Raw genomic sequence first — 57,671 nt, forward strand, 5'->3', positions numbered from 1 at the left:
CGCGTGTGGTCAGCCCGGTCGACGGCTACGTCAACGACCGGCTGCCGCGCCTGGGTGACTACGTCAGCACGGGCCGGCCGGTGATGTCGATGGTCGACGAGAAGTCCTTCCACGTGGAAGGCTATTTTGAGGAAACCAAGCTGGCGGGCATCCACCTCGGCAGTCCGGTCGAGATCCGCCTCATGGGCGAGTCTACGGTGCTGCACGGCCACGTGCAGAGCATCGCTGCCGGTATCGAGGACCGTGACCGCACCGCGGGCTCCAGCCTGCTGCCCAACGTGAACCCGACCTTTAACTGGGTGCGGCTGGCGCAGCGCGTACCGGTGCGCATCGCGCTGGACGAGATGCCCGTCGACATCCGCCTGGTAGCGGGCCGCACGGCCACGGTTTCGGTGGAAGATCAGCCTGCTGGCAAAAAAGGTGCGGGTCCGGCCGCCGCGGCGGTGGCGCCCCAGGGCGGCCACACGATCGCGCAGGGTTCGGCCGCCCGGCAGGAGTCGGTTCGGTGAAACGCGTTACGCTAGCCCTGATCCCCGCAATGGTGCCGCTGCTGTTCGCCGCCTGCACCACGGTGGGCCCCGACTATCATGTGCCAGAGCATGCCACCGTCAAGGCGCCCGAGGCCAACGGCCCGCTTGCCGGCACCGATCACCCCGCCGTCTCCATCGCACCCGTGCCTAATGGCTGGTGGCGCCTGTACGACGATCCGAAGCTAGACGCGCTGGTGCAAGAGGCGCTGGCAGCTAACACCGACCTGCGCGCGGCGGCGGCCAACCTACGCCGTGCCATCTCCACCTACCATGAGGTCGAGGCCGAGAACCTGCCGCGGGCGGCGGTGAAGGCAAGCGCCGAGCGCGGCCTGGTCGCCGGCGAGACGCTGCTCCAGGAGGAGAAGTTGCCGGTCGCGAACTTCGGCGACGTGGGCTTCGGCGTTTCCTACCTGATCGACTTCTTCGGCAAGCTCGCCCGGGCCGACGAAGCGGCGCTCGGGGCCGCCGAGGCCAGCCAGGCTGCGCTCGACCAGGCGCGTGTCATCGTCGCCGCCGAGACGGTGCGCTCCTACGTCGAAGGCTGCGTCGCCACGCACGAGCTGGCCGTGGCCGAGCACCAGCTGGCGCTGCAGGAGCGCGGCGTCGAGCTGACCCGCAAGATGTTGGCGGCCGGTCGCGGCCAGCCTCTCGAACTGCTGCGCGCCCAGTCGCAGGCCGACACGCTTCGCGCCGCGCTGCCCAGGCTGCGCGCCGGGCGGGAAGCGGCGGCCTATCGCCTGGCCGTGATGCTGGGCAAGCCGCCCACCGCCGTGGCCACGGCCGAGTACGCCTGCCATGCCATTCCGAAGCTGACCCGGACGCTGCCGGTGGGGGACGGCGCCGCGCTGCTCAAGCGCAGGCCCGACGTGCGCCAGGCCGAGCGCGAACTGGCTTCGGCCACCGCCACGATTGGCGTGGCCACCGCCGACCTCTATCCGTCCGTCAGCATCGGCGCCTCGTCCGGCTTCACCGGCGTCCTGGAGCACCTTGGGCAGCCGCAGACCGCGCATTGGAGTTTCGGACCGCTGATTACGTGGAACATCCCGACCAGCGGCACCCGTGCCCGCATTCACGGCAGGGAGGCCAGTGCCGACGCCGCGCTGGCACATTTCGACGGCGTTGTGCTCAAGGCATTGCGCGAGACCGACACCGCGCTCAGCGCTTATACGCACGAACTGGAGCGCAACCAGTCGCTGCGTGATGCGCGCGACAAGGCCGACGAAGCCGCGCGGCAGAACCGCCTGCTTTACCAGGCAGGTCGCGCCCCCTACCTGAGCAGCCTCGACGCGGATCGCACACTTGCCAATAGCGATGCCGCGCTGGCCGCATCCGACGGACAGGTGGCGTTGGACCGGATCAGCCTGTTCCTGGCGCTGGGTGGCGGTTGGCAGGACGCGCCCAAGGTGCGCGAGCAACTCGCCACCGCACGCCCGGACTCGAACACGTCCGGCCATTGATGCGCCGCGAGGCCTGGGCGACGGGCGCCGAAACTTGACAGAGACTTACCCATAAGTCAGTCATTTAGCGGACATAATTTGGAACCTTTGCAATGATAGCCGCCTTCAAACCATCGGCCATGCTCTTTGCGGTGAAGAGCTTTATTGCCGCGATGCTGGCGCTGTACATCGCCCTCCGCATCGGGCTTGCCAATCCCAGTTGGGCAGTCGTCACGGCTTACGTCATGGCGCAGCCGAGGGCGGGCGCTGTGCTATCGAAGGGGGTCTACCGGATCGTCGGTACCGCGGTTGGAGCCGCCATGTCGGTCTTCCTCGTGCCGCCGCTCGGAAACGCCCCCGAACTGCTGTCAGTGGCCGTCGCGCTCTGGCTTGGGTTCTGCGTGTTCCTGGCGACAATCGACCGGACGGCTCGATCCTACATGTTCGTCCTCGCGGGCTTCAGCACCTGCCTCATCGTCTTCCCAGGTTTCAGTCATCCCGAAGCCATCTTTACCACCGCAATGCTGCGTGTGCAGGAGATCTCACTGGGCATCCTCTGCAGCAGCGTCATTCATGCGACGATCCTGCCGGGTTCCTCGACGGAACTGATGCTTGGCCGGCTTGACAGAGCGCTACGTGATGCTGCGCGCTGGACCACTGAGGCGCTGTCGGAAAGCAGATCCGAGACGCTCGATCAGGACCGGAACCAGTTGGCCGTCGCCGTCAACGAGATCCATGACTTGTTGGTCCACGCGGGATACGAGGGTGCAAGCCATGGCCAGCAACGCCGCCTGTCCTCTGCTTTGCTTGCGCAGATCGAGCGACTGCTGCCATTGTCTGCAGGAGTTGATGACCGGATCCTTGAACTCCGGCGAGTGCGGGCTATGACGCTGGATATTGCAAACCTCCTTCATGAGGTACGCGTCTGGATAGAGTCCACCTCAGCGAGCGGAGACAATCAACGCATGGAAGCGGATCTCCTCCGGCAGCGTTGCGCTGAATTGGAGCCGATAGCGGTTCCGGGAATGACATGGCAGGCTGCCCTGCAGCTCAACCTGCTCGCCCGGCTTTCCGATCTCATCGCCGTCCACGGAAATTGCGTGATGCTGCATAGCGCGATCATCTCCGGCCCACGCAATGAGGAGGAGCGGCGCCGTATCCGCGCCGTTGTCAAGACCGGTTCGCGGGCGATCGAGCGAGATTGCGCTGGAGCGCTGATTGCCGCCGCCTCCACCACGGTCGCGCTCCTTACCGCCTGTACGATGTGGATCGCCTCAGGCTGGGACGGGGGCGCCAGTGCTGTCATGATGGCGGGGGTGTTCTTTGCCATCTACTCGGGCCTCGGCAATCCGGCACTGGCCCTGAAGAACAAATTCATCGGCGTAGTCGTGCGTCTGCCGCTCGGTGCGCTCTATGTGCTGGCCATCCTGCCTTCGATCGACAGCTTTCCCTGGCTTGCTGCCGCTCTTGCGCCTGTCCTTCTCGTCTCGGGCGCGTTGCTGACGGCGCCCCGCCACAGTGCCATGGCGTTCAACCTGATTATCGGCGTGCTCAACCCGATCATCATCTCGGAACGCTTCACGCCGGACTTCACTGCTTATCTCAACAACAGCCTGGCCTCGCTTACCGGCATCTATTTCGCTCTGATCATGATGAAGATGATGCAATCCCTCTGGCTTAAAGGCGCCACCCGACGTCTGCTCAGTGCCGGCAGGATCGACATCGCATGTGGAAAGAATAGAGCCATGACGGAATGGCGAAGCAGGATGGGACACCGGATCGCGCTGCTGGCCATGCGTGCAGCCAACCTCGGTGGGATCGCGGCACGGCCGACGACTGACGCGTTGCGCGATCTCAGGACAGGCCTTTCGCTTGCCGAGCTTGCCGAGCTGAGACCACGCCTTCCTGCTGAAGCCGAGCAAGAAGTCGCCTCGATCCTGGAGGGGGCGGCGCGCCACTACCACCACCTTTCAAGGGGGCGAGACAATGCGCCGCCAGCGACATTGCTGGCACATATCGATCGAGCCATTCAGACAGGAATGGGCGGTCTGGACGCAGCAGTCCAGCGTGCCGTGAGCCTCGCCCTGGTGAGCCTGCGTCGCAACATCTTTCCTCTTGCGGCACCGGTGGACTCCCTCACTTTGCCCGCTCCTCCTAGCGACGTTGGGCGTAGCCTGGCGTAAATTGGAGACGCTGTTTGAAAGCGCATTTAGAACGAGTTTCGCGTCCCGAATGACAGCACCTACTGTAACAGCCCGCTAACTGATGAGCGCCGAATGGTTAGCTAGTACAACATCCCGTAAATTGGTTTAATAATTGCTGAAAATAAGCCTGCAGGAGGCACATCAGCTATCTGAAGGAGGCCGGCTTCACTGTTCGGGAGGGGGTGGACGGCATTCCTACGGCTTTTGTCGCCGAGTCGGGAAGCGGAGGCCCGATAATCGGGATCCTCGGAGAGTTCGACGCGCTGTCAGGTCTGAGTCAGCGGAGTCTTTCGGTCACTTGCGAGCCGGCCGAGGAAATCTGCAACGGAAACGGACATGGCTGCGGACACCATCTGCTTGGCACAAGCGCACATCTGGCAGCCGTTGCAATCAAGGGCATGCTGGAAGCAAGCGGGATGCCGGGAACCGTTCGGTTCTATGGTTGTCCTGCGGAAGAAGGGGGCTGGGGGAAAACCTATATGGCGCGAGCCGGCCTGTTCGACGATCTGGCCGCTGCGTTGACCTGGCATCCCGGGGTCTCGAACGGCGTGGCAAATATTGAGCTTCTCGCTTGCAAGCAGGCGTATTTTCGCTTCACCGGCGTTTCAGCCCACGCGGGTGCCTCACCGCACCTTGGCCGCAGCGCGCTAGATGCCGTTGAACTGATGAACGTGGGGACAAACTTCTTGCGTGAGCACATGATTCCGTCGGCGCGGGTGCACTACGCAATTACCGACGCAGGCGGCTTGGCGCCGAACGTGGTGCAGCCGAAGGTCGCAGCAATGTATATGGTTCGTGCGCCGCACATCTCTGAAGTGGAAGAGCTCTACCAGAGAGTCTGCAACATCGCGCGCGGGGCCGCACTGATGACCGGGTGCGAACTGGAGATCGAGTTACATTCCGCCTGCTCGAATCTCGTCCTTGACGATGTGCTGAACGAAGTCATGCACAATCCAGATGAACCGCCTGAGTGCGCCCGTTTACGATGCGAAAGAATTGAATTTTGCGGAGGCGATGTACGGTACCACGGCTGCAGAAGAGGTCGAGGCTGCCGGTCGGATGCTGCAAAGCGCCTGGAAAGACCCGAAGGCGCTGTTTGAAGGTGTCGAGCCACTTGATAGCTCGCGTTCCATTCGTATCCATGGATCGTCCGATGTCGGGGACGTCAGCTGGGTCACGCCGACGGTGCAATGCCGGACGGCCTGTTTCGCGTTTGGCACGGCGCCACATTCCTGGCAATGGGTTGCACAGGGCAAGAGCTCTATTGCACATAAGGGGATGCTACTTGCATCCAAGACTATCGCCGCGACCGCACTAGAACTCTTCATGCGGCCAGAGCTTCTGGAGAAGGCGAGGGAGGAGCTTATCCAACGCAGAGGAGGGAAGCCGTATGTGTGCCCGATTCCGGAGGGCGTGAATCCTCCGCTTCCTACGAATGTTTGATGAACGCATTTCCGCCTGTTGTCTGAGCTGCAAACGGTGTCAGCGCCAACTCTGGACAAAGGGGGCTCCAGCTCGAATTGGCCGGTTGGTGCTTGTCTCCATCGGCCACTTCAGACTTAGCACGTGACGATCACCGGAGTCTAAGGTTTAGTTGGCGTGCTTGACGGGGAACTTTATCCGCTGGAGATATCTGCGTCGTGGCGATAACGTCGGAGCGAGGGCGCCTGCACCGACGACTTGTCTCACGGGTTGTAGTCGCTCCCGCTTCGTTGTCCATGCCCGGGTAACACCTGCGGCAGCGGCCCATAGGACTCACATCGCATTTGCGTAAGTTCATGAGAGTTTCCCTGAGCAGCTTTTCGCAAGTGCAAAGAGCGCTGGGGGATGTCCTGCGCTAGTACCGCCACGCCGAAGTACACAGCGTGACTGCTATTGAGGGCGGCGATACAGACAAGACTGACACGAAGATGCCCACCACAAAGCTGTCGGCGGTACACCAGAAGATCTAGCGGCGCCCCTACGACGGCACGGATTGGCTCTATCATGCCGGTAACTCACGACGTTTGATTTCAGTGATATAGTTACGAATGCAATCATTTGTGTGAGAAGCAGCGAACCTATCGCGCTACAGAAGTCATGTCATCCTTTGAAGGCCGTATCGACCGGCTCTGCGCCAGGCACCCCGGCGCGCCACGCGAGCTGATCCTGGCTACTCGCCTGTTGCAGCGCACTGAGCGCCTTCTGCGCATGCATATCGAGCGGGCCCTGGCGCCGTTCGAGCTCGACCTCCAGCAATACCTGTCAATCAGCATGCTGGCAGCCGACGAAGGCCAACCCAGCATGCCGTCCGAGCTTAGCATCACGCTGGACGCCACCCGCACCCGGATGACCAGACTAGTGGACGGCCTGGAAGCGCGCGGCCTGGTGCGCCGCCGCGTTTCCGCGCAGGATCGGCGCAGCACGGACTTGATGCTGACCGCCGCCGGACATCGCCTGTTCGAACGGGCCCTGCCGGCAGTGCATGCCGCTTACGGCGAGGCTTGGGCTCCCCTCGGCGACAGCGGCCTGGCTGGCGCCACCCGCGTTCTCGGTCGCTTGCACCAGACGCTGCTGGCACTGGAGCCGGCAGGAGCAGCGAGCCGGCCATGAAGTCCGCGCGCACGCTGGTTCGCAGCGACTCATATCGTCGGCGGCGTTGAAGCCGATCCGCGCAGCTTCGCGCTGGTTCAGGGTGCATATGCGGTGGGCAGCATGCTAATGATCCTCGCGCAACAGCGGAATTTTTTCTTTTCCCATCATCCACCAAGCGGCCAGGGTGCTATCTTGAGCATGAACTTCGACGTCTCTATCGTAGGCAGTGGGCTGGCTGGAATTACGGTCGCGCTGCAACTGGCCGACACCCACCGGGTTGTCATTCTCAGCAAACGTTCCATGACACAGGGCGCCAGCGACTGGGCCCAGGGCGGCATCGCCGCCGTGCTGGATTCCGGCGACAGCCACGACGAACATATCCAGGACACCCTGGTGGCAGGCGCCGGCCTGTGCGACGTAGCTGCAACGCGCTTCATCGTGGAGCACGGCCGCGAAGCCATACAGTGGCTGATTGACCGGGGCGTGCCCTTCACCACGGATGGGGAGGCCGAGTTTGGCTTTCACTTGACGCGCGAGGGCGGCCACAGCCGCCGCCGCATCATTCACGCGGCCGATGCCACTGGTCATGCAGTAGTCCGCACGCTCTCCGAACAGGCGCGGAATCACCCGAACATCACGATCCTGGAAGACCAGTCCGTGATCGACCTGGTCACGTCAGTCAAGCTGGGCCTGCCCGGCAACCGCTGCTACGGCCTGTACGTGCTGGATGACAGCACCGGCGAGGTGCGCACCATCACGGCCACCCATACGGTTCTGGCCGCCGGCGGCGCCGGCAAGGTCTACCTGTATACCACCAACCCTGACACCGCGACCGGCGACGGTATTGCGATGGCGTGGCGCGCAGGTTGCCGCGTGGCGAACATGGAATTCATTCAGTTTCATCCGACCTGTCTGCACCATCCATTTGCCAAGTCCTTCCTGATCTCCGAAGCGGTGCGCGGTGAAGGTGGCTTGCTGAAGCTGCCCGACGGCACCCGTTTCATGCCGGACCACGACGAGCGCGCGGAACTGGCGCCGCGCGACGTAGTGGCGCGGGCAATCGACTTCGAAATGAAGAAGCGCGGCCTGGATTGCGTCTATCTAGACATCACGCACCAGCCTGAAGCCTTTCTGAAGGAACACTTCCCCACGATCTACGCCCGCTGCCTAGAGCTTGGCATCGATATCACGAGCGAGCCGATTCCGGTGGTGCCGGCCGCGCACTACACCTGCGGCGGCGTGGTGACCGACACCTCGGGCCGTACCGACCTTGGCAACCTCTACGCGGTCGGCGAAACGGCCTGCACCGGGCTGCACGGCGCTAACCGCTTGGCTTCGAACTCGCTACTGGAATGCATTGTGATCGGGCGGGCCGCAGCCGCGGATATCGCCGCGAAGGACAAGGCCGGCCTGCCCGACATTACGCTGCCGACCTGGGACGAGAGCCGGGTCTCGGACGCCGACGAGGAAGTCGTGATCTCACACAACTGGGACGAGCTGCGCCGCATGATGTGGGACTACGTCGGCATCGTGCGGACCAGCAAGCGGCTGGAACGCGCGCAGCATCGCACGCGACTGCTGCGCGAGGAAATCTCCGAGTACTACGCCAACTTCCGCGTCACACGCGACCTGCTCGAACTCCGCAATCTGGTCGAAGTCGCTTCGCTAATCGTCGACAGTGCCTATTCGCGCCATGAGAGCCGGGGCCTGCACTTCAGCCGCGACTATCCAGAATCGCTACCGAAGGCGTTGCCCACGGTGATGCAGCCGCCAGCTTCGGGCAAGCGCTGAGTCCTGGGAAGCAACCAGAGCGAGGTGGTAGGCCCACGTAGCTGAGCACTTTGGTCAGCGTGCCAAGTGGCTGGTAGACGCGCATTCGATGGCGGATTCTGGTGTCCCTGCATGCCGCGCCTGTGTCTACTCAGCACAGCGGCAAGCCGCGTATCCTCATGCTGGACAAGGCGGCCCTGAGGAATGCGCGAAACCAGCGCCTTCCTGCCTTCGGTTTCCCAGAAGCCCCGATTGATGGCGGTGTCGATATACGTGAAGAGAAGTAAAATTGGGTCTCCCGCACTTTGTGTGACGGCCTCGTCGAGGGCTTGATATCCCCCCGTCGTACGTTTGCCGAGAACATCCACGCCTCGGCCGGTCGGCATCAACGTCGTACGCGATCGCAGGCTCGGGCGTTGCACGCATTGGGCCACGCCCTCGGTGGTGAGGCGGCAGCTCGGCTTGCTGACGTTTTAGGCTTGCGCACCAGTGCCGACACCGTGCTGCGGGAGTGCGCAGAGTTCCTGAGCGCAAACACAAAACACGACCGCGGGTCGTCGGCATCGACGACTGGGCGATCGCGCGCGGTCACCAGTACGGAACGATCATCGTCGACCTGGAGCGGCGTGAGCCGATCGAAGGGTTCGCCGGCAGGGAAGGAACTGCGGCGGCCGCGTGGATGCGTGCGCACCCATCGATCGAGATCGTCGCCAGGGACAGGGCCGGGGCCTACTCCGAGGCGGTCGACATCGCGCTGCCGGCAGCCACGCAAGTCTCGGATCGCTGGCATCTGCTGTGCAACCTGCGCGACAACGTCGAGAGGCTGCTGTACCGACTCGGAGCGCAACTGCGCCAAGCTGCGCAGCAAGTTGAGGTCGGTGGCGTGACCCTGGGCCGGCAGGGGGGGCTGAGCCGCAATTCACTGTGGTCATAGCAGCGCCTGAGCGATCAGCGATGCGCCTCGCGGCTGGCGCTGTACGAGCGGGTGATGGCGCTACGCGCCCAGGGCGGCACGAGGAAAGGAATCGGGCGCGAGCTCTCAATTGACCAACGAACCATGCGCAACTTCGTCACCGCAGGGGCCTTCCCCGAGCGCGCACCTAGGGCGCCGGGGTCCGACGCCTTTGGATCCCTATCGCAGCTATATCGCGGAACGAATCGCCCAGGGCTGTCGCTTTCCTGAACTGATCTGGCAGGAACTCAAGCAGCGAGGCTATACGGGCAGTCGCGCCGCCGTGCGGCGTGGTCCGACTCCTCTTTCCACAGGGCAAAGAGCCGCTTCTCCCAGCACCCGCGCGCACGATGCCGTGCCCGTCGGCCCGGCGCGTGTTCGGATGGCTTGTCGGATGGAGGAAGCTCGCCGTCGAGGAGCCCAGGAGCGCGGACCACGAGCGCTTCGTGCAGGCGCTGTGTAAGATCGAACCCGTGGTGGGCGAAGTTTGCAGCCTCGCGCGGGAGTTTCTCGGGCTCATGCACCGGCGAAGTCTGCGGCAGTTCGATCGATGGTTGAAGCGTCTGTCGCGCTGCAACGCTGCGGAAATGCGCAGGTTCGCGCAAAGCCTGCGCGCCGACTTACCGGCTGTGCGGGCGGCCTTCAAGCTGCCATGGAGCAATGGCCAGGCGGAGGGTCACGTCAACCGGCTCAAGTTCCTCAAGCGCCAGATGTATGGCCGCGCGACCATCGAGCTTCTGCGGCTGGGGGTATTGAAGCCAAACTGAACGATAGACCTGCCTTGCCCTGCATGACACGCTAGTCCGGTCGCCATCGCGGGCGGGTGAGCTCGTACGGCCAGGATGAGCCTCGCGAGCCGTGAAGTGTAGTAAGAGTGGGTCTTCCGCAATTTGTGTGACAACGGCGAATTCGTGTTGAGGACCCTTGCCGTCGTCTTTCCCGCCCGACTACCACTATTCTTCTTACTGACTAACGTAAGCGAGTCCGCCAGCCTCGCCGTGGCCACACGAACTCACGCGCCTGCGATCGCGACCGGACTGGCGGGGCCTGTAGAACAAAGCCGGCCGGTTTAGTTTGGCTTCAACACCCGCAGCCGCAGAAGCTCGATATTGGCGCGGCCATACATTTGGCGCTTGAGGAGCTTGAGCCGGTTGACATGACCCTCCGTCTGGCCATTGCTCCATTGCAGCCTGAAGGCCGCCCGCACAGCCGGTAAGTCGGCGCTCAGGCTTTGCGCGAACCGACGCATTTCCTCAGCGTCGCAGCACGACAAACGTTTCAACCATCGATCGAAGTGCAGCACACTTCGTCGGTGCATGAGTCCGAGAAACTCCCGCGCGAGACTGCGGACTTCGCCCACCACGGGTTCGATCTTGCACAGCGCCTTCACGAACCGCTCGTGGTCCGCGCTTTTTGGCTCCTCGATGGCGAGGTTCCTCCATCCGACTAGTCAATATGACTCCCCTGGAGGGCAAGAGGGCTGGCCCGCCGCGAGGAATCTAACGCGGGTTAGCATCACTGCCAGAGCCGCATGGTGTGGACAGTGCCACACCCGGCGATTTCCAGCACGGAGGCCAGCATGGAACACGATATCACTTTGTATGTCGGGTTGGATGTCCATAAGGACTCGATCACGGTCGCCTATGCACTCGGCATGGGTGAGGTCGAGCTGCTTGGCAAGATCGGTACCTCGAAGGCCGATATAGACCGCCTGTGCAAGCGCCTGCAGTCCAAAGCGCGCCGGATCCGCATCGTCTACGAGGCCGGCCCCTGCGGCTATGGCCTTTACCGACAGCTTGCAGGGAAGGGATTTGAGTGCATGGTGTGCGCGCCGTCGCTGATCCCGAGGAAGCCCGGCGAGCGCGTCAAGACCGATCGGCGCGATGCGGTCAAACTGGTGCGATCGCTGCGCGCCGGTGACCTCTCGGCCGTGTACGTGCCCAGCGTCGAAGACGAAGCATTCCGGGATCTGTCCCGCGCGTGGGTCAGCGCCAAGGACGATCTGAAGCGGGCCCGACAAAGGCTAAAGGCCTTTCTGCTCTCGCACGGTGTCCGCTACACCGGCAGAGCCGACTGGGGACCAGCGCACCGCCGCTGGATTAGTGCCTTTGCCTTCGATGCCGTGTGGCAACAACTTGCCTTTGACGAATATCGACGTGCCATCGAGGATCGGCTCGCGCAATGCAGCCGTCTCGAGGCGGCCTTGCGCGAAGCCGTGGTCAACTGGCGCTTCTATCCGGCCGTACTCGGCTTGCAGGCCATGCGCGGCGTGCAGTTCACCACCGCGATAGGCATGCTCGCCGAATTGGGCGATCTCTCGCGCTTCGCGCATCCGCGCCAACTGATGGCCTGGCTTGGCGTCGCACCCTCCGAACACTCATCGGGGGACAAGCGGCGCCAAGGCAGCATCACCAAGAACGGCAATAGCTATGCAAGAAAGCTGCTGATCGAAGCCGCCTGGAGTTACCGGCACCCGGCACGGGTGAGCCCCGAGATTCAGCGCCGGCACGAAGGCATTCCCAAGGCCATCGTTGACCGGTCCTGGGACGCCCAGGTTCGACTGTGCCGGCGCTATCGGAAACTTGCCGCGCGCGGCAAGAACCCGAACATTGCGGTGGTTGCGGTGGCCCGCGAACTCAGCGGGTTCATCTGGGACATCAGCCAGCTCGCCATGTCGCTTGCCGTACCGAATCAGGCGCAGACAACCTAACCCAGCGCCCGATATCAACCTATCTGACACCTACGGTAGAAGCCAGTTTCCTGAAGGCGGCGTAGCCCGGCACACGAGCAACCCGCGCGATGGCTAAGCAATGGATTTGATCCGACTTGCGGCACTAGATAGCGGCAGGCTCATTGGGCGGACCTCTGTAATGCGGTAACCAACCCGCGGATATCAGCGTGATCCACCGTCGAGACTTACTGCTACGTCGCCCTCAGGAAATTGAATGGAGGAACAACATCCAACTGTGAAACTAAATCAAACCAATCTCGATTGACACGGGGAGTCATATCAGCCATCCGAACACGCGCCGGGCCGAGGGCATCTGCATCGTGGGCTTCAGGGCAAGCGGGGTCTTGCCCAGCGGAAAGAGGAGGCGGGTCACGCAACTCTGCACGCAGGCGGGACTGCCCTTATAGCCGCGCTGTTTGATTTCTTGCCAGATCAGTTCAGGAAAGCGACAGCCCTGGATGATTCGTTCCTCGATATAGTCGCGATAGGGATCCAAAGGCGTCGGACCCGGCGCCTTGAGTGCGCGCTCGGGGAATGCTCCGGCCCTGACGTACTTCTGCACGGTTGCTACGCTGATTGAGAGTTCGCGCGCGATTCCTCTGATCGTGCCGCCCTGGGCGCGTAGCGCCATCAACTGCTCGTACAACGCCAGCCGCGTGGCGCGTCGCTGATCGCTCAGACGCTCCCATGACCGCTGTGCGTTTCGGCGGGGAACCCCCTGCCGGTCCAGAGGCGTCGGACCCCGCGCTCTGGGCGCGCGCTCGGGGAATGCTCCGGCCTTGACGTACTTTTGCACGGTTGCTGCGCTGATTGAGAGTTCGCGTGCGATTCCTCTGATCGTGCCGCCCTGGGCGCGTAGCGCCATCACCTCCTTATACAACGCTAGCCGCTTGGCGCGTCGCTGAGCGCTCAGACGCTCCCATGACCGTTGTGAGCTTCGGCGCAGACCCTGCCGGCCTAGCGTCACCCTACTGACGTTTACTTGCTGGGCGGCTTGGCGCATTTGTGGCCCGAGTCGGTATAGCAGCCTCTCAACGTTGTCGCGCAGGTTGCTCAGCAAATGCCAGCGATCCGAGACTTGCTTGGCTGCCGGCAGCGCGAGGTCGACCGCTTCGGAATAGGCCCCGGCACGGTCCCTGGCGACGATCTCGATCGATGGGTGCGCACGCATCCACGCGGCCACCGCAATGGCGTCCCTGCCGGCGAACACTTCGATCGGCTCACGTCGCTCCAAGTCGACGATGATCGTTCCATATTGGTGACCGCGCGCGATCGCCCAGTCATCGATGCCGACGACCCGCGGTTGTGATTTGCGCTTGCGCTCAGGTACTCTGCGCAATTCTCGCAGCACGGTGTCAGCACTGGTGCGCAAGCCCAAGGCGTCGGCAAGCCGGGCTGCTGCCTCACCACCGAGGGCGTGGCCCAGCGCATACAACGCCCGAGCCTGCGAACGCGTACGACGTTGATACCGACCGGCCAAGGCGCGGATGTTCTCGGCAAACGTACGACGGGGGCAGTTCGCGTTCATACACTTGAAGCGACGTACCTCAATGGCGAGAACGACCCGCTGCTCGAGCATTGGACGTTCTTCCAGCTTGCGCACATAGTGGCCGTGGAGTCGGTGACTCCAACTATGGCAGGCCGGGCACGGTGCCCTGCGAACTGTACTGCGGGCTTCGACAGTAATGGTCTCCCCTTGCACTTCGCTGGAGACGAAGCGCTTGCCTACACGGGCGAGAATACGATCGATCCCACCGAGAACTTGCCTCATGGTAACGATCAACGTACGGCCAAACCGGCCGGAAATCAAGCCCTCGACTGGGCCGTCACACAAAGTGCGGGAGACCCATCTTTACTACTGTGTCTGATGTCGACCCGGATCCCTCACGCCAGTACAGCCGTCCACTAGCCTTCGCCCGCAATGGATGGCGGCGGCGTATTGAAGTGTTCAGCCCAAAGCTTGGGCGTCGGTTGAGCCTCGGCAGCTATGACGCTTATCGGACCTGGTTGATGGTCGAAGCCAATCCTGAAATAGAAACGTTCACAGAACGTCCGGCCCGGGTCGGCGATGATGGTAGCGCGGTGATTGATTTCTGGGTTCGATCCCGAAATGCGACGGCCGGGGAGTTCTGGCTGATAGAGCCCCGTCGTGCCGAGGATGGTAGTGGGCCAGAACGTGATGAACTCCTGTTTGAGACCAATACCTTGCATGGTCTCCCTGTCCGCGTCATCCATCAATCTGAACTGCAGACCTTGTCGGTGCCGATCGCCAACTGGTCGCGCATTGTCCCGTACCTCGTCAGCTACCGGCGATTCCGCGCCCCTGTGCTGGAGCAGGCCATCGTGGTCTACCTGAATCAACCGAGGGCGTTGGATGCGATCCTTGAGCGCTTCCCCGAACCCGACCCGGCGAGCGTGGAGGCTTCGCTTTTTGCCTTGTTGGCATCCGGCCGCGTAGTCAGTCCTGACTTGGTGGTAGCGGCACTGAGCGGAGCGACTTCCTTTCAAAGGGCATAGGGGGTGTTCAAATGGTCGAGTCGTCTCGCCGAATCGATCCGAATGCAATTCGATTGTCGGATTGGCCCCAACTGGACGACCGAGTTCTCAACGACGAAGCGCGGACGACGTTTGGACAGCGTCGCGACGCGATTGAGGCCTATACCAGCGGTAGCTCCCTTCTGCTTATCTACAAGACCTGGGGCATCCACCGTTCCACGCTACACCGTTTGGTCCGTCGAGCACTGAGCGCACACCCGGACGGTCGCCTGTGGGGCTATCGCGCACTGGTGCCGCATGTCCGCGTACAGGCCTATGAACGAAGCAAGGCGCCTCATGCGATTGCGCACGGCAAAGCGGGAAACGCAGGGGCCTTCGGACAGTTGCTGCAGCGTCACCATAGTCTGGCCAAGCAGTTGCGCAAAGAGATCGAAACGAGAAAGGTCCACTTGCAGCCCGGCGAGAAAGGCCGTCTGGTTGGCCTCAAGGCAGTGATACAGCGCTTCCACCAGTCCTGCCGTGAGTTGGGCCTCGGCGCTGGCGACTATCCGCTGAACCAGCATGATAAAGCTGTTCGTTCATTGGCCCGCACACTCAGGGGATGGTTGCAGGATGACTTCGACTTGGCTGCACGCGCTGCCGGCCAAAGGATCAAGTCTGCATCTGCGCTGCGGCAGTTGCCTGAGCGGGGTAGCGCTGACGCGTTCGATACGGTCGAGTTTGACGCCCATAAGATGGACGTGCGCCTGAAGGTAATCGACAACGATCCACTAGGCGGCGAACAAAGCTATGAGATCGAGCGCGTCTGGTTGCTGGCCATCATCGATGTTGCTACGCGCTGTCTTTTGGGCTACACGCTTTCGCTCTCGCGCGAATGTAACCGCTTTGACGCCATCGAAACCTTCAAACGCGCGGTGACGCCGGCGAAGGTCCCCGAACTCACGCTGCCGGGCCTGCGCCTGCTGCCTACCGGTGGTTTCGTCTCGCAGGTCTTGGAGCAAACCAGCTACGCCTGCTGGCGACAGATCCGGCTGGACAATGCGCGAGCGCACTTGGCGGCCACCAGCCTCGATGTCGTCTGCGAGGCGTTGGGTTGCGCGGCCGATTTCGGTCCGGCGTATCAGCCCGATGACCGACCATTCATCGAGCGCTACTTTGGCACGGTCACCGCAACACTTTCGCGGCGGCTCCCCGGGGCGATACGAGGAAAGGATGCGGCAAAGGTCATGCTGAAACGTCTGCGCGACCCGGACGACACTCTGCGGTTACTCGTCACCACGCAGGAACTGGAGGAGCTGCTGCATGTGACGGTGTGGAACTACCACGGCTCGCCTCACGCTGGTCTGGGGGGGCTCACCCCATTGGAGATGATGCACCGGCACGTGCTTGGCATCGGTCGCGACGCGATCCGATTGCGTCTGATCCCCAAGCCGCTACGGGAACATCCCGAACAGCTGCATGACCCGGTACTGTGTCGCGTCCATGGAAACCTCGGCCGCGGTGAACGACCATACATTACCTTCTATCACGTGCGCTACACGAGCCAGAAGCTTGCCCGAAGCAGTGGCTTGATCGGCCAGCGGCTGCGCATCCACTATGACCCGTCAGACTTGCGACAGCTGTGGGCCAGTACTGAAGACGGCCACATGTTGGGCAGTCTGTTCGCTAGCGGCAAGTGGCGTGACGAACCGCATTCGCTGCGGGTGCGCCAGCAAATCTTCAAGGCCAAGCGAGCGCGCGAGCTCGACTTCGGCCCCGGCGACAATCCCATCGAGGTCTTCCTGGCCCTCAGACGCAAGCAGGCCAAAAAGCGTAGGAGGGCGGCCAGCGACATCGCGCAGGTGCAGCGCGAGCGCCGGACAGCAACGCCCCCTCCCACGGATTCCGCAAGTGAAACTGTGACACCCGAACCGCCGCCTTCGCCACTGGCCAAGGGTCCAGTAAAAGGTAAGGCGTTGCGCATTACCAGGGGGTACTCCCGCTGATCATTGGGGCGCGCGCGCAAACGGGCGCAGGCCGGGCCCGACTATTGCCGGCCGTGAAGGCGAAGAGGAACTGATCTCGCCGGCAAGGAGCAGGCATGAACGAGAAGACCACCACGGCCTCGAAAGGCGCACCGCGTGCACGTGTCAGCGCGACCCGAGTCCGCGCAGCCAGCCGCACGCCTCATGCAACGACGGTGAATCCGGCAGACCTGACGGTGCACAATCACCCGCTTGCTCGCCGGCACTATCGGGTGGCGACGGCAGCGATCGAAGGCTTCGTCGACCTCGTCGAACACTGCGTGCGCGTACTGATCCCGGGCGCGTTAATCTACGCCAGACCTCGCATGGGCAAGACTCACGCAATTGACTATTTGGCATTGCACCTAGGCAGGAACCGGGGTGACATCCTCGTGCTAAGGATGTCCTGCGAATATCATCGCACCGACTACGAGGGGGCGTTCTTCAGTGCATTGTTGAGCGCCGCTGGTATCAGGGACCCACAACCCAGGTTCATTGCGGACAAGCGCTTCGCTTTGATGCGTCGGATTAACGAACAACTACAAATGCGCTCGGGTCACATTGTCGTGCTCTTTTGCGACGAAGCACAGCGACTTTCCAAGCACGCACTGGAATGGCTGCGCGACGTCCATGATCAGCTCGCCCACCACGGCGTGCGCCTGATCACCTTTCTGGTAGGGCAGCCGCAACTGATGGAACAGAAGGCGAAATATCAGCTCTCCGGTGACGAGCAAATCGTCGCTCGCTTCATGATCGAGCAACTGCACTTCAGGGGCATTACAGGCGCCGTTGAAGCAGCAACCTGCCTGGCTAGTTACGACATGACGCGCTATCCAGAGGACACCGGGAGTACCTTCACGGCCTTTTTCTATCCCGATGCATACGCCGCCGGCTTAAGACTGGAGCAATCGGCTGCGGCGCTGTGGAATGGCTTCGTGACCGCCCACACGGTCGCGCAACTGGCTGGGCCGATCGAACTGCATATGGATTACTTTAGTCGTGCAGTTGAGTCGGTGCTACTGAATGGCCCTCAGTGGGACAGTGCCGGATTGGTACTAGATTCGGCGCATTGGGAGCGAGCGGTGCGGGAGTCCGGCTACGTCGCCGCGCAACAGACCGTCCAGCCGGAGGTATAGATCATGGTCTTGCCGATCCTTGTGCCGGGCCTGACCGAGTCCGCTCCAGCGAAAGTGTGGATACCGCGCCCGTCTCCTGATACCGCCACGCCGGTTGCTCCGCTCAATCGGTCGCCTCGGGTGCGTAAGCCCGCTGACTTGAACATGGCGGTGAGAATTGTCACGGAGCGAGAACGGGCGATTGTGAGGATCTTACGTCCGCTGGGGATTGGTCCCCTCTCGCGTGAGCGAGCTACGAAGGCTGGGGAATTGCTTGGGCTCCATTGTTCTTCTGTGTATCGCTTGCGGCGGCGCTTCCTCGCGAATCCTGTAGCGAGCGCGTTGATACCGCATAGCTCGGGACCCAAGGCGGGAGATCTTTTTTTGGCAGCGACGGTTGAGAATATCGTGAAAGAAGTGCTTACCGATTGGCTGACACGCCAGCCTTATTTCATACATCCGCTTCTTGAGATCTGCGTCGAGATCCGGAAGCGATGCGCGGGGGCGAGTGTTTGTCCGCCCAGCAGAGCTACCATTTCGCGACGCTGGGCCGCCCATCGGAAGGCAGAGGCGGCGAGCAATGCGAGAGTCAAACTTCCGCTCAGCAAATCGTCTCGGGCGGGTAAGACCACGGAATTGAACATGACGGACACGAATGCAACGGAGCGCGAGCGGGCGATTGTGAGGGTCTTACATCCGCTGGGGAGGGGGCCTCTCTCGCGTCAGCAAGCCAAGAAGGCTGGCGAGTTGCTGGGAGTCCATAGGTCTACGATCTATCGCTTGCGCCGGCGATTCCTCGCGGATCCTGTGGCGAGCGCGTTGATACGTCATGACCCAGGTCCCAAGGCGGGGGAGCGGCATCTAGCAGCGCCGGTCGAAAAGATCGTGAGTAACGTGCTTACCGATTGGCTGCCACGACAGCGTCATCTCACGCATCCTCTTCTCGAGCTCTGCGTCGAAATCCGGAAGCGATGCGCAGCGGCAGGTGTTAGTCCGCCGAGCAGACCTACCATTTCAAGGCGTTGGGCCGCCCAACGGCAAGCGGAGGCCCAGAGCAGTGTGAGGGTCAGGGTACGTCGGAGAATACGACAGGAGGTATAGGCCATGGTCTTGCCGATCCTTGTGTTGGAGCTGTCTGAGCCCGACCCCGAGTATGTGCCGATCCCGCGCGAACGCGAGGTGTTTCCACCGCCAACGAGCAAGCGCGATAAGCTCATTCGCTACTGGCGCCAGATTCTGGGCCGCCGAGCGTTTATCACCGACAGCGGGCGCTATCAGACCCGTTCCTCGAGCGGCTGGACTTGCGAGGCGATGGCCGGGCGCGACTCGAGTGCGTTGCTGCATGACAGCGAGCATTTGACCAGATTATTGCTGCGCCGGGCCTGGGCACAGGTGCCGCGTCGCCAACGGATAATGATCCGTCGCGCCGTTCGACGTTTCGATCCGAACAAGCCCAACATCAAGGTGGCAGCCGCTCAGGTCAACGCGGTGGCGTGGCTGCTCGCCGCGATGCACTGGAACGGCTGTCGGCATCCCAGCGCTCTGTGGTGCAAGCCCCTGCATCCGCTGACCGGAGTGGTGCGTTGGCTCAGCGGCTTTGACGTTGTTGAACAGCATGAGCATTCGCGTGAGATCCTCACGAAGCTGGCGGAAGGGGTGGGGTGCGTCGAACGGCAAAGCCGCCAACTCGTTGTTGCGATGAAGGCCGAAAGGCAAGTTGTCGCGTTGCTGCCTGAATTGCTGCAGTGAGAAAGCTTGAGTCGTGAGAGACGAAACCTGCACAGCCCATGGCGCGGAGCAACATTACTACGCAAACGTACTGCGATTATCGCGATTATTACAGTTCACGGTTGTGTCGGTCCTGAAAGCACTCGCAGCGTGGATGGACGTCTGCCGCAACCTGCAATCGCCGACTAAGATGGCTGTTTGAGACGTGCTTTCTCCGCCTTGGCCAGATAGGAGTGCAGCTTCTTAAGGTGCTCGGACATCAACAGGGAGGCTTGCTCGACCTCGCGCGCCCGAAGGTGTTGCAGAATGCGGAAGTGCGTCTTAACGGTCGTCGGCAAGGGCACCGCATTGTCCCGCTGCAGTAGCGAGGAAACCAGGTCGGTAAGGGCGCCGACCAGCAGCACCATCACCTCGTTGTGTGTGGCCCGTGCGAGGACGCGATAGTAGTCCAGCAGTTGGGCTCGGCGCTCTATCAGCTTGCCTTCTTTGGTGAGCGCCTCAGTCAACTCGATGCTGCGCTGTAGCGCGTCGAAGTCCGCCTCGGTGCCGCGCATGCAGGCGAGGCGAATGACTGCGTCCTGAACGATGGCCCGGCTCTCCGTCAGATCCTGGATCGAGATGCTGCCAAAACTCAGCAGGTCATTCAGCGAGCTGGACACCACAGACGAGCCAACCTGCGAGATGTAGGTTCCGCCCTTTGGACCTTTGCGCAGTTCGATCACGCCTGAACGCTCGAGGCTTCTCAGTGCCTCCCGGACTGCCGACCTGGAGGTTTGAAATCCCTCGGCGAGATCCCGTTCCGAAGGCAGCCTGTCGCCTGGCTTGAGGGCGCCGCTTGCCAGCTGCTCTTTGATCTTTTCGCAGATGTCCTCAAAGACCCGTGGCGGCCTGTCAGTCGTCGCGCTTGAATCTGGCGTTGGCACAATACGTGGAAATCGCACTGGATAGATAAGCAAAATGTGGGGCCGAGGATGAACAGCGCTCTCTTGTCGCGCTGGCGCTACTCAGCAACTACGCCGGCAGCCTTGATCATGGCGGAGGTCTGCTGGCTTTCGGCTCGGATTGTATCAGCCAGCATCTTGCCATCGCCGGCTACAACGGTGAGACCCTTCGCATGGACTTGCTGCTCGACGAACACCGGATCCCTCAGCACTTCCGCTACGGCCGCCCGGATCTCTTTGACTACGGCGTCGGGCGTACCGGCCGGCGCAAACAGCGCATACCAGATCGAGCTCTTGGCATAGGGAAAACCTTGTTCCACCGTGGTTGGCACGGACGGGTACTGGCTCAGTCTGGTATTGCCTGCCACTGCCAGCGGCTTGAGCCTGCCGGACTTGATATGGGTTTCCATCACGGCGACGCTGCCGCTGGCAAGCTGCACGTCATTCGCGAGCAATGCAGTCAGATTCTGCGAGATGCCGTTGTAGGGGACATGCAGGAGTTGAATCTTCTCGTGATCGTTGATCGCGGAGAAGAGCAGGTGCGGCTGGCTGCCGTTCCCGTAGGAGCCGAAGTTCAGGCTGTCCGGTTTCTTCCTGGCCAGATCCACCAGCTCCCTGAGGGAATTTGCGGGTAGCCTGGCATTGGCCACGATCAACTGGTCGGCCTTGACCATCATGATGACTGGCGCAAAACTCTTCTCGGGATCGTACGGCAGCTTTTTGTACAGGAAGCGGTTCGAGACGACAGTCTGGTTCACCGTTGCCAGCAGTGTGTAGCCGTCTGCAGGCGCGCGCGCCACGAATGCCGCGCCAATCGCGGAGCCCGCGCCGGCCTTGTTATCCACGACGATCGGCTGCTTCCAGCGGGCAGTCAACCGACTTGTCATGGCGCGGACGAGGACGTCGATGCCGCCCCCGGCGGCGAACGGGACAATGACGTTGACGGGCTTTTCCGGATAGGCAGCCAGCACCGGCGCGGCAGCGAGCAGCAGCGCGCTGGATGCGAACAGCATTATCTTCTTGAACATGTTGTCTCCTGATCTTCTGGTCCGGGTGCCACCGGCAGTCCTTGCCTGCACCGGTTTATCGGACATCGCGGCACGGTCGTCGCGATGTTGGTCACAAGGCCCGGTCCGTTTTAGTACGCACGTGGTGCAACGGCTTCGCGTTCCTTGACGTCCAGACTCATTTCACCCACGCCCTCGATGGCGATCTTCAACGTATCGCCTGCCGCGAACGGTCCAACGCCTTCCGGCGTGCCGGTGGCGATGACATCGCCAGGCGACAGCGGCAGCACCGACGAGATCAACTCGATCAGCTCCGCCACGCCGACGATCATGTCCTGTGTTGAAGCTTGCTGGCGCAGTTCGCCATTGACCCATAGCTGGTTGCTCAACCCGTGCGGATCGCCGACCTCGTCGGCCGTGACGATCCATGGCCCCAGCGGGGTGAAACCCTCGAAGGATTTGCGCATCGAGCGCTCTTCTTCCGCGACGCCGGGTTCGATACGCATGGTGGCGTCGATCAGGCAGGCATAGCCGAACACATATTCCATGGCGTGTTCGCGCGGAACATCGCGACCCGCTTTTCCAATGATGACCGCCAGCTCGGATTCGTGATCGAAGCGCCGGGTGGAACCCTTGGGCAGGAAAATCGTACCGCCGGCCCCAACCAGGGAGCCGGGTGCCTTCAAGAAGAAGCCTTGTTCCCTGGCGCTACGGCCGCCCTTGGTGACGACGCGCTCCCCCAGTTCGCCGATGTGCTTGCGGTAGTTTGCCGGCGCGGCAAATACATGCGGCGGGCAGGGCGCGGCGGGAAGGAGGCGCACCGTATCCAGGCGTCGAGGGAGGCTTGCCGCGCGGCATCGCTTGAGTTCCTCCTGAACATTGCCCCAGTTGGCGATGAGCCAGTTCAACCGCTGCTGCGGAAGAGCGTCGATAGCGGAAGGCACCACCGCGGTGACATCGTACAGTTGGTCTCCTTCCACCAGACCAATCCGGTAATCGTCGAACGACCCGATCTTCATGCCAGTTCCTCTCTAAAGTAACCCAATGATTTCAGTACCGGCAGATCGTTGACCTGCCACAGCAGTGCGTCTTGCCTGCCGGTGTTCTCATGTGCGTGCCAATCCCATGGCGCAACCGTGAAGAGGTCGCCTGCGCACCACGCGAAGCGCTGGTCCCCGACGCTGGTTGCCCCTTCGCCGCGCATGACGTAGTAGAGCTTGCTGCCGGTGTGGCGCCGCTTCCGCCCCACAAAGCCGGACCGCAGCAACTGCATCCGCATGGCGAGCGTTGGCATGGCAGGGCCGCCGCCCAGCGGATTGCGATACTCGAGCACAACATCGTCATACGCATCACCCGGCATGCCCGCGGCGGCAGCAATAGCCTTCTCGGCAACGTCGAAAGGGTAGGCCAGCAGCGGGTTGGCGCCGCCGGCGCGAGGCTGCGCGCCGGGAGGCATCATCAAGCCGCTGCCGAACTGGCGCCAGCTCCGATCCGGCACCGTGTCCACCGGCTGCAGGCCATCCGTGTAGGGTTCGAAGAACGTGGCCTCCAGCGCTTGCATCAGCGAGATATCAAGGACGTCAAGCCAGATCATCGGCTGGTCGCCCCGATGCACGTGATCGTGCCACGCCCATGATGGTGTCAGCACGAGATCGCCCGTGCGCATCGGATAGCACTCGCCATCCACCGTCGTCCATGCTCCCTCGCCTTGCATGATGAATCGCAGGGCGTTGGCAGTGTGGCGGTGCGCGGTGGCGACTTCGCCGGGCAGGATGACCTGGATCGATGCCCAGAACGTATTTGTAGTGCCGCGCGGCAGGCCGGGATTGTGCAGGCGCAGTGTCCGGCGCGGCCCACCTGCGGTCAGGTCGACCTCCTGTCCGATGCGTTCCAGCAAGGGGGACAGATCCTCCCAGCGCCAATGCACGGACTGGGTCGCTGGCCGTGGGCTGCGCGTGAACAATGGGGGATCGTCTGACTGGTGCACTTGGCAGTGGTACTTTGCCAGGTCCTGCTTCAGGGCACGTCTGCGATCCGCGTCCTGGCCGATGAACTCGTCTGACATATCAGACCTCGGCCAGTTGGTAAGCGCGGCGCGGAACAGGACTGCCGGCGGCACCCATGCCCCGCACGACATCGACGATGCGGCGGGCATCTGCGGGGATAGTGTCGCCACGCCATGCCACCGAGCCGTCCGGTCGTACCAGCACCAGGCGGCGTCCATAGATGGCCTGGGCTTCGCCTTCCGCGATATCGGCCACCTCCAGCGGCAGACCGACCTCTGCAGCCGCCTGCGTGATGGCATCCACCGCGGGCGGATGATCGCCAAAGCGCAGCAGTACGAAATGCTTGCCGAAAAGGTCCAGCGTGGACTTTCCTTTGGAAAGCCACACGTGGGGCGCGCGCGATCCCGGCCTCGCGCTCTGCGTGTACCGTGCCACCTCGTTGGGCGGGGCGGGCGTGCCATCGGGAACGACGATCGGCGAATCCTCATAGACATAACCGAGATGGATGCCGATCGAGAACCATTCGCGCTTCATCATCTCCGTATAACGCGCACCGTACTCACGGCGTGCCGCATCGATATGCACGTTGTCGCTGTCGAAGATGGCCGCTTCGGGCTTGACCACCCGCGGCGACAGCATCCGCCGGAGATTCTCTCCGGCTTCTGTGACGTTGCGCACCGCGACGGGCCGCTGCTCATCCTCGTAGGAATCGAGCAGAAGGGGGCCGCCCCAGCCCTGCAGCGTGCCAGCCAGCTTCCAGCTCAGGTTGACTACATCAAGGATGCCCGTGTTCATACCGAAGCCGCCTGTCGGGGAGGTCAGGTGTGCAGCGTCGCCGGCGATGAAAACCCGTCCCTTGCGGTAATGGTCCGCCACCAGTTGCCGCCTGACCCAGGGCAGGACCGAGAGAATCTCGAAGTCGAACTCCCGTCCCACGGCTCGAACAATGGCGCGGCGGATCTCGTCCTCGCCGAGCGTGCGCTTTTCGGCGTTGCCTACCAGAGAGAATCGCCATTGGTCACGGCCGTTGATGGCCACCAGCGTCGCCCAGGTGCCCTCCGGTCCGATGAAGATATAGCGGTAGCCGGGCTGCTTGGTGTGGAGCCGCTCGAGCCCGTCGCAGCGGAAGATGACGTTGGTCGTGTAAGTCAGCACGGCATCGCCCGACATGCCGATGCCGAGTGCCTGGCGCACTGCGCTGGCACCGCCGTCGCAGCCCACCAGGTACTGCGCTTCGATCTGGCGGCGTGCTCCGGTTTTTCCATCCTTGACCGTCACGATTACGTGGTCGCCACGGTCTTCCAGTGTCTCCAGCTCCGTCTCGTATACCAACTCCGCGGCCCCCGTGCTGGCGGCAAAGCGCTGCAGCACCGGATCGAAGAAGTTCTGCGGGCAGCGCTCACGCTTTTGCGGGCTTTGCGGCGGACATGTTTCGTTTCTTGGCGCCGGGAATGTCTCCCGGCCGAACTCATATCCATTCAAGTCGGTCACCCAGGCACAGTCCTGCGGGTAGTCCCGGTTGTAGCCGGCCTGTTCCACCGCCTCGACGATGCCCCAACGCCGGCAAAACTCCATGGTTCTGATGCCGACCATGTCCATGCGAGGCTGAGGAACGATTCCGTTGCTCCTTTCGATCAGGGTGCACTCGACACCACGCCATCCGAGATCGCCCGCTAATGCCAGGCCGACTGGTCCACCTCCCACGATCAGTACCGGGGTCTTCTGGATCATCTGTCCCTCCATTCTTCATTTAAGTCGACGCTGCCGCCCGCTAGCCAGAACCGTCGACATGACTCGACAAAGCAGTCCGGACCTCGGGGCATGCGTTGGACACTACAAGTTGGTCAGACCATGTTGGTAGGACCATGTTGGTCTGACCAAATTGTAGCGAAGTAGATGATGTGCGCGAGTTGGTAGAAACCCTCGGGCGACGATCGAGGGTTGAGGTGAATGCTCTTGAGGAAACACGGCGGCCGTACTGGAGGCGCCGGGCCCGAGAGCCTGTTCGGCAGGGGATTTCGGGTCGTTCGGCGCAGCTATACCGTTGCACGGTATAATTTCATGATCATGAAATCACCAGGAGAGCAGCTTCCACGCTGGCCTCCCGTCTTCACGGGACGGGCCTCAATGCCGCGACCACTACCTGATCCGAGGCCACCTTCGCGCGCGACAATTCGCACCATTGACCAATTGGGCGACCGCATTCGAGCAAGCCGGGCAGGAGGAGGGATGCCCATTGACCAGGCGGCGAAGCATTGCGGTGTCTCCATCGGCATGCTGTCCAAGCTAGAGAACGGCAAGGGCGTCAATCTCGAGCACGCCCTGCGTGTGATGGACGGGTTGGGTTTGACGATGCTGGTCGTTCCCAAGGCGCATGCGCCTTAGCTCGAACAGGCAGCAGCCCATGCGGCCAGGATCGGCGTGGATGCGTCCAGGGAAAGAGAACAGCACGCCTGGCTGGAAGAGTAGAGACGCGATGAGGATGGGCGTCATTCGGTGTATCGCGTGGAGCGGTTTTAGCAGCCGCGTATCCTGCGCTGAGCCGCATGTGGTGCTCATATCCGTGCGCAATGGCCATGGATTGGCATGCTCGCGCGCCTACGTCTTGCTGGTCCAGCCGATCCGATGCCGCTCCTGTGTGGCCTGGTGCCGCGCGTCCTCTTCGCTGTGGAGGTAGCCGCTGGTGGTCGCGATCGAGGCATGGCCAAAGTCGCACATGACCGACCAGCAGGTCGAGCATAATTGCGATTCCCCGCCAGCCCTCTGGCCCTGAGCCTTGGGCTCATCGTGGCCATCGGCGCACAGAACGCGTTCGTACTGCGTCAGGGTCTGCGTCGCGAGCATGTGGGCAGCGTGGTGCTGTTCTGCGCCATGGCGGACGCTTTGCTGATTGCCGCGGGTGTCATGGGCATGGCCCAAGCGTTGGGGGAGAGGCCCGGCCTAGCTCGTGCACTCGCGCTGGCGGGTGCCGTCTTCTTGGCGGTATACGGATGGCAGGCTCTGCGACGCGCCCGGCATTCGCACCTATTGAGAGCCGCGGAGGGTGGGGCGGGTCTCAGCCGAGGCGCCGCAATGGCGCAGGCGGCGGCCTTTACGCTGCTCAGCCCCCATGTTTACCTCGATACGGTGCTGCTGGTGGGCAGCATTGGTGCCCAGCAACCAGCAGCGCTAAGGGGCTGGTTTGTGGCGCGCGCAAGTTTTGCAAGCCTGTTCTGGTTTGGGCTTCTCGGATTTGGCGCGCGTTGGCTGGCGCCCTGGTTCTCCCGACCGAGGGCATGGCAGGTGCTTGACGGCATGATCGGTGTGACCATGTTCGTGTTGTCGGCTCTGCTGGTGCGTCACGTACTCAACGGATTGTGAGGCGTTCTCATGTACATCAGACAGCGGCACCAACTCACTGATCGTGAGACGATTTTTTCGCTGATGGGGTCTTATCCGCTGGGGGCTTGGGTATGCCATGGCGATTGCGGTCTCATTGCGAACCATGTCCCCTTCCTTCTCGACCGCAGCAGGGGGCCATTCGGCACGCTGATCGGCCACATCTCTCGCGCCAACACCGCATGGCGCGAACTGGGCGCGGACAAGCCTTCGGTGGTAATGTTCCAGGGACCACAAGCCTACATCACGCCAGGGTGGTATCCCGGCAAGTCCGAGCATGGGATGGTCGTGCCGACCTGGAACTACGCGGTGGCGCATGCACATGGTATTGCACGGGCGATCGAGGACCGTGACTGGTTACTCGACATGCTGAACCGACTGACGGAAGTTCACGAGGCCAGACAACCGGTGCCGTGGCAGGTTGGCGATGCACCTCCATCGTTCATCGACAAACTCTTGCGCGCAATCGTCGGCATAGAGATTCCCATCGAACGACTCGAGGGAAAACTCAAGGCAAGCCAGGACGAAGCCACGCAGGACAGGATCGGCACAGTAAGTGGCTTGCTGAAGGAGCCTTGCCATGAGGCCCGCTTGATGGCCGCTCCGGTTATGACAGCCGTTGACGCCGATGCGCCCCCTCAATCATGACTGGCTTAAGGCGCGACAAGCCCCGTTTCTTCCTTTCTGGCTAACACCGCGCCTCAGGCGAGAGTGGGGGGCATCAAGAGCTCTATCCAAGAACGCGAAGATTTCGAATGCGTCATGATCGTCCGTGGCCGTTGAGAACGGCGTCGGGAAAAGCCACGGTGCGGTCTAAGCGGCTGCGTCTAAGCCTCGATGTTGGGATACGTGTCGAATGTTTGTTTTACGAGCTGCCGAAGCCACACGATTGCCGGGTCATGGTGAAACCGTGGATGCCAGTACTGGCTCAATGCATATGGCGGCAACGTGACCGGTGGCTTAACTACGCGGACGATGCCGTAGCGGCTGAAGACATTGGCGAGTTCTTCGGGGACAGTAGCGATGAGTTGCGGCTCGCGATCCATGAGTAAAGGGATCGTGAGAAAGTGCGGAGTATGCAGATAAATATTCCGCCTAAGCCCGTGGCGCTCGAATGCTGAATCGTAGGTAGGACTTGAACGACCTGCCAGACTCACTGCGACCTGTGGCATCGACTCGAACTGTTCTTGCGTGAGGGTATCGCCAACCTCCTTGTTTCTTGTACTGACAATGGTAACGAAGCCGTGCATGAACAGCTGTTGCTGAAACAGCGACTCCGGAGCTGTCTGCACAGAACCCAGCAAAAGGTCGGCATCGCCTGATGCCAGTAGCGCTTCAATTTGTGGGATGGGTACCTGCAACGTGCGAAGCTTGCAATGGGGGGCCACTGAACGCAGCTTTTCCATCAGCGGCGGCAGGAAGACCAACTCACCCATGTCGGTCATGCAGAGAGTGAAGGTGCGATTCATCGATGCCGGTTCAAAGCTCGCTTGAGGCAACACGCGAGTACGCATGGCAGTCATAACTTCAAGAATCGTTTCCGCCAATGCCTCCGCCTTGATCGTGGGCGTCATCCCCCGGGTGGTTTTTACGAACAATGGGTCCTGAAAGTAGTCGCGCAAGCGGTTCAACGCGTGACTCATTGCGCTTTGCGTGAGCCCGAGTTGGGAAGCCGCACGCGTCACACTGCGCTCTCGCAGCATGGCGTCGAAGACCGACAAAAGGTTGTAGTCGAAGTTTTCGGTATGCATGCGATACATTCCAAGCATGTCTTGCATGAGATTGACGCATGTTTGCTTGCTCCCTAACCTCTTGTCAAGGCGTCCCTTAGAGGGACGTGACTCACAGGAGACAGCTATGTTCGTGAAGAACACCTGGTACGTGGCGGCTTGGGACAACGAGGTCACCGAGAGCAACCTTTTCAGTCGTACCATTACGGGTATCCCCGTCCTTCTCTACCGAACCAGTGACGGCGCACTGCATGCGTTGGAAGACCGCTGCTGCCATCGCGGTGCACCGCTTTCCATCGGTCGGCGTGAGGGGGATTGCGTTCGATGCATGTATCACGGCCTCAAGTTCGACCCGACAGGGCAATGCGTCGAGGCGCCATCGCAGCAGCGCATTCCGCCGCAAGCGCGCGTACGTGCATTCCCGGTCGTGCAACGGAACCGCTGGATTTGGATTTGGATGGGTGACCCGGAAAAGGCAGACCCGAACCTCATCCCAGATACCCGTTGGTTGGACGACCCAGCCTGGCGCAGCCTCGATGGGTACATCCACTACGACGTCAACTATCTGCTCATTGCAGACAATCTGCTGGATTTTTCCCACCTGCCGTTTGTCCATCCCACTACGCTTGGCGGCGGTGAGGACTATGCTGCTGTGCAGCCGAAGGTCGAACGTCTCGACGATGGGGTGCGTATTATTCGGTGGGCGCTGAACACCGAGGCGCCTCCGTTTGCCACGCAAGTCAAGAACTGGCCAGGGAAGGTGGACCGCTGGAATATCTACAACTTCACGATTCCGGCAATTCTACTGATGGACTCCGGTATGGCGCCGACGGGAACTGGAGCACCGGAAGGTACGCGTGTCGACGCCGCGGAGTTTCGTGGCTGCCAGGCATTGACGCCTGAAGCGGAGAATTCCACGCACTACTTCTTTGCTCACCCCCACAACTTCGCGATTGACAATCCCGAAGTCACCAAGTCGGTTCACCAGAGTGTCGTCACTGCATTCGATGAGGATCGTGAAATCGTGACGGCGCAACAGAAGTCGCTTGCATTGGCGCCGAACTTCAAGATGATTCCGTTCTCCATCGATGCTGCGCTGTCGCAGTTCCGATGGGTTGTCGAGCGACGCCTTGTGGAGGAGGCTGAAGCAGAACGCCAAGGCAAGGCTGCATGATGGAGCTCGTCATAACCGGCCTTCGGTTGGAAGCCGAAGGCGTCCTCGGTGTCGAGCTGCAGGACCATGCAAGAGGAGTGCTGCCCGCCTTTAGACCTGGTGCGCACGTGGACGTTAACTTTCCGAATGGACTGACGCGGCAGTACTCCATTGTGAGTTCTGCCGACGACAGGGCGCGCTATTGGCTCGGAATCGGGCTTGCTCCAAACTCTCGTGGTGGGTCAAAGTTTGCACATGAGGAATTGCGGCTTGGCACTCGCCTGCAAATAGGCGAGCCCAGGGCGCTATTCGGGCTCGACGAGACTGCTGCGGGCCATCTTTTCATCGCTGGTGGCATCGGTATCACACCGATCCTGAGCATGCTTCGACGATGCATCGCGACGGGGGCACCATGGCGATTGATGTACTGCGTCAGGTCCAGGAGGAATGCTGCATACCTCGAGCAACTCGCTCCATTGACCGAACAGGTATTGCTGCACTCGGATGACGAACATGCGGGACGCCCCGACATTGAAAGCTTTATCCGCGAGATGCCACAGGGCTGGAATGTCTATACGTGCGGGCCAGGTCCTATGATGGATGCGGTGTGCAGCTCCGCTGCCGCCCTAGGCGTCGCCGAAGGTGCAGTCCATCTTGAGCGGTTTCGCGCGGACGCGCCGACTATGGCGTCACAATCCCAGGAGTTTCATGTTCGGCTGCTTCGACATGGTGGAACCTTTGCAGTCCCACAGGACGCTAGCATTCTCGATGTGCTCGAGGCGAATGGCGTATGCCTACCTTCGGCTTGCCGCGAGGGGCTGTGCCGAAGCTGCGAGGTGCCACTGGTTTCCGGGGAGGCTGACCACCGCGACTTTGTCCTGAGCGATGTGGAGCGCGACGCGAACCGTTCAATCCTGATATGTGTCTCGCGGGCAAAGTGTTCTGAACTGGTACTAGACGTATAGTGTTGCAAAAGGGCCGTCAATTGATGGCCCTTTTGCTGGCTTAGTATCGAAGCCTGAAGCTGGTGGCGTGACCGACTGCGTCGCCATCTCCGATCAGGAGCGCGTGATTTGCGCCGCGGAGTTCCGCACGAACGAACGCCACCCGATTGCCCACTCGGGATGCCCATGCTGCGACGATGAAATCGCCAACGCGGCTACACGGATCAACCAACGATTACATCGCATCCCCGGCCATGGAGCCTTGTCAGCAAAGGACGAACGGGATAGTATTATATGAACCGAGCCGTATCGTATCTAATGCGCAACTTTTGCGCGCGGACATTTCCACCGGAGGGAGCCTACGCAGATTCAGGGAAGACCTACATTGCGAACAAAATTCAGGAGACACCAGATGGATATACGAGGATTCCGCAGCTACGCAGTGAGGCGGTGCTTCAGGAATAGGAGGGCCCAAGGATGAGTGGCAAGACGATCGATATTGGTCTGATCCTCGACGATGGCCCGTTCAGCAGCATACAGAAGCTAGCCGTCGTGCTCGCCAGTCTGGCAGCTGTGATGGATGGCTTCGATGGCCAGCTTATTGGCTTTGCGGTTCCGGCGATACTGCGTGAATGGGGCATGACACGTGAAGCGTTCGCCCCTATTGTAGCGGCGGGCCTCCTCGGAATGGCAATTGGCAGTGTATCGGTCGGCGCCGTAGCGGACCGGGTGGGTCGCAGGGTCGCACTCATCGCCAGCATAAGCATTTTCGGCACAGCCACGCTTGCAATGGGCTTCTCGAACAGCCTTCTAGAACTGGGGGCGCTGAGATTCATAGCGGGGCTGGGAATCGGGGGGGCGTTGCCCACGGCGTCCATCATCGCGGTAGAATTCACGCCGGCGAGAATGCGTACCCTAGCGGTGACAGCGACCGTGGTCTGCTATCCGGTTGGCGGGATTGTCGCGGGAATTCTGTCTGCCATGGTGCTGCCAAATTCCGGCTGGCGCGGTCTATTCTTCCTTGGTGGGTTGTTGCCACTTGCCTTCACCATACTATTGGCACTTTCCCTGCCTGAATCTCCACGATACCTAGCACGCCGCGCGCACCGGCAGGAAGATCTCCGGCGCCTTCTCGGCCGCATGCGAGGACCTATTCCAGAAGGTGCCCTTATCGTTGACGCGACCAAGATGGCCGCGGATGCAAAGATGGGCTTGACGAACCTGTTCACGGCACGCTGGATACGTGACACGGCAGCACTTTCGGGCGCCTTCTTTATGTGTTTGCTGGCGCTATACAGTGCGTTTAGCTGGCTCCCGGCAATGCTGGCCTTTGAAGGCATGGATATAGGTATTGCGAGTCACGGCCTTACGGCTTACAACGTCGGAGGCCTGGTCGGGGCACTACTCTGCGCGGGCCTCGTCTCCAGATTTGGATCGCGCGTCATCTTGGCAATTGCTGCGCTAGGGGCGATGCTGACCGCATTGTTACTACAAGCACGCTATGCCCACATAGGTGTTAGCGCCTTTATTGTCGGTATTGGAGTTCATGGGTTCTTTGTCAATGCCGTTCAGGGTCCGATGTATGCGCTCGGTGCTCACCTGTATCCGACGGAGATCCGTGCCCGCGGAGTCGGTGCGGCTACGGCCTTTGGCAGGTTGGGAGCGATTGTCAGCGCTTTTGCCGGCGCAGCAGTCATTTCCTTAGGCGGAGCGGCCGCCTATTTCACGCTTTTGGCCCTAGCAATGTTATTTGCACTGATATGCATTTGCGTAATCAGCAATCACATTCCGGCAAGGAAGCTTCATAAGCTTCCTGAGATTGTATCGGCCGAATAGCCCAGCCATTCCGGATTTTCGTCATTTTCAGATGAAAACAACGAAATTTCCTTCAGATTCCGAGCAGCGACTGGCGGCGGAGATGAAATCATAACTGGTGGAAACATTGAATTCAGAACGGTACCTATATGCCATATCCAGGCGAACCAACACCAATGCCATTGCGCTTCAAGATGAATTGAGAAAAATGAGTGGTGAAATTGCTGGCAGCCTGTGCATCAGGCGCAAGTTCTAATGTCCGCGAGAGGAACGCTGGCATTGGCGGTTGCTCTAAGCATGGCGTCGATGCGCGCCTGTGATGTCCTGCTTCCGGCACTGTCGGTTGATTTCGGGGTGCAAATTGGCGAGGCCGGGTGGTCCATATCGGCATTTGTGTTGGCCTACGGCATCCTGCAACTTGTATATGGCCCGTTAGGCGACCGCTTTGGCAAGCTGCGTGTCATCGCTGTTGCACTGGCTGCGAGCTCGGTGGCGAACATCCTGGCGTCGCTCGCACCAACAATGACCGCGCTTGCTATTGCGCGGGGTCTTTCCGGCGCAGCGGCTGCAGGCATTGTCCCGATGAGCATGGCGAGAATCGGGGATACGGTGCCCATCGAGAGAAGGCAACAAGCGTTGGCCCGTCTTCTCCTCGCCACAATCGGTGGCTTGATTGGTGGCCAGTGGATGTCGGGACTTCTCGCGGATGTACTGCACTGGCGTGTCGTGTTCATCGTGTTGGCGGCGGGCTTTGGCCTTGTTGCACTTCGTGTCGGGACGAAGGCGTTGGGCCAGGAGCCAGACTTGCCACTTCGACGCTTCATTGGGGGACAGGTTCGAGAAGTCCTTCGGCAGCGATGGGCACGTCATATTCTCCTAGTGACGGTGCTCGAAGGCTTATTCACACTCTCGGGCTTTGCGCTTGTGCCCGCTTATTTGCACATGGAGTTCGGGCTGAGTCTCGGTGCATCCGGTACCGTTATGGCGATGTACGGTATCGGCGGATTGGTTTATGTAGCCTTATCGGGCATGCTGACTCGGCATCTCTCGCGAGGAGGTATAGCAGGCTTGGGCGGTCTCTTTCTGAGCTCGGGCTTTGCCATTGTGGCTGCTGGATCGCGCTGGGAGTGGAGCGCACTTGGATGCTTTTTGGGTGGCTTGGGATTCTATACGCTTCATAACACTTTGCAGACTGAGGCAACGCAAATGTCGCCGGAAGCGCGAGGTACTGCGGTCGGTCTGTTTGCTGCGACGCTTTTCTTTGGACAGGCGATTGGAATGAGTCTTGCGGCTGTTGTGGCTGACTCCCTGGGGCAGACAATCTGGTTCTACTCCGCCGCCCTGGCGCTGCCAATCTTAGCTTTTTCCTTTGGCAGAGCGGTCGCGCGCAGGGGTGCTTGCCTGCCTATACTTGACAGATAGTGTGCATTCAATCGGTACGTTTGCCAAAATTCGGCGGTGAGGCCGCGGATTTGGTTCCGGCTCTTGCTGAATGGCCAGATGAGATACCGGTATGGGGTGAGGCCGTTCGCATTGCAGTACCCGACGAGAAAGTGGAGATTGGCACCGGTCTGCGCATAGGCAACCGTGTCCGCAGACAGCCCGACATACGGGCGATGAACGGCCTGATCACGTCTTCACGGCAGTTGAGGTCGGCCAATTGTGGGGGACCTGTCTCCTCGAGTATTGCAGCGCCATTCCACCCAGCAGACTCGAGGCAGGAAAGCCGACGACTGCTCGACGAGATTCCAATCGCTGACGGCCAGTACGCGAATGCTGTAACGCTTGCGCAGCTCTGCCGACGGTCAGGTTCCCACTTCACAATCTGACCGTCTTGGTGCGGGCGTGCTCACAAGCCCACCAGCCCTAGAAGATTGGCAATTCAGTGTGCGACAAACAGGGCTTACATCGCTTGTGCCGTAGCGGGAGTAATGTGTTCGGCAAGTTGAGCAATCAGTCGACGAAGTTCGTCTGCACCGGCTGCGGTGCCATAGACATAGTGATCTGGACGGATGATGGCCGCCTTCGCTCCGAGCGACGAAAGCCATTGGTTAAACAGCCCCTCCCGCTCCATCAAACTCAGTGTTGGTAAGTTTACGGGACTTGGTGCAGTGCTGATGACCACTGTTCTTCCGCCGATTTTTTCCAAAGTATCATTCGTACTTGCATCGAACCAGTTCGGCACTTCTGAGGAACCTGCCACAATCAGGAACCCCGATGGCAGTAGATCGTCTAGGCGCCTGAACTCGTCACCACTATGAATCCATGGTTGAACAAAAAGCTCCCCTGCGCCGACCTGTATCTGTTGATCAGTGTCTCGGCCAATCAGTCCTGTCTCCAGTCCAGGAATGAATTTCTGTCGTACAGTTTCTGCCTTGCCCGATGCAAGCAACTCGGCGAGCTCACGGTCTCGCCTCCGTGCGGCCGTTTCGTCCAATTCACCGATGATCAGTCCGAATGATTTGGCATGGCTGACTATTGTCCGCACATGGCGTTTTCGCTCCACAGTGTAAGAATTGAGGAGTGTCTTCGAGTAGCCGAGACGCTCTACGCCGTCGATCTTCCAGGCGAGATTGAGCGCATCTCTGATGCCGGCACAAAGGCCCTGGCCAAGGAACGGTGGCATCTGATGAGCGGCGTCGCCCATCAGGAACACACGCCCATCTTGCCATTCGTCGACCACTAACGCATGGAAACGGTAGATCGCCGTTCTGCAGACTTGCAAATTGGTGGGATCTACAAATGTGGACAACACTTGCAGTACCGCTTCGTCACTTTCGAAATCATCCGGCGTTTCACCGGGCAACATCTTAATTTCCCACCGACGCAAATTATCCGGCCCGACGATGTAGGTTCCAGGACGGGAGGGCCTGCAGTACTGGACACAACGCGGCGGCAGATCGATGGGACCGTGCATCCATGCATCCACCACCATCCACCACTCATCAAACGCGAGATCTTCAATCGTCGCTTCCATCTGCCGCCGCACGGTGCTTCGTCCGCCGTCGCAACCGAGCAGGTACTTACCCCGGATAGTGAAGACAGTGTCCCTCGCTAGCTGCTTGACCGTTGCCACAACCCTGTCTTCTCCCTGGGAGTATTCGAGGAACTCGTATCCGAGAAATTCTTGAACCTTCGGATATCGGGCCACTCCTGCGCGAAGCGTTGCTTCAAGTTCGGGCTGTACAAACATCCATGTGGGATCCCATGCTAAAGGCGACGGGGGTGGTGCAGGGTAGAAGCACTTGATGAGCTGTCCCTCTATGCCAATGAAGTCAGTTCCGGGATGCGGAGTCGTTCTCCTGGAAACCTCTTCCGCCAGTCCACACTCCTGGAGCACCCGCATCACTTCTTGGTCAGCGGTGATCGCGCGGGGCTTATCGTAGATCTCAAGCGCCTGATCAAAAACGGCAACACTGTAACCGCGCTTGCCCAACAGATTTGCCATCGTCGCGCCGGCAGGGCCGTAGCCAACGATCAGCACATCGAATACAGTGTCCGAACGCCCTAACAGTTCCATGATCTATTCGTCTCCTTCAAACTTTCACTTATCTGATATGCAGCTCAAGATCTACCCTCGTCTGACCCTGACCGTAATCAATTGCCTGTCGTAATCATGGACCCATATCTGGATAATAGTTGAGTCACACTGTAAAAATGAAAAGGAAAGTTGACTAGCAATTTTCCGTATGATGAACAGGAGTTGAGAGGCTCCTTTGCGGCAGGAGGCAAACAGTTTTCTATGACTTTGAATCATGATAGCGTCGGTACTATCCGTCGCGCGAACCTGTTGCTGAGGTTGCTGGCAACTGCAGGCAGGCGCGGCCTGGCACTGACGGAGATATCGTCGCGAAGTGCCCTCCCGCATCCGACAGCCCACCGCTTGCTTAAGCAGTTGCACGGAGAAGGCCTCATAGTTCAGAACGACGAGACACGCCGATATCTGCTGGGGCCGGTAGCTTACGAATTGGGATTGGCCGCGGCTGAGATCTTTGACCTGCGACACGTCTCTCGGCCGGCGTTAGAAGCGGTGAGCGCCGAGACCGAGGACACCTGCTATTTTGTGATGCGTAGCGGACTTGATGCCGTGTGCATAGATAGGATCGAGGGAACATTTGCGATCCGCACGATCACATTGGAAGTTGGAAGCCGCAGGCCACTTGGGGTGGGCGCAGGCGGACTGGCCATCCTCGCGGCTTGCGACCATGACGAACGTGAACGGATATTGCATGTGACGGCTTCACGCTTGCCGGAATTCGGCAACCTCGACGTCGCGCAGCAAAGGGAGGCAATTGCTCGCACGCGTGAAGCGGGTTACTCACTCGTCAAGAACCGCGTTACCCTAGGCGTGACGGCGCTAGGTATGCCGTTGCACGACTCCATGCGCCGCCCTATCGGCGCCATCAGCGTTGGGGCGATCGACCCGCGCATGCGCGAGCAACGACGTAGGCAGATCGCCAACCTATTGAGGGAACAAGTGCTCAAGATCGAGAAGGGAATTCGAGAATTGAATTCTTTCGTCTTTGAGCGCTAGCGCTCTATCCGGTTACTTTAATTTGACGTAAGCAGGGGTGCTTCGGCTCGGAACATGCGCTCGAAACGGAAGCACCCCACCAGACGGCACGCCTTCAGTTGCACCTTCGCTCGCTATTTGTTGCGGTGATACCCAGCCGCACTGCCGAACAGTTTTGCTCGCTGTGACCAATCATGAGTGTGGTCCCAAAGGTTCAGTACATCCATTGCTTCCTTTTCAAATTGGGCATCCTGTTCCGGCGTTGATATATGTGCACTTAGTTCGAGACGGTGTCCAGAAGGGTCAAAGAAGTAAATGGACAGCAAAAAGTCGTCATGGTTAGTCGGGCCGATCACATCAATTCCCTTTACTTCCAAATCTGCTTTTGCCTTCATTAGCGTGTCTTTGTCGGCGACACGGAACGCGAAGTGCTGTACCCAGTCTGGTGTTTCCGGATCGCGCCCGGAAGGTTGCCCCTCATCTCTTGGCAATTCGAAGAAGGCTATGCAGCTACCATCCTCCATTTGGAAGAAGATATGAATATGCGGACTGTATTTTCCGGTTGAGGGAACGTGATCCTCGCCCATTGCATGGATGAATTTCAGGCCCAGCACATTCGTGTAGAAATCAACCGTCTCACGTGCGTCTTTGCAGCGAAACGCGGCGTGATGCAAGCTTTTGCAAAGCATGTTGTTATCCATTTATGTATGTACGAAAGAAACGGAGTAAACAGGTGGAACTTCCACTGGCTTCTAACGCGCGCCGGCGACGCTCGTGACGAACTTTTGGTCAATGCAGCCAAAGACAGAATTCCCGTTGCGGTCAACGTGTTCAATCTTAATATGTTCACCGAACCGGAAGAACGGCGTGGTTGGCCTGCCGTCCTTCAACGTCTCTAGGGCGCGCACTTCGCCGATGCAGGCGCAGCCCACCGACTCGTCTTCGTTCGAGACGGTACCCAGTCCCACGATAGAGCCGGGCTCGAAGTTGCGGGTTTGGGCAACATGCGCTATCAGGTCGCCGTAATGGAAGGGGGTATCGATACCTGTCTCGATTTTTCCGACCGACTCGCCGCGCACCCAGCATTGCATTGTGCCGGATACCAAGCGACCGTTCCACAGATCACCAAGTTCATCAGGAGTGACGGCAATCGGCCCCATGCTGGACGCCGGCTTGCCGGTCAGAAAGCCGAAAGTGCGCTTCAGCTCTGGCGGGATTAGGCTGCGCAACGATATATCGTTTAGCAGTACGAACAGGCGTATATACTTTGTTGCGTCCTCTGGAGACACTCCCATTGGTACATCGCCGGTTACTGCGGCAATTTCTGCTTCGAAATCGATGCCAAGTTCTTCATTTGGAAGCCGAACATCTTCGTTCCAGCTCATAAAGCCGTGGGAAATGCCCTGATAGACCAACGGTTTTTGCAACAAGTCCTTCGGTAATGCTTCTCCACGAGCGGCACGGTTGCGCTGGATATGGCTAACGTAGGCTGCGCCATCTAGATACTGGTAGGAGCGCGGAAGCGGCGCGGCAAGTGTGTTCAGGTCGAGCGCAAACGCTCCTTGCGCGTCACCTTGATTAAGCAAGCGATACATATGCTCAAGTGTCGGATGCGCCGCGTCCCAGTTGTCTAGCGCATCTTGCATCGTCGGCGCCGTTTGGCCCGCCTTTATCGCAATGCGCAGATCTTTGCTTACAACGATTAGTTCGCCGTCCCTACCGGACCGCAATGAAGCCAGCTTCATAGTCTCTCACTTTCTTTATTTAACAACCCGATGCGCGAATGCGCAGCATGAAAAATGGTAGATAAATAGCTGAACCGTGCCACAGTACTGTTCGACATTCGGACACCGTTTTCGACGAACTACGCTCTCGTCACTCTTGCCATTGAGGCGAAAAGAATGCCGCGGGCACCAGAATCTTCGACTCCTGGCTTTGGAGCAGCGGCAGCATCTTCACGACATACGACTTCCAATCTGGATCGTCCATCAGAACCGTGCGTCGTTCCTCGCGCTCGTTCATGTCTCGGTATCCCCACATATGAATTACCTGGTTGAGTGCGCCGGTTTCCGTGCGGTAATAGCCGACCATACGTCCTAGGATGCGCTTCTGAATCTGCAGTCCCTCGGCCTCGTATAGTGCGAGATAATCTCGCCACTTGCCGGGGTGCGTCGTATAGGTTCTCATCTCGACCAACATGGCCTGTTCCTCAGGTAGTTTGTGCTGAGCCGGCATCGGTACGGTGGTCCAATAGCCGGCAAAGGCAATAGCAACCGTGCTTGCCATCCTCGTAATGACGAAGAGGGTAGGAACCGCAAATATAGGAAAGTGCACGGGAGTTGGGCGTGCTGTTTCCGATTACCGGACAACAGTTGCAGTGCCCGAGTGTCGAGTCTTACTGGAGACCGTCCCTGCAATGAACAGGTGCCGGAAGCTTCTACTGCTCGATTGTTGCTTTAGGACCGCTCAACCAGAAAATGACCACAGTTTGACGTCAACGCCAGAAGCTCCACCTCTCGCCGGTGATGGACCTGTACGATGGCAAGATCATTGCTTACCAAACCGAGCTCCAGCCAGTGTTCGGCCGGGTGGCAAGCGTGTGAACAAGCTTCCGCTCTAACTAAAAGGCCTGAGCCCGCTGCAGTACCGGACTCAGGCCTTGGCTGTCTAGCTTTTAACCCAACTTCTTGGGGCAGTTCATAAGAGAGGCTTTTGCATTTCGGTGGATTTATCGTTTCGCCGGCTTTAAACGCAAACCTGTCGCTGACGACCGAGACCTTCGATCTCGGCCTCGATCACGTCACCTGCCCGCAGGTAGCGGTTGTAGTGCGTGCCGTTGCCGGCGGGCGAGCCGGTGCAGATGATGTCGCCTGGCAGCAGGCGTGAATAGCGGGAGATGTACTCGATCTGCCGCACGATGTCGAACAGCATATCGGCCGTGGACTCATCCTGCATGATCTGACCCGAAACGGAGAGGCGCATCTTCAAGCGATGCGGGTCGGGCACGAATGCCTTCGGCACGAGATAAGGCCCGAGTGGGAGGAAACCGGGCTGTCCCTTCGAGCGCAGCCAATCGGTGCCGAGCATTTTGTAGTCGGTGCGTGGTATCAGGTCGCGCGCCGAGATGTCGTTGACGATGCAGTAGCCTGCTATGTAGTCCAGCGCCAGTTCGCGCGGAATCTGATAGCCGCTCCGGCCGATGACGACGGCTAGTTCCAGCTCCCAGTCGGGTTGGGTGGTTGTGTTCGGCAATACCAGCGGGTCATACGCGCCGGACACCGTGGAAACCGGCTTGGTGAAAGCATAGGGTTCGCCTGTGGCGGCGCGTTCGTCCATCATGTTCTCGGCCCAGCGGCGCAGGCCGGCTTCGTCCAGTCCCGGCGGGCCGACCTTGGCGTCGACCGTCATGTCGACCACATGCTTGCGGTAGTTGGCGCCGGTGCAGAATATCTGCCGGGGCAGATCGACGGCGGGGTGTACACGCAGCGTGTCCAGCGCGTGCCAATGTTCTGCCTTGCCATCGACCGCCATGGCCAGTCGGTCCAGCGCGGCGCGGCTGGCGTCCCAGGTGTCCAGCAAGGCTAGTACCGATCCGGCGCCGGCTAGCTCCGGCGCGTCGTACAACCTGACCAGTTCCGCCAGCTCGACCACGCGATCGTTCATGACCAAGCCCACGAACTTCGGGCCATTCTGCGAATGCGAGAACGTACCCAATGCATATGGTTTCATTGATCTTTTCCCAAGAAAGTGTCGACCAGTGAAGCATCGACGATGTTTGCGTAAGTGGCTTCGCCGCCGGATAGGCCCAGCAGGCGGCGGTGCTCGGTCAGCAGCACAATACCTTCGGGGGTCGGCCGTAGTGAATCCAGTTCTTGTATCTGCCGCCGCGCCTGCTCAAGCTCGCGCAGCCATGCGCCGATGCGCTCGCGCGCCGGACTCGCCAGGCGCATGACAATGCCTTGCCCGGGAAAGGCCGGGTAGGATTGCTGCACGCTGGCGATCTGCATCAGACCAGCGTGGGTTGCTTGCCCCGCGAAGGGCTGGCCTAGCAGCGTCGCATCGCCACGGCCGGTCAGCAGTGCCTCATATCGTTCTGTCACGCCGCCAGCGGGAGTAAAACGGCAGGTGTTTTCATTGATGCCCGCTTCGCGCAACATAGCTCGCAGCGCGATGACAAAACCATTGTCCACCGCGTCGACGAGCAGGTTGGCACCGCACAGGTCGGCCATGCTCTTGCGACCGGGCGCGGCGATCAGCGCCAAGGGCGTGGTCCGCTCGATTTGCGCCACCACGCGAAAATCCTTGGGGCCAGGGCGACGGTTCCAGCCGATGACGTTGTCCATCGCCGTCACGACAGCATCGGCTTCGCCCTTGACCAATGCCTCGAACTGCGCGTCGGAAGAGGGGTTGCGGCGTGCCTGGATAGGGGTTGCCCGCGGAGCTTGTGCTGCCAGTACAGCCAAGGGCGGCGGGACGAACCACATCACGTTTAGGGAACTCGACATGGTTTGAGCCTGTTAGTGCGACGCGCCGCGTGCCGGTTTCAGTAGGAAATGCGCCAGCGCGGGCAGTAGGATCAGGGCGCCCAGCATGTTCCAGAGGAACATGAAGGCCAGCAGAAGACCCATGTCAGCTTGGAACTTAATCGGGCTGGCGACCCACGTGACGACGCCGATGGCCAGTGTCACGCCCGTGAGCATCACAACCTTGCCGGTGAAGAGCAGGGCGCGGTAATAGCTCTCCGACAGGCTCTTGCCCTTTCGCAGTTCGGCCAGCGTTACCGACAGGATATAGAGCGCGTAGTCGATGCCGATGCCAACACCCAGCGCAATCACGGGTAACGTGGCCACCTTCACGCCCATTCCAAGAGCCACCATCAGCGCCTCGGCCAGCACGGAAGTTAGCATCAGAGGCAGTACCGCGACCACCACCGCGCGCCACGAGCGGAAAGTGATGAAGGACAGCACCACCACAGCACCGTACACAAGGTACAGCATCTTGCGCCAAGCCTCCTTGACAGCGATGTTGGTTGCCGCCTCGATGCCGGCGGTACCGGCTGCCAGCAGAAACTGGACGTCCGGGGTGTTGTTTTCCCTCGCGAACGCTTCCACATGTTCAACCACGCGAGTCAGCGTGTCCGCCTTGTGGTCGCGCAGGAAGACATACAACGTGAGGAGGCCGCAGCTATCGTTGTAGAGACCGCGCGGCGCACCCGCCGTGACGGTGTTGAGCATGTCCTGGTTGGACAGGAGCTCATACCACTTTGGGCTACCTTCGGTTAGGCCGACTAGCATGCGGCGGTTCAGGCGTGCGAGTGAATTAGTGTCTTCCACGCCGTCGATCTTGCGTAGTTGCCATTCCAGCGCGTCGATCTTGTTGAGTGTGTCGTACTGGGAGCACGCACCTTCTGGCGTTTTGACCATGACCGCGAGCACATCACTGGAGGCGCCGTAGCTCAAATTCATGAACCCAACGTCGCGGTTGTAGCGGCTGTCGGCGCGTAGCTCTGGCGCGCCCGGGTCGAGGTCGCCGATCTTGAGTTGAGTGCTGATGGCATAACCGGCAATGCCCATAGCCATCGCCGTGATCACGGCCACGGAAGCCCATTTGCGCTGTGTGAATCGGTCCAGGAAGGCCCACAGCGGGTGCTTGTCCTTGCCGGCGGCGTCCGCAGCTTCGGCGCGCAGGCTGCGTACGGCGGCCGTCGGGCTGACGCCAGTGTAGGACAGCATAATGGGCAGCAGGATCAGGTTCGTGAAGATCAGTACGGCCACGCCAAGCGAGGCGGCAATGGCCAGTTCGCGGATGACTTGGATGTCGATGACCAGCAGCACGGCGAAGCCCACCGCGTCGGCCAGCAGAGCTGTCAGGCCGGCCAGGAAAAGGCGGCGGAAGGTGAAGCGTGCTGCCACCAGCTTGTCCATGCCGCGCCCCACGTCCTGCATGATGCCGTTCATCTTTTGCGCACCGTGGCTCATGCCGATGGCGAACACGAGGAAGGGCACGAGGATGGAATAGGGGTCAAGCGTGTACCCAAGCGTCGGCAGCAGGCCGAGCTGCCACACCACGGCGACTAGCGATGCCGAGACCACAAGTAGGGTGGAGCGGATGCAGCGCGTGTACCAGAAGACCATCGCGGCCGCGATGGCTACCGCCAGCGCGAAGAACATCAGCACTGCGCGCACGCCATCGATGAGATCGCCCACCAGCTTAGCGAAGCCGGTGATGTGGACCCTCAGGCCCTTCTGCTCATATTTGTCGCGCAGCGCTTCGAGCTTGTCGGAGAAGTCGGCGTAACTCAGCGTGCGGCCATCGGGGGTATTGGCCAGTAGCGGAACGTAGATGACGGTGGAGCGCGCGTCCAGCGACACGATCTGGCCAATCTCGCCGGAGCGCGCGATATTGGCCGCGAGCGTCACCAGGCTCTGTGGCGATTCGTTGTAGCCGTCGGGTATCACCGGGCCGCCTTCCAGGCCGTCCTCGGTCACGCCGACCCAGCGGGTCGAAGATGTCCATAACGATTTCATCTTCATCCGGTCGACCCCAGGCAGCAGGAAGATTTCGTCAGAAAGGCCACGCAGTGCACGCAGGTAATTCGCGTCATAGATGGTACCTTTCGGGTTCTCGACGGCGATGCGTACCGAGTTGCCTAGGCCAGAGAGCTGATTTTGGTAGCGCAGGTAGTTCTGGATATAGCCGTGGTGGGTTGGGATGGTCTTTTCGAAGCTCGCGTTCAGGTGAAGCTTCGTGGCCTGCCAACCCAGCAGGGCGGTGAGGATCGCGCACAGTAGCACCACAATCAGACGGTGGTTGAACAGCGCGCGCTCTATGAGCGAGCCAGAGCGCGGATCGAAGGCGTCGACTGTTTTCATGTCAATCGCGAGAACAGAGTTCATTTCTGGCCTCCATTAGGAACGGACACAATGCCCTGGATGCTGAGTGCGAGCAGCGAACCGTTGCGTTTCGGGAAAATGCCGGTCAAGGATGGCAACGGGGTGCCATTCAGCGGAACGAGAGCGCCTTTGATTTCACTGAGCACCATGCCCGCCTGGTTCACCAGGACCAGTGAGCCGTCAGTGCGCGAGGCCGAGCCCGTGATGGACGCGGTATCTTGCGCCGTGATTTGCTTCCAGTTCACGCCGGCATCCAGCGAGCGCAGCATATTGCCGCGTAGCCCGGCCACCACGATCTCGTTGTCAGAGGGAAGCTCGGCGGTGAAGAAGCTACCGTTGTAAGGGGGCTTGACCGCGGCGAAGGTCTGTCCGCCGTCTTGTGAAAGCCGCACTAATCCCTGTTCTCCGCACACGAGAATGCGTTCGCCATGGCGGCGTATCGCATACAGGTGTAGACCACGAGGGTTGTCCAGGCGATCCGCCCAGGAGGTCCATCTCTGTCCGCCGTCCGTGGTGGAGTACGCCATGCCATAGGCGCCGATGACGATCGCGCGCCGCGCGTCGAGTACTAGCAGGTCGAGCAGGGGTTTGTCAGGGCCCTCGGCCACCAAACGCTCGGCGTCGCGCAGGGCCGTCGCGTTGCCGCTGGCCTGGGCTGCCGCAAGGGAGATCTGCGCGGCTTGGCGGCCATCGAGCACGCGTGTCCAGGTTTCGCCGCCGTCGGCAGTGGCAAGCACGGTGCCGCTGTGACCGACCGCATAGCCATGTTTATCGTCGGCGAAGCGCACAGCAGTCAGCGTCACGCTGACCGGCACCGGCACTTGGTGCCATTTGGCTGCATCGTCGTCCGACACCACCACGATGCCGCGCTCGCCCACCGCGACCAGACGCTTGCCCGCCTGAGCGATGCCGAGTAGTACCGATTGCGCTGCTCGCTGAGAGATGATGGCGGGGCGATCCAGTGCCTGGCTGACAGGCGCAGACCAAGCAACCCCCACGCCGCATGTGCCGATGCATGCGACTAGTAGCGCTCGCGTGCGCCACCAGGCGAGGTTAGTGAACATGGGATTGTCTCCTTTTATGTTGCTTTTTAGTAACTTGTAGAGCAAGACGATACGAGCCGTATTATAATATCGATGCACCATGCACGCGTCAAACACTTGGGTCTTTCCTTAGGCGTGCATGGAGATGAGTAGTGAGACGGTTTGGCGAATTTCAGCCGTCACTATGGAGAAAGCATTGACTTCGAGCACCACCGTTCCCACGACAACCCCAGCCCGGAACAAGCGTTCGCCAGGCCGCACGCGTAGCGAGGCCGCGCGTGTAGCGATCCTAAACGCCACCCTGAGCTTGCTCGAAACGGAGTCCCTGCAACAGATCACCATCGAGGCCATCGCGAAGGAGGCCGGGGTAGGCAAGGCGACCATCTATCGCTGGTGGCCCTCCAAAGCGGCCGTGGTGATTGACGCCTTTGTGCAGAACCACAACTTGCAGACTCCCATGCCGAAAGGGGGGAGTTGCCGCGAAGCCATTACCGTGCATCTCCATCGCATGGTGCAGCAGTATGGCGGGCGGGGCGGCCGGTTGGTCGCCCAGATACTGGCTGAAGGGCAGTCGGAGCCGGAGGTTCTTCGCGAGTTCCGAGAGCGCTTCTTTTACGGTCGTCGCGCCATGGTCCGCGAAGTCATCGAAGAAGGGCGTCGCAACGGCGAATTTCGTACGGACATGGAGTCTGAGTTTCTGATGGACATGGTGTATTCGCCGGTATATTTCCGGCTCATGATGGGGCACCTGCCGCTGAACCAGAAGTTCGCCGATGAACTTGCCGAAAGTGCGATGGCCGTTTTGTGCGCGCCAGTGCAGCGCCGCGCTGGCGATTGCGGCGGGGCCGACTTGGGTTGGCGTTGAACAGGTCGCCAAGGGCGCTGACGCCAAGGTGCCGACTTCCGTTGACGTACCCCTTTCTGTCTGTTAGTCTTTATAAAACGATACGAGCAGTTTTGAAAATATGGAGCGCTGCCGGTAGATGGTTTGCTAAGCCTTGGCCACGCCTCCGATGATTCCATGTGATGTAACAACTCGGTTCCTTGCTCAACCTATTTCAACCACCAGGGAGACATGAATGAAGTTCGGCCGCATTTCCCGAGAAAGTCCTGATGGCGCTATCGCCCGCTTGGTCGTCGTCGAACCTGAGAAAGGGCGCGTCATCGATCTGGCTCGTGCTGGCGCGTTGTATGCGATGGGCAAGCGCCACGCCACGCAGGCCGCCGCCATGCGCCTGGCCCAGGCTCAGTTCCCAGGTAGCATGGCGCAGGCTCTGGGTGCGAGCGACATCCTTGTCGACGCTGCCACTGAAGCGATTCAAGGCAGCTATGGCGATGATGCCTCGCTTGATATCAATAACGTTACGTGGCTGCCGGCCTCCGATCCCCCGGTGCTGCGCGACGGCCTGACCTTTGTTGGCCACATTAAGGGCTGGCACGAGCGCATGCAGCGTGAAGTGCCGGAAAGCATGTTGTTGATTCCCGGCTTTACCAAGAACTCGCCGAGTACTGCCATTGGCCACAACTCGGTGGTGCCGTGGCCGGGCTATATCAAGTGCAAGATGGATTATGAATTGGAGCTGGGCTATGTGATTGGCCGCGAAGGGGGCAGTGTGAGACCCGAAGACGCGATGAAATACGTCTTCGGCATCACGCTGTACAACGATTTCAGCGGTCGCGATTTGCAGCACAACGAATTGCCGATCGGCATGGGCAGCACCAAGAGCAAGGACTTCGCGCACGCAATCGGCCCTTGGATCACGACGTTGGACGAGTTCAAGGATCTGGATTCCATCCCGATGGAAGTGCGCGTCAATGGCGAAACCTGGGGTAAGGGCAACAGCGGAGGCAAGCTTTGGACTGTGGCCGAGCTGGTCGCCTATGTCTCGCTGGGCGAGAAGATCCTGCCGGGCGACGTGATTGGTTCGGGCACGATGGGCGGCGGTTCTGCGCTGGAGCTGGGTCGCGAGCTGCAGCCAGGCGATGTGGTCGAGCTGGAGGCCGGTGGCGTCGGCGTGCTACGCACCACCATGGGTCAGCCGATCGACGGCTTGTGGTGGCCCGAGCGGCGCAAGCCCTTCATGTGATGAGCGACAACCCGACACGGGCGCATGTTGCGGCGGCGGTGGCCGCCGGCCGCCGCGACGTTCCCCTGGACACCAATCCCGCCTCGGCCAGCTTGGGCGCGGTGTTGTGCGAAGGCACACCAGGAGAACTGCGCTTGCGCTTCGTTGCGCCCGCCGAGAGCACACAGGGTAACGGCGTAGTCAGCGGCGGTACGCTGGCCAGCATGCTGGATCTGGCTATGGCAATGACCGTGCTGTCAGTGCTGCCGCCGGGGCGCACCTGCGCCACAATCAATCTGTCCGTCAACATGATGGCGACGGCGAAGGCCGGACCGCTAATGGCCACCGCTACGGTCGAGCGAGTGGGACGCACCGCGGGCTTTGCCCGAGCCTCGTTGTTCGACTCCAGCGGTGAACGCCTGCTGGCTAGCGGGACTTCGGCTTTGTCGGTGTTTGACGAGCGTCCGGCTCCATCAGACGCATGACGCTGTCACAGTGCGCCTCGGCGAACTCTTGGCTCAAGGGGGAATGCCCCGAAAGCAGATGGAAGTAGATGGGCGCGAAGAGCAGATCCAGCTGGGACTCGGCCGGAATGTCGTCGCGGAACTCGCCTAGCCGGCGAGCTTCGTTGACGAGTTCCAAGGCCATGGCGTGCCGGCCATACCAAAAGCGTTCGCGGAATTCGCGCAGCACATCAGGGTCACTCTGACCTTCGGCGATGATCTGAGCCACGATGCGGCCTTCCGGCCCTGCGTACTCCTTAATCAGCAAACGCAAAATATGAGCCAAGGCCTCCCGAGGCTTCATGCCCTTAGGCACCGTGACGCGGCTGACATGATTGACCAGGAGGGCTTCGATTACCACGGCCGCCTTGGAGGGCCACCAACGATAAATGGTGGCCTTGCCGACACCGGCCTCACGTGCGATGGCCTCAATCGAGATCTGCTGCAGTGATTGCTCTTCCAGCAGTTTCAGCGTGGCGTTCAGAATCGCCAGGCGTGAGGCGGTGCTACGTGTGCGCCCCGGGGAGCGTAGTGCCGCTTTTGTCACAGGTCCTCGTTGGTTGATGAAGATGCCCGCCATTTTACAGGCTGCAAGGGGATATTCCACGGGATGTACATACCTCGCCACAGCGCGGCCCGCCAGATGCTCGGCGATGGCATGCACGTCCAGATGGGATGCGCCGTCCGGCAGGATTGACGCGCTTGGTTATTTGTGAAACGGACCGTATAGTATCTAAAACGCAGAACCAAAAAAGAAACCATCCAAAAAAGGAGACAAGCATGAACAGACCCGTGGACAGCGTGAAAGGCTGGACTTCCCTTGTATTGTGCCACTGCTCGGGGTTGATCGACCTCGTCGCCATGCCGGTGTGGATCGGTATCGTACTGATTGGCATGTACGGATTGGACCCGCAAAATGCCGGCGCCCTAGTTTCGTGCTTCCTGGGTGCGGCGGTTCTCAGCAGCGCGGTCGTTTCACCGCGCGTCAACCGCATACGCGGTGTAGTGGCGGTACCACTAGGCTACGGCACGGCAGCCGCGGCCTTCATCGCCATGGCTATGACCCGCGACTACAACGCGATGATCGCGCTGCATATCATTGGTGGTCTGGGTGTCGGCGTAGGGCTTTCGATGGCGCACGCCGCCATGGGAGCCAGTTCCAATCCGCACCGTTTGATCGCCGTGGCTTTCCTGGCCTTGACACTTGTGTCACTGGGCTTCCTGGGTGGCGTGTCCAAACTGGTGGTGGCATACGGCGGCCCGGTACTGTTCCTATCGTTGGGTTGCATCATGCTCGTGGCGGCGTTGTTCGCGCTCATCGGCTTCCCATCTCGCCGCTCTAGCATCTCGCTTCCGGATGCGCCGGTTCATCCTGGCAAGCTGCCGAGGGTGGTCTGGCTCGCAATGATTGGCACTAGCTTCGCGCTGTTGAACCATTCGATGATGTTCGGCTTCGTTGAGCGCGTGGGCGACGCGCACGGCTTCAGCCGCGGACAGCTCATGAACACGATGCTGATGATCGGCCTGGTTAACCTTTCCCCCGGCGTCCTTGCCGCGTATTTCGAGAAAAGAATCTCGCCCAGAGTCGTTATCGTGTTTGGGCCGTTGCTGCATGCCATGTTGTGCCTGATGTTGACGCAGACGACAACCTATACCGTTTATACGATGGGCTCCTGCCTCTTCCCGGTGGTAATGACCTTCACGCACACCTTCATCTTCGCGTACCTGGCTCGCCTTGACCCCTCAGGGCGTGCGGTCGCCGCTACGCCTGTGATGCTGATGACCGGTTCGGCTATCGGCCCCTTCCTTGGGGGCACGGTTGCACAGAGCTTCGGCTATCCAAGCCTAGGCTGGATGGTCGTCGCGCTGGCGGCAGTCAGTGTGTGCTTCTTCCTGGCTGCGGTGCGCGGAGAGTCCCGCGGAATCCGCGGCCTGGCGAAGGCCGCATGACACTAAAACCGGAATGATCGTAAGCCCCGCCGTCGCATCGGCCGATGAATGTACAGCGGGGTGCACCGGCAGTTGAGCCCCGCTGCTCAAGCGGGACAACAAGCAGGAGGCGGAGATTTTCAAGCGGCACGAGCAGCGCGACGGGCGGCAAATTCCTTTGGTGAGACCGCACGCAATCTGCGCTTTGGGGGAGCAGGAAGCGGAGTCGGCTTTGCCAGTCCGCTGTCCAAGAGCGCGAAGTACTGAACCACTTGCTCTTCGGTAATGCCGGTGCCTTGCGCGCATTCAGAAAGCCTTGGAGTCCTAGGCCCATTCCGCTCAATAGCACTGATCAGTCCTTGGGTAGTCATGTTCCCCGCAGGATAGCAGCCTTATCAAGGCCAGTTTGAACCTGCAGTCCAATCCGGCACGCCTCCGGCGGCCCGCTTCCCGCGACTTCCCCTCCCAGCCGCATAGGGGGCTCACCAGATTGGATTGCATCACCGTGTCTCCTCCCTCCGCATTGCTTGCGGAGCTTTCGCGCCCGGCCCTGCCGATGTCGGAGCCGGGGCGTTTCTTTTGGGGAATCCCCCATGAACGACAACCAGATCGAGGCCGAGGTCCAGGCCAAGGGCTTGAGGCTCTCCCAAGAGTTCGTGCCAAGTAAGATGGGAGAACGACGGCATGATGTTCATATGTTCACTGCTGGAGAGCAGGAGGATGCCGTGAAGAAGATCAGGTACACCGAAGAGCAGATCGCGCATGCGCTGAAGCTAGCGGAACAGGGGATGCCGGTGGCGGAAACCTGCCCAAGAAGGCCATCTGTGACGCAACGTTCGATAACTGGCGCACGAAGTACGGCGGGCTAACAGCGTCGGAGGTCAAGCGGCGGCAGCCGCTAGGAAGAGAACGCCGAGCTCAAGCGACTGGACGCCGATCGGTCGCTGGGCTTGCGCCGCGAGATGCAGGGGCGGCAGCGAGCCTACTGCCGCGGGGGGCCATAACCTGGTGCCGTGCCGGAGGGAACAAGATCTCAAGCCAACTGAAACGCCTGGAAAGTATTAGGGGACGCTGCCGGAAGACACAGCGCTCCCAATCCGCTAAAACTTGTGCCGGAGCCCTATAGCTGTAGTAAATCCACTCCCTCTATCGCTCAGCTTGTCGTATAGCGAGGTAGCATAGGCGTCGGTTCGTTTAGAAAACGCGTATAGATATCCGATGCCAGCGTCACGGCGACGTACGTCTGGCTGATTGGCTGCCCGTATACTGGTCTGCACCACGGAAAGCATGAATCTTCCAGAGAGCATTGGAATCGTGGCGCCGAGTTGCACAGTATCTGTTCTCAGGCTGACGCCGCTGGTTCTTGTGCCGTCATACTGCAGGAACAGTTTTGCAGCGCCAATGTCGTATGCTACGCCGGCAGCAAGAACACTTTGCGCCCAGCTTGCCTTCGTGATCGCAGGGCCCGTACGTGTCCGCTGAAAAGCGACAGAAGCAGTAAGCGGCCCTTTATCGAGATACAGCATCGCAACAGCGTTGTTCGATGCGTTGGAATCAGACGCTTCTCCCAAGGCATAGACAAATCGACCGGACAAGCCGCCGAAGTCTGGAGTGTAGTACCCCATTGCGTTGCTCCAGCCAGAATCCCCGGCTATGTATCGCCCGTACTGTGGATTCCATAGAACCGTAGTCAAGGGCGACAACTTTGTCGAACTCCCAAAGGGATCAAACTGCCCTGTCAGCAGAAACGTAGGGTTTGACAGTTTTCCTAAACGGACCTCTCCAAATCGACCGGAAAGGCCGACATAGGCATTTCGCGAAAACATCGGATCATTCGCAAAGCGCCCGCTTTGCCCCGTGTCACCGAGAAAGAAGCCTTCGATGCGAAACGTTGCGTTCAGACCCTTCCCCAGATCCTCAGTGCCTGTCATCCCCCAGAACGAGGTGGACAATCCTCCGCTCTGTAAGCCAATGCTGGCGCGCTCCTCGCCACTCGCCTTCGTGGATCCCATATAGGAGTCAATGATTCCGTACAACTCGACCGCGTGTACGGGTACTGGCGCGCTAAGTAAGGGCGCAAGTACAGCTACAGTACTGTAAAGAAGCCTTTTTTTGGATTGAGACATTGCTTCCGTAGGTTCTATTCGTGGCCTATCAGTCAAACTTCAGTCTTGCTTGGGTAATGATCTTGCGATACAAGGCTGCATCCTCTCGAAGCTGTTGCGTCATGCGAGCCGGACTTCCGCCCGCTGGCACCAGACCGAGTTCTTGATAGCGCTTGCGCAGTTCCGGATCCTGCAACGCGACATTCATTGCACGGTTGATCTTTTCGATAGTGACCTGTGGCGTCTTCTGGGGAGCAAGGATGCCAACCCATCCATTGATATCAAGACCCTTTACACCTGCTTCCGCAATTGTCGGTACGTTAGGCATACGCGGATCGCGTCTGGACGCTACCAGGGCCAACACTCTTACCTTCCCGGCGTCGATGAGCGGCTTGGCGGACGCGTCGAAGGTCATGTCGATTTGACCTGCGGCTACATCGTTCAGTGCATTCGCAGTGGAGCGATACGGGACATGGGTGATGTTCGTCCCAGTCAGCGTCTTCAGGTACTCGCCAATGAAATGAGCACCGCTCCCGATTCCCGAACTGCCATAGGAAAGCTGCCCGGGATGTGCTCGAGCATAGCTCACCAACTCTTCGAGGTTCTTCGCCGGCAGCGATGTCCGTACGACAAGTGCCGCGCCCGAGAGCGTTGCTGCTACTCCGACTGGCGCGAAGGAGTTGACTGGATCGTATCGGACGGTGGAATCGGTAAGTGGCAACGTGCTGAAGCTCATGTTCGTGAACAGAACGGTATCGCCATCAGCCGGCGCACTCGCCACGACCATCGTGCCAATTCGGCTGCCACCCCCAGGCTTGTTGTCAATGATGATGGTCTCGTTCAACACCATCGACATGCGTTCTGCGAGTATCCGCGCCGCCTGGTCGCTGATGCCGCCGGCGGCATACGGGACAACCATCTTGATGAACCTCTTCTCTTGCGCGTGAAGGTGAGGAGTCGTTAGCCCGATGAACGTAGCAAGCAAGCCGAAGTGAAAGGCCCGAGCAATTCCTGAGGTGAGAATCGGCAATGGCATTTTGGCCAACATGAGCTCTCCAGTAGCACTGTTTCTACAAGTCGGGGGAAGGAATTGTTGCGGGAGGATTGCTGAATTCAAATGAAGGCGCTGATATAGCGCCCTTCTTCTATGCGCAAGGGCACGGCTTCCAGCACTTGTCCCTGACATGGCCCGAGGACGCAGAGGCCATCATCAAGCCTGAAGCGCGCCCCGTGGCCATGGCAGATAATGTGCTCGGCCGCACCGTCCAGGTAAGCATGCTTGCGCCAGGGCATCGAAGCCCCCGGCCAGTGTGGACAGGAATTTCGGTAGGCGCGCAGCAGACCGCCGCGTTGTACGATGAATAGGTCGTCGGTGCCCCGACCCAGTAGATCAAAACCACGCGCCCCCGTCTGGGGCAACTCGCTCAGTTCGCAGAGTCTGAGCCAGACGGGCGCCTTAGGCTTAACCGCTAGCATTCACGGCTCAGGGTTGACTGTCGGGGCCGTTTGGCGCCCAAGTTTCACGCCAGTTGAAAAGGAAGATCTGCGATCGGTCGGCTTGAGCATTCTCCACGCGCGGCACCCAGTTGTCGTCGTGTAGATCCATGTCGGCGTCGTACTCGATGTGGCAGCCAAGCGGGGAATTGAAGTACCAGAACCAATTGCTGCCCATGACATGACGGCCTGGTCCCCAGTACGACTCATATCCCTTGCGCTGCATGTTTTGGCCAGCCAGCAGTACTTCGGTAGGACCGCCCATGTGGAAGGTGAAGTGCTCGCAGCCCAGCATGTGCGCCGGCGTCTGGATGAGAAACATGGTGTGGTGTTCAATGCAGCCGGCTGGCCGCAAGAAAGGCCCCATGCCAACGAAGCGGTCGGACAGTCGGAACCCCAAGCGCTTGATATAGAAGGACTCGGCCTTGTCCACGTCGGGTACGAAATAAACGACGTGCGAAAGGGACCGGGGCTTCGGCAACGGCGGGTTGGGGCCGCTGTTTACGCCATTGACATTGAAGCCTCGTTGCGGGGCGCCGGGGGCGTTGACCTGTTCGCCCGGGAGGTCCAGCTTGCGCCGCACCGTGACCTGAAAGCCGAGGGTGAAACCCATGTCATCGACGGACTCTATCGAGCCGTCGGCCAAGGTCTTCACCTCGCGGTCCTTGGCTAGTTCCCCGGCGATAGCGTCTAGCGTAGCTTTGTCGGCCACGCCGTAGATCGTTTTGCGCAGCTGGTTGGTTGTGGGTTGGGTCCAGCTGGGCAAGCTGGGGTCGCTGGTCTGACGGATGATGACGCCGGTGCCATCGAGCGCTGCGAAGAGGCCGTTGCCCTGGTCTTTCAACCCGTAGTCGGTCAAGAACTGAGCGCCCAACGCTACGTCGTCGACCGCAAACACAAGGTAGTCGGGTCCGATGATGTTCATTTTTTCTCCATATATGTATGGCTTACAGCGGTTCGCCGGGCACCAGATCCAGCAGTACGAAAGCCATGCGACAGGGTTTGTCGGAGCGGTTGGACCAGCTGTGGTTGGTAGCGCGCTGGACGAGGATGTCGCCTTGGCGCATCAGCACTTCGCCCTCGTCCATCATGGCGTAGATCTCACCTTCCAATACGATGGCGTAGTCCAGGGACTCGGTCTTGTGAAACCAGAAGTGGCGTGGCTTGTTGTTGTCGCGCACGCCTGATTCGTCGAGAAACTTCAGCAGCTCTTCTTGGTTGTAGAGCGAGTCAGGAGCGAAGTCGGCGACGCGCAGGATCGAGCCTTGCGACGAGTGGAAGGGGAACTTGTGCCCTTTTGGCGCAGGCTCGTCGCCGACCGCACGCGCTTCGCCGGTGGCCCACAGCACATGCGCCGCGGGGCGGCCTGGCTCCCAGAACGCGTTGGGCGCGTCGCCGTCGGACTGGATGTACGAACGCCCCTCAGCGTTGGTGCCAGTAACGATTCGGCGCACCGGGCGGTATTCGAGCTGGCGCAGGTCTTTTTTCTTCTCTTCGTTTGTTTGCATGGTGATACTCATGAATAATTAGCGGACGCTCTCGCCTGCCATGTTCTCTGGCGCGAAGAACGATTTCGAATAGGGTGCCGTGTTGATCTTGTATTGCATCTTCTGCTCGGCGCCGACCTCCATGGCAACGTAGCTGCCCGCCAGCAGGTCGTAGGCGCCGAAGCCGAAGGCAATTTGGCCCGGCACGTCCGGCATGGCGACCGGGGTCGAGAAGGCCATGCGCCAAAGCTTGTCGTTGGCGTCATAGCGGTCGGCGAGTACAGCCAACCAAGTGTCTTCATCGAGGTAGTAAACAGACTTCTTCGATGTGTGGCGCTGGCCTGGCTTAAGCGTAGCTTCCACCACCCAGACACGGTGCAATTCCCAGCGGATGTAGTCCGGGTTTAGGTGACGCGCGCCAAGGATGTCGCTGTCTTTGGTGGCCGTTAGCACGCGGTTGGAGTTGTAGGGGATGTACATCTCCTTCTTGCCAATCAGTTTCCAATCGAAGCGATCCATGCGACCGTTGAAGGTTTCGATCTCGTCGAACGATAGAACACCGGCGGCGGCTGGGGTTGGCGTGTCACAGCAGGCATTGGGCAGCTTGCGCACGCGACGCTGGCCCACCAGGTAGACCCAGGTGTTGGTATTGGTTTCGTCTATCGTCTGGTGGCCCACGATGGCCTCGCCCGCTCGAATTGCCGGGCCGTGGGTGTCGAGGCGCACCATCCAGTAGAGATCGTCGACCTTGTCGGAGCGCCCGTCCTTAAAGTAGTAGGGCGTGTTGTTCTGTTGGGTGATGTCGGACAGCAGCACGGGTTTGCCGTCGGCCGTGACTTGCCAGTTGTGTGCGTCCTTGACCCAGGACTCACTGCGCCAGCGCAATTTGTGGTTGAGCATGGCTTCCGCCCCGCTCTTCGGGATGGGGAAGGGGATGCCGCCGTAGGCGCCTTTGGGAACCGGTCCACCGCTGGACTCAGCCAGCGTGGCGTGCGTGGCGTTCTGGAAGATATTGTCGTACACGTACTGCGGCGCGGCGGCGGAGCGGTGTGTCTGGTAGACGTCGAGGCGATAGGTGTCTGGGTATTTTTGCAGCAGCGCTTTTACGCCCTCGGTCAGTTTGTCGCCATACTGATCCATGTTCTTCGCGGTGATGCGCAGCGTGGGCTTTTCGTTGGCGAAGGGGTCGGGGCGGCGGCCGCCGTTCTTGAAGCCGGGGGTGGACGTGGTCAGGCCGCCGGTCCAGGCAGGGATAGTGCCTTCCTTGTTACCGGCCTTTTCTGCGCCCAACGGGGTTAGGTCGCCTTTTAGGCGGGCGGCTTCGTTGGCAGGGACGCCGGCAATGGCAGGCGCCATCACGGCCAGGGCGGAAAGCACCGTGGCTGCGCGGGTGAGCTTCTGGAATGTCATGGATTGCTCCTCTCTTGTCGTATCGGGTCACAACGTGCGGCTGATGGACAGCGAGACGAAGTCGCGGTCCTTCATGAACTGTTGATAGGAGAAAGTCGGGGGGAAGCCAGTCATCATGGGACGGCCTGCACCGTAGAAATGCGTGTAGGCCAGGCTGAAGCGCCATACGTCGAGGTAGCTGCCCTTCACGCCGATGCTCATGTCGCCCCCGTTTTCTGCGGGCAGCGAGGGCCCCAAGGCTTGCGAACGCGAGCCGGCAGGACTCCAACTGAAGCCGATTGGCACGCTGATGTCCACGCCTGGCAGCACCTGGCGGTAGGTCGGTTCCAGCACCATGCGGAATGCCCAGGCGTCGCGAGTGGAGTTGGGGTCGAGCGCCTGGGGATTCTTCTGCACCGACAGCATGCGGTTCCACATGACTTCGGCGATCAGCGAGGCTTCGCGGGCCAGGAACGACGAGGGCAAGGTCGAGAGCGTGCTGATGTTGATATGGGCGGTGCGGCCCACGGCGTAGGCGGGGTTATTGCTGTTGTTATTAGCCGGTGTGCCCAATAGCGCCGACACGTCGTTGGCGGCGGTGGAGGCCAGGTCCTGGTTGTGTCGGACCGACCCTTCGATTGCCAATTGCATGTCGCCGAACGTGTGCGAGGCGCTGGCCCCCAAGGCGGTGATGCCCTCGTGGTAGACCAGGTGGTAATTGCTCGGAAACCCGGGGGGCACGATGTCATTTACGATCTGCTGGTTCTTGCTGTTGAAGCGCACCGCGTACAGGCCGAAGTCGGTGTCAAGCGCCGAGAAGCGCAGTTGCAGGCCGCCCTGGCCGCTGTTCTTCGCGTTCTGGTCCGGGCCGCGGAACAGCGGCTGGGGGGAACCGGGGATGAACATGGCTTCCCCGCCCGCTGGCTGGAAATCTAGGCCGGAGAAGTAGCTGCCGGCTGCTGGCAGGCGATTAGATCTCCATTCGAACTGGTAGAAAGCACCAAGCGAGACGGCGGGGGTCAGTTGCCATTGCGCTGATACTTGCGGCACGGGCAGGAGCGCTTCCTTGAATTGTGTGCTGGGCACCGATGCCAGCTTGATGACGTCGACGGGGGCCATGGCGCCCGCGATGGCGTTGCTGCCGAAGAATAGGCTTTCGCCCCATAGTACCGAGTGCTGACCAGCACGCAGGTTCAAGCGCGTGTTGCCGAGATCGAATCCGCCGAACATGAAGGCGTCCAGCAGCTCAGCGTCGCGGCCATGCAGGGTGCGGGTTGTGGGGTTGAAGCTGTTATAGGAGCCAGAGAAGCGATTGGCCGTACCCGGAGAGTTGTTGTCGTTGCTCGTGTTGTAGACGCTGTCGTACCAGGCGGCGCCGCTGACGCGCATGCCATAGCGCTTTGCATAGACTACGTCGAGCTCGCTCAGCAAGTCCACGCGGTTGGAAATCAGGCCTCGATTGAAGTTGCGGTTACCGTCGTCCGTGTTGGCAGAGAAGGCGTTACCGGTGAGCATTGAGTCGCTCTGACCGTGCACGCGAAACGCATTGCTGTATTTCAGTGTGTTGTCCCAGCGGACGGAAAGGTCCTCGTTACCAGTGTCGATACTAAATGCATGTGCCCGGGGAATTGTGCAGATCGCCGCAGCTAACGCCAGCACGCGCAAGCCGCGATTTGGTTGTTTGCAGTACGTCACCGTTTGTCTCCTCTTTTGTTGTGTGTTGGTGTTGCCTGTTT

48 protein-coding genes and 4 pseudogenes (1 of these 52 cut by a window edge) are annotated in these 57,671 nt (G+C 60.4%); 26 read left to right on the forward strand and 26 right to left on the reverse strand.

Annotated elements, in window-relative coordinates; genetic code table 11:
- From ACZ5MJ_RS35765 to ACZ5MJ_RS35785, 5 genes are all read left to right on the forward strand, one after another.
- Nucleotides 1-509: the 3' portion of an efflux RND transporter periplasmic adaptor subunit gene (locus ACZ5MJ_RS35765; RefSeq protein ID WP_464227107.1), read on the forward strand. 460 nt of this gene lie to the left of the window's left edge; 509 of the gene's 969 nt are visible here — the last part of the coding sequence; the start codon falls outside the window, past its left edge; it ends in the stop codon at nt 507-509.
- Nucleotides 506-1,987 carry an efflux transporter outer membrane subunit gene (locus ACZ5MJ_RS35770; protein WP_464227108.1) on the forward strand — a complete coding sequence of 494 codons (1,482 nt, stop codon included), beginning with the start codon at nt 506-508 and terminating at the stop codon, nt 1,985-1,987. Before ACZ5MJ_RS35765 ends, ACZ5MJ_RS35770 begins: the two co-directional genes overlap by 4 nt.
- 92 nt (nt 1,988-2,079) lie before the next feature.
- A complete protein-coding gene (locus ACZ5MJ_RS35775; RefSeq protein WP_464227109.1) occupies nt 2,080-4,149 on the forward strand; it encodes an FUSC family protein in 2,070 nt (689 codons plus the stop codon).
- A gap of 203 nt (nt 4,150-4,352) precedes the next feature.
- Nucleotides 4,353-5,270, forward strand: a complete 918-nt coding sequence (locus ACZ5MJ_RS35780) for an amidohydrolase (protein ID WP_464227110.1) — start codon at nt 4,353-4,355, stop codon at nt 5,268-5,270.
- A 979-nt stretch (nt 5,271-6,249) separates the two neighbouring features.
- Complete coding sequence (locus tag ACZ5MJ_RS35785) at nt 6,250-6,762, forward strand: MarR family winged helix-turn-helix transcriptional regulator (RefSeq protein WP_464227111.1); 513 nt, start codon at nt 6,250-6,252, stop codon at nt 6,760-6,762.
- 105 nt (nt 6,763-6,867) lie between these two features.
- Here ACZ5MJ_RS35785 and ACZ5MJ_RS35790 read toward each other — a convergent pair whose 3' ends face one another.
- Nucleotides 6,868-7,017 (reverse strand): hypothetical protein, encoded by a 150-nt coding sequence (locus ACZ5MJ_RS35790; protein ID WP_464227544.1) that lies wholly within the window; start codon nt 7,015-7,017, stop codon nt 6,868-6,870.
- Between ACZ5MJ_RS35790 and nadB the strand changes: the two genes are divergently transcribed.
- The 3 genes from nadB to ACZ5MJ_RS35805 all read left to right on the forward strand — a co-directional run bounded on the left by nadB (nt 6,997) and on the right by ACZ5MJ_RS35805 (nt 10,233).
- Entirely contained in the window at nt 6,997-8,535 is a 1,539-nt protein-coding gene (gene nadB, locus ACZ5MJ_RS35795) for an L-aspartate oxidase (RefSeq protein WP_464227534.1), read from the forward strand. The genes ACZ5MJ_RS35790 and nadB overlap by 21 nt on opposite strands.
- Before the next feature lie 490 nt (nt 8,536-9,025).
- Entirely contained in the window at nt 9,026-9,448 is a 423-nt protein-coding gene (locus ACZ5MJ_RS35800) for an ISL3 family transposase (RefSeq protein ID WP_464227112.1), read from the forward strand.
- Between the two features lie 368 nt (nt 9,449-9,816).
- The gene (locus tag ACZ5MJ_RS35805) at nt 9,817-10,233 is read left to right on the forward strand and encodes a transposase (protein ID WP_464227535.1); all 417 of its coding nucleotides are present in this window, start codon (nt 9,817-9,819) and stop codon (nt 10,231-10,233) included.
- 302 nt (nt 10,234-10,535) lie between these two features.
- Here the strand turns inward: ACZ5MJ_RS35805 and ACZ5MJ_RS35810 are convergent.
- Nucleotides 10,536-10,916, reverse strand: a pseudogene (locus ACZ5MJ_RS35810) (transposase); the annotation flags it as partial.
- A 129-nt stretch (nt 10,917-11,045) separates the two neighbouring features.
- On the opposite strand from ACZ5MJ_RS35810, the gene ACZ5MJ_RS35815 reads away from it, so the two are divergent.
- Nucleotides 11,046-12,176: an IS110 family RNA-guided transposase gene (locus ACZ5MJ_RS35815; protein WP_464219317.1), complete on the forward strand. Its 1,131-nt coding sequence runs from the start codon at nt 11,046-11,048 to the stop codon at nt 12,174-12,176.
- A gap of 745 nt (nt 12,177-12,921) precedes the next feature.
- On the opposite strand, the pseudogene ACZ5MJ_RS35820 reads toward ACZ5MJ_RS35815, so the two are convergent.
- Nucleotides 12,922-13,968 (reverse strand): annotated as a pseudogene (locus ACZ5MJ_RS35820) (ISL3 family transposase); the annotation flags it as partial.
- 239 nt (nt 13,969-14,207) lie between these two features.
- Between ACZ5MJ_RS35820 and ACZ5MJ_RS35825 the strand changes: the two are divergent.
- The 4 genes from ACZ5MJ_RS35825 to ACZ5MJ_RS35840 all read left to right on the forward strand — a co-directional run bounded on the left by ACZ5MJ_RS35825 (nt 14,208) and on the right by ACZ5MJ_RS35840 (nt 19,560).
- Nucleotides 14,208-14,714: a hypothetical protein gene (locus tag ACZ5MJ_RS35825; protein WP_464227114.1), complete on the forward strand. Its 507-nt coding sequence runs from the start codon at nt 14,208-14,210 to the stop codon at nt 14,712-14,714.
- An 11-nt stretch (nt 14,715-14,725) separates the two neighbouring features.
- On the forward strand, nt 14,726-16,678 hold the full coding sequence (locus ACZ5MJ_RS35830) for a hypothetical protein (RefSeq protein ID WP_464227115.1): 1,953 nt from the start codon (nt 14,726-14,728) through the stop codon (nt 16,676-16,678).
- 95 nt (nt 16,679-16,773) lie between these two features.
- On the forward strand, nt 16,774-17,832 hold the full coding sequence (locus ACZ5MJ_RS35835) for an AAA family ATPase (RefSeq protein ID WP_464227116.1): 1,059 nt from the start codon (nt 16,774-16,776) through the stop codon (nt 17,830-17,832).
- A 1,083-nt stretch (nt 17,833-18,915) separates the two neighbouring features.
- Nucleotides 18,916-19,560 carry a hypothetical protein gene (locus ACZ5MJ_RS35840; RefSeq protein WP_464227117.1) on the forward strand — a complete coding sequence of 215 codons (645 nt, stop codon included), beginning with the start codon at nt 18,916-18,918 and terminating at the stop codon, nt 19,558-19,560.
- A gap of 164 nt (nt 19,561-19,724) precedes the next feature.
- Here the strand turns inward: ACZ5MJ_RS35840 and ACZ5MJ_RS35845 are convergent, their stop codons facing one another.
- The 5 genes from ACZ5MJ_RS35845 to ACZ5MJ_RS35865 form a co-directional block, all read right to left on the reverse strand.
- On the reverse strand, nt 19,725-20,480 hold the full coding sequence (locus ACZ5MJ_RS35845; RefSeq protein WP_464227536.1) for a FadR/GntR family transcriptional regulator: 756 nt from the start codon (nt 20,478-20,480) through the stop codon (nt 19,725-19,727).
- A gap of 59 nt (nt 20,481-20,539) precedes the next feature.
- Nucleotides 20,540-21,508 carry a Bug family tripartite tricarboxylate transporter substrate binding protein gene (locus ACZ5MJ_RS35850; RefSeq protein ID WP_464227118.1) on the reverse strand — a complete coding sequence of 323 codons (969 nt, stop codon included), beginning with the start codon at nt 21,506-21,508 and terminating at the stop codon, nt 20,540-20,542.
- 110 nt (nt 21,509-21,618) lie between these two features.
- Nucleotides 21,619-22,506, reverse strand: a complete 888-nt coding sequence (locus tag ACZ5MJ_RS35855; protein WP_464227119.1) for a fumarylacetoacetate hydrolase family protein — start codon at nt 22,504-22,506, stop codon at nt 21,619-21,621.
- Nucleotides 22,503-23,384 (reverse strand): cupin domain-containing protein, encoded by an 882-nt coding sequence (locus tag ACZ5MJ_RS35860; RefSeq protein ID WP_464227120.1) that lies wholly within the window; start codon nt 23,382-23,384, stop codon nt 22,503-22,505. Before ACZ5MJ_RS35860 ends, ACZ5MJ_RS35855 begins: the two co-directional genes overlap by 4 nt.
- 169 nt (nt 23,385-23,553) lie before the next feature.
- Complete coding sequence (locus tag ACZ5MJ_RS35865) at nt 23,554-25,224, reverse strand: FAD-dependent oxidoreductase (protein WP_464227121.1); 1,671 nt, start codon at nt 25,222-25,224, stop codon at nt 23,554-23,556.
- A 498-nt stretch (nt 25,225-25,722) separates the two neighbouring features.
- On the opposite strand from ACZ5MJ_RS35865, the gene ACZ5MJ_RS35870 reads away from it, so the two are divergent.
- The gene (locus ACZ5MJ_RS35870) at nt 25,723-25,878 is read left to right on the forward strand and encodes a helix-turn-helix domain-containing protein (RefSeq protein WP_464227122.1); all 156 of its coding nucleotides are present in this window, start codon (nt 25,723-25,725) and stop codon (nt 25,876-25,878) included.
- Nucleotides 25,879-26,091: 213 nt separating this feature from the next.
- On the opposite strand, the pseudogene ACZ5MJ_RS35875 reads toward ACZ5MJ_RS35870, so the two are convergent.
- Nucleotides 26,092-26,205 (reverse strand): annotated as a pseudogene (locus ACZ5MJ_RS35875) (recombinase XerD); the annotation flags it as partial.
- Nucleotides 26,206-26,235: 30 nt separating this feature from the next.
- Here ACZ5MJ_RS35875 and ACZ5MJ_RS35880 point away from each other — a divergent pair.
- A complete protein-coding gene (locus ACZ5MJ_RS35880) occupies nt 26,236-26,853 on the forward strand; it encodes a LysE/ArgO family amino acid transporter (protein ID WP_464227123.1) in 618 nt (205 codons plus the stop codon).
- Nucleotides 26,854-26,862: 9 nt separating this feature from the next.
- Nucleotides 26,863-27,519, forward strand: a complete 657-nt coding sequence (locus tag ACZ5MJ_RS35885; RefSeq protein WP_464227124.1) for an FMN-binding negative transcriptional regulator — start codon at nt 26,863-26,865, stop codon at nt 27,517-27,519.
- 179 nt (nt 27,520-27,698) lie between these two features.
- Here the strand turns inward: ACZ5MJ_RS35885 and ACZ5MJ_RS35890 are convergent, their stop codons facing one another.
- Complete coding sequence (locus ACZ5MJ_RS35890) at nt 27,699-28,622, reverse strand: LysR family transcriptional regulator (protein WP_464227126.1); 924 nt, start codon at nt 28,620-28,622, stop codon at nt 27,699-27,701.
- Nucleotides 28,623-28,728: 106 nt separating this feature from the next.
- Between ACZ5MJ_RS35890 and ACZ5MJ_RS35895 the strand changes: the two genes are divergently transcribed.
- The 4 genes from ACZ5MJ_RS35895 to ACZ5MJ_RS35910 all read left to right on the forward strand — a co-directional run bounded on the left by ACZ5MJ_RS35895 (nt 28,729) and on the right by ACZ5MJ_RS35910 (nt 33,935).
- Nucleotides 28,729-29,775, forward strand: a complete 1,047-nt coding sequence (locus ACZ5MJ_RS35895) for an aromatic ring-hydroxylating dioxygenase subunit alpha (protein ID WP_464227127.1) — start codon at nt 28,729-28,731, stop codon at nt 29,773-29,775.
- Nucleotides 29,772-30,719 carry a PDR/VanB family oxidoreductase gene (locus ACZ5MJ_RS35900; RefSeq protein WP_464227128.1) on the forward strand — a complete coding sequence of 316 codons (948 nt, stop codon included), beginning with the start codon at nt 29,772-29,774 and terminating at the stop codon, nt 30,717-30,719. Before ACZ5MJ_RS35895 ends, ACZ5MJ_RS35900 begins: the two co-directional genes overlap by 4 nt.
- A gap of 456 nt (nt 30,720-31,175) precedes the next feature.
- Nucleotides 31,176-32,534: an MFS transporter gene (locus ACZ5MJ_RS35905; protein WP_464227129.1), complete on the forward strand. Its 1,359-nt coding sequence runs from the start codon at nt 31,176-31,178 to the stop codon at nt 32,532-32,534.
- Nucleotides 32,535-32,792: 258 nt separating this feature from the next.
- Entirely contained in the window at nt 32,793-33,935 is a 1,143-nt protein-coding gene (locus ACZ5MJ_RS35910; RefSeq protein ID WP_464227130.1) for an MFS transporter, read from the forward strand.
- Between the two features lie 481 nt (nt 33,936-34,416).
- On the opposite strand, the gene ACZ5MJ_RS35915 is transcribed toward ACZ5MJ_RS35910, so the two are convergent.
- On the reverse strand, nt 34,417-36,033 hold the full coding sequence (locus ACZ5MJ_RS35915) for a bifunctional 3-(3-hydroxy-phenyl)propionate/3-hydroxycinnamic acid hydroxylase (RefSeq protein WP_464227131.1): 1,617 nt from the start codon (nt 36,031-36,033) through the stop codon (nt 34,417-34,419).
- 150 nt (nt 36,034-36,183) lie between these two features.
- Between ACZ5MJ_RS35915 and ACZ5MJ_RS35920 the strand changes: the two genes are divergently transcribed.
- Nucleotides 36,184-37,047 carry an IclR family transcriptional regulator gene (locus ACZ5MJ_RS35920; protein WP_464227132.1) on the forward strand — a complete coding sequence of 288 codons (864 nt, stop codon included), beginning with the start codon at nt 36,184-36,186 and terminating at the stop codon, nt 37,045-37,047.
- Nucleotides 37,048-37,160: 113 nt separating this feature from the next.
- Here the strand turns inward: ACZ5MJ_RS35920 and ACZ5MJ_RS35925 are convergent, their stop codons facing one another.
- The 7 genes from ACZ5MJ_RS35925 to ACZ5MJ_RS35955 form a co-directional block, all read right to left on the reverse strand.
- Entirely contained in the window at nt 37,161-37,727 is a 567-nt protein-coding gene (locus ACZ5MJ_RS35925; RefSeq protein ID WP_464227133.1) for a VOC family protein, read from the reverse strand.
- A gap of 51 nt (nt 37,728-37,778) precedes the next feature.
- Nucleotides 37,779-38,771 carry a fumarylacetoacetate hydrolase family protein gene (locus ACZ5MJ_RS35930; protein ID WP_464227134.1) on the reverse strand — a complete coding sequence of 331 codons (993 nt, stop codon included), beginning with the start codon at nt 38,769-38,771 and terminating at the stop codon, nt 37,779-37,781.
- 130 nt (nt 38,772-38,901) lie between these two features.
- Nucleotides 38,902-39,225, reverse strand: coding sequence for an NIPSNAP family protein (locus ACZ5MJ_RS35935; RefSeq protein WP_464227135.1), 324 nt, complete (start codon nt 39,223-39,225; stop codon nt 38,902-38,904).
- A 546-nt stretch (nt 39,226-39,771) separates the two neighbouring features.
- On the reverse strand, nt 39,772-40,755 hold the full coding sequence (locus ACZ5MJ_RS35940; protein WP_464227136.1) for a fumarylacetoacetate hydrolase family protein: 984 nt from the start codon (nt 40,753-40,755) through the stop codon (nt 39,772-39,774).
- The gene (locus ACZ5MJ_RS35945; protein ID WP_464227137.1) at nt 40,752-41,531 is read right to left on the reverse strand and encodes an ABC transporter substrate-binding protein; all 780 of its coding nucleotides are present in this window, start codon (nt 41,529-41,531) and stop codon (nt 40,752-40,754) included. The genes ACZ5MJ_RS35940 and ACZ5MJ_RS35945 overlap by 4 nt, the downstream gene beginning before the upstream one ends.
- Nucleotides 41,532-41,543: 12 nt before the next feature.
- Complete coding sequence (locus ACZ5MJ_RS35950; RefSeq protein WP_464227138.1) at nt 41,544-43,898, reverse strand: efflux RND transporter permease subunit; 2,355 nt, start codon at nt 43,896-43,898, stop codon at nt 41,544-41,546.
- 20 nt (nt 43,899-43,918) lie between these two features.
- A complete protein-coding gene (locus ACZ5MJ_RS35955) occupies nt 43,919-44,983 on the reverse strand; it encodes a WD40/YVTN/BNR-like repeat-containing protein (RefSeq protein WP_115215316.1) in 1,065 nt (354 codons plus the stop codon).
- A 175-nt stretch (nt 44,984-45,158) separates the two neighbouring features.
- Between ACZ5MJ_RS35955 and ACZ5MJ_RS35960 the strand changes: the two genes are divergently transcribed.
- From ACZ5MJ_RS35960 to ACZ5MJ_RS35970, 3 genes are all read left to right on the forward strand, one after another.
- Entirely contained in the window at nt 45,159-45,827 is a 669-nt protein-coding gene (locus tag ACZ5MJ_RS35960) for a TetR/AcrR family transcriptional regulator (RefSeq protein ID WP_464227139.1), read from the forward strand.
- 214 nt (nt 45,828-46,041) lie between these two features.
- Nucleotides 46,042-47,049: a fumarylacetoacetate hydrolase family protein gene (locus tag ACZ5MJ_RS35965; protein WP_464227140.1), complete on the forward strand. Its 1,008-nt coding sequence runs from the start codon at nt 46,042-46,044 to the stop codon at nt 47,047-47,049.
- Nucleotides 47,049-47,513: a PaaI family thioesterase gene (locus tag ACZ5MJ_RS35970; protein ID WP_464227141.1), complete on the forward strand. Its 465-nt coding sequence runs from the start codon at nt 47,049-47,051 to the stop codon at nt 47,511-47,513. Before ACZ5MJ_RS35965 ends, ACZ5MJ_RS35970 begins: the two co-directional genes overlap by 1 nt.
- Here the strand turns inward: ACZ5MJ_RS35970 and ACZ5MJ_RS35975 are convergent.
- Nucleotides 47,455-48,195 (reverse strand): TetR/AcrR family transcriptional regulator, encoded by a 741-nt coding sequence (locus ACZ5MJ_RS35975; protein ID WP_464227142.1) that lies wholly within the window; start codon nt 48,193-48,195, stop codon nt 47,455-47,457. The two genes, ACZ5MJ_RS35970 and ACZ5MJ_RS35975, sit on opposite strands and share 59 nt — an antisense overlap.
- Nucleotides 48,196-48,311: 116 nt before the next feature.
- Between ACZ5MJ_RS35975 and ACZ5MJ_RS35980 the strand changes: the two genes are divergently transcribed.
- Entirely contained in the window at nt 48,312-49,481 is a 1,170-nt protein-coding gene (locus ACZ5MJ_RS35980; RefSeq protein WP_464227143.1) for an MFS transporter, read from the forward strand.
- Between the two features lie 704 nt (nt 49,482-50,185).
- Nucleotides 50,186-50,407: pseudogene (locus tag ACZ5MJ_RS35985) on the forward strand (transposase); the annotation flags it as partial.
- Nucleotides 50,408-50,560: 153 nt separating this feature from the next.
- On the opposite strand, the gene ACZ5MJ_RS35990 reads toward ACZ5MJ_RS35985, so the two are convergent.
- The 7 genes from ACZ5MJ_RS35990 to ACZ5MJ_RS36020 all read right to left on the reverse strand — a co-directional run bounded on the left by ACZ5MJ_RS35990 (nt 50,561) and on the right by ACZ5MJ_RS36020 (nt 57,630).
- Entirely contained in the window at nt 50,561-51,586 is a 1,026-nt protein-coding gene (locus tag ACZ5MJ_RS35990) for a porin (protein WP_464227144.1), read from the reverse strand.
- 28 nt (nt 51,587-51,614) lie between these two features.
- Complete coding sequence (locus tag ACZ5MJ_RS35995; RefSeq protein ID WP_464227145.1) at nt 51,615-52,613, reverse strand: Bug family tripartite tricarboxylate transporter substrate binding protein; 999 nt, start codon at nt 52,611-52,613, stop codon at nt 51,615-51,617.
- A 65-nt stretch (nt 52,614-52,678) separates the two neighbouring features.
- Complete coding sequence (locus ACZ5MJ_RS36000; RefSeq protein WP_464227146.1) at nt 52,679-53,041, reverse strand: Rieske (2Fe-2S) protein; 363 nt, start codon at nt 53,039-53,041, stop codon at nt 52,679-52,681.
- A 7-nt stretch (nt 53,042-53,048) separates the two neighbouring features.
- Nucleotides 53,049-53,984: a VOC family protein gene (locus tag ACZ5MJ_RS36005; RefSeq protein WP_464227147.1), complete on the reverse strand. Its 936-nt coding sequence runs from the start codon at nt 53,982-53,984 to the stop codon at nt 53,049-53,051.
- 22 nt (nt 53,985-54,006) lie between these two features.
- Nucleotides 54,007-54,567, reverse strand: a complete 561-nt coding sequence (locus ACZ5MJ_RS36010; RefSeq protein ID WP_464227148.1) for a cupin domain-containing protein — start codon at nt 54,565-54,567, stop codon at nt 54,007-54,009.
- Between the two features lie 18 nt (nt 54,568-54,585).
- Complete coding sequence (locus ACZ5MJ_RS36015) at nt 54,586-55,956, reverse strand: DUF1329 domain-containing protein (protein WP_464227149.1); 1,371 nt, start codon at nt 55,954-55,956, stop codon at nt 54,586-54,588.
- A gap of 27 nt (nt 55,957-55,983) precedes the next feature.
- A complete protein-coding gene (locus tag ACZ5MJ_RS36020) occupies nt 55,984-57,630 on the reverse strand; it encodes a DUF1302 domain-containing protein (RefSeq protein WP_464227150.1) in 1,647 nt (548 codons plus the stop codon).
- Nucleotides 57,631-57,671: the final 41 nt, after the last annotated feature.

The organism is Cupriavidus sp. LA-1 (assembly GCF_055385985.1).

Coding starts and splice junctions, on each gene's coding strand:
- ACZ5MJ_RS35870 (WP_464227122.1), top strand. CDS start 25,723: ATGCCCATTGACCAGGCGGCGAAGCATTGCGGTGTCTCCATCGGCATG.
- ACZ5MJ_RS35980 (WP_464227143.1), top strand. CDS start 48,312: ATGAACAGACCCGTGGACAGCGTGAAAGGCTGGACTTCCCTTGTATTG.
- ACZ5MJ_RS35950 (WP_464227138.1), bottom strand. CDS start 43,898: ATGAAAACAGTCGACGCCTTCGATCCGCGCTCTGGCTCGCTCATAGAG.
- ACZ5MJ_RS35930 (WP_464227134.1), bottom strand. CDS start 38,771: ATGAAGCTGGCTTCATTGCGGTCCGGTAGGGACGGCGAACTAATCGTT.
- ACZ5MJ_RS35830 (WP_464227115.1), top strand. CDS start 14,726: ATGGTCGAGTCGTCTCGCCGAATCGATCCGAATGCAATTCGATTGTCG.
- ACZ5MJ_RS35925 (WP_464227133.1), bottom strand. CDS start 37,727: ATGGATAACAACATGCTTTGCAAAAGCTTGCATCACGCCGCGTTTCGC.
- ACZ5MJ_RS35905 (WP_464227129.1), top strand. CDS start 31,176: ATGAGTGGCAAGACGATCGATATTGGTCTGATCCTCGACGATGGCCCG.
- ACZ5MJ_RS36010 (WP_464227148.1), bottom strand. CDS start 54,567: ATGCAAACAAACGAAGAGAAGAAAAAAGACCTGCGCCAGCTCGAATAC.
- ACZ5MJ_RS35885 (WP_464227124.1), top strand. CDS start 26,863: ATGTACATCAGACAGCGGCACCAACTCACTGATCGTGAGACGATTTTT.
- ACZ5MJ_RS36000 (WP_464227146.1), bottom strand. CDS start 53,041: ATGCTAGCGGTTAAGCCTAAGGCGCCCGTCTGGCTCAGACTCTGCGAA.
- ACZ5MJ_RS35970 (WP_464227141.1), top strand. CDS start 47,049: ATGAGCGACAACCCGACACGGGCGCATGTTGCGGCGGCGGTGGCCGCC.
- ACZ5MJ_RS35855 (WP_464227119.1), bottom strand. CDS start 22,506: ATGAAGATCGGGTCGTTCGACGATTACCGGATTGGTCTGGTGGAAGGA.
- ACZ5MJ_RS35915 (WP_464227131.1), bottom strand. CDS start 36,033: ATGGAACTGTTAGGGCGTTCGGACACTGTATTCGATGTGCTGATCGTT.
- ACZ5MJ_RS35785 (WP_464227111.1), top strand. CDS start 6,250: ATGTCATCCTTTGAAGGCCGTATCGACCGGCTCTGCGCCAGGCACCCC.
- ACZ5MJ_RS35825 (WP_464227114.1), top strand. CDS start 14,208: ATGGTCGAAGCCAATCCTGAAATAGAAACGTTCACAGAACGTCCGGCC.
- ACZ5MJ_RS35805 (WP_464227535.1), top strand. CDS start 9,817: ATGCCGTGCCCGTCGGCCCGGCGCGTGTTCGGATGGCTTGTCGGATGG.
- ACZ5MJ_RS35890 (WP_464227126.1), bottom strand. CDS start 28,622: ATGCATACCGAAAACTTCGACTACAACCTTTTGTCGGTCTTCGACGCC.
- ACZ5MJ_RS35990 (WP_464227144.1), bottom strand. CDS start 51,586: ATGTCTCAATCCAAAAAAAGGCTTCTTTACAGTACTGTAGCTGTACTT.
- ACZ5MJ_RS36005 (WP_464227147.1), bottom strand. CDS start 53,984: ATGAACATCATCGGACCCGACTACCTTGTGTTTGCGGTCGACGACGTA.
- ACZ5MJ_RS35995 (WP_464227145.1), bottom strand. CDS start 52,613: ATGTTGGCCAAAATGCCATTGCCGATTCTCACCTCAGGAATTGCTCGG.
- ACZ5MJ_RS35945 (WP_464227137.1), bottom strand. CDS start 41,531: ATGTCGAGTTCCCTAAACGTGATGTGGTTCGTCCCGCCGCCCTTGGCT.
- ACZ5MJ_RS35955 (WP_115215316.1), bottom strand. CDS start 44,983: ATGTTCACTAACCTCGCCTGGTGGCGCACGCGAGCGCTACTAGTCGCA.
- ACZ5MJ_RS35940 (WP_464227136.1), bottom strand. CDS start 40,755: ATGAAACCATATGCATTGGGTACGTTCTCGCATTCGCAGAATGGCCCG.
- ACZ5MJ_RS35815 (WP_464219317.1), top strand. CDS start 11,046: ATGGAACACGATATCACTTTGTATGTCGGGTTGGATGTCCATAAGGAC.
- ACZ5MJ_RS36015 (WP_464227149.1), bottom strand. CDS start 55,956: ATGACATTCCAGAAGCTCACCCGCGCAGCCACGGTGCTTTCCGCCCTG.
- ACZ5MJ_RS35900 (WP_464227128.1), top strand. CDS start 29,772: ATGATGGAGCTCGTCATAACCGGCCTTCGGTTGGAAGCCGAAGGCGTC.
- ACZ5MJ_RS35835 (WP_464227116.1), top strand. CDS start 16,774: ATGAACGAGAAGACCACCACGGCCTCGAAAGGCGCACCGCGTGCACGT.
- ACZ5MJ_RS35935 (WP_464227135.1), bottom strand. CDS start 39,225: ATGTTGGTCGAGATGAGAACCTATACGACGCACCCCGGCAAGTGGCGA.
- ACZ5MJ_RS35850 (WP_464227118.1), bottom strand. CDS start 21,508: ATGTTCAAGAAGATAATGCTGTTCGCATCCAGCGCGCTGCTGCTCGCT.
- ACZ5MJ_RS35965 (WP_464227140.1), top strand. CDS start 46,042: ATGAAGTTCGGCCGCATTTCCCGAGAAAGTCCTGATGGCGCTATCGCC.
- ACZ5MJ_RS35865 (WP_464227121.1), bottom strand. CDS start 25,224: ATGATCCAGAAGACCCCGGTACTGATCGTGGGAGGTGGACCAGTCGGC.
- ACZ5MJ_RS35840 (WP_464227117.1), top strand. CDS start 18,916: ATGGTCTTGCCGATCCTTGTGTTGGAGCTGTCTGAGCCCGACCCCGAG.
- ACZ5MJ_RS35775 (WP_464227109.1), top strand. CDS start 2,080: ATGATAGCCGCCTTCAAACCATCGGCCATGCTCTTTGCGGTGAAGAGC.
- ACZ5MJ_RS35895 (WP_464227127.1), top strand. CDS start 28,729: ATGTTCGTGAAGAACACCTGGTACGTGGCGGCTTGGGACAACGAGGTC.